The organism is Kribbella sp. CA-247076, from assembly GCF_050942445.1.
Lineage (GTDB): Bacteria > Actinomycetota > Actinomycetes > Propionibacteriales > Kribbellaceae > Kribbella.
The window spans coordinates 1,956,863-2,013,525 of sequence record NZ_CP192051.1; the positions used below are offsets into that span (position 1 = coordinate 1,956,863).

General features: G+C 70.1%; 51 protein-coding genes (1 of these 51 cut by a window edge). 22 read left to right on the top strand and 29 right to left on the bottom strand.

Features of this window, described 5'->3' with window-relative positions; all coding sequences use genetic code 11:
- Window positions 1-54: 54 nt before the first annotated feature.
- Window positions 55-732, top strand: coding sequence for a DUF4142 domain-containing protein (locus ACQPYZ_RS09475; protein WP_433167068.1), 678 nt, complete (start codon window positions 55-57; stop codon window positions 730-732).
- A complete protein-coding gene (locus tag ACQPYZ_RS09480; protein ID WP_433167069.1) occupies window positions 729-1,397 on the top strand; it encodes a class F sortase in 669 nt (222 codons plus the stop codon). Before ACQPYZ_RS09475 ends, ACQPYZ_RS09480 begins: the two co-directional genes overlap by 4 nt.
- 43 nt (window positions 1,398-1,440) lie before the next feature.
- Here the strand turns inward: ACQPYZ_RS09480 and ACQPYZ_RS09485 are convergent, their stop codons facing one another.
- From ACQPYZ_RS09485 to ACQPYZ_RS09495, 3 genes are read right to left on the bottom strand one after another with little or no spacing between them, the layout of a single operon-like run.
- Entirely contained in the window at window positions 1,441-2,145 is a 705-nt protein-coding gene (locus tag ACQPYZ_RS09485) for a class II aldolase/adducin family protein (protein WP_433167070.1), read from the bottom strand.
- On the bottom strand, window positions 2,142-3,443 hold the full coding sequence (otnK, locus tag ACQPYZ_RS09490; protein ID WP_433167071.1) for a 3-oxo-tetronate kinase: 1,302 nt from the start codon (window positions 3,441-3,443) through the stop codon (window positions 2,142-2,144). Before otnK ends, ACQPYZ_RS09485 begins: the two co-directional genes overlap by 4 nt.
- Window positions 3,440-4,201, bottom strand: a complete 762-nt coding sequence (locus ACQPYZ_RS09495) for a DeoR/GlpR family DNA-binding transcription regulator (protein WP_433167072.1) — start codon at window positions 4,199-4,201, stop codon at window positions 3,440-3,442. The genes otnK and ACQPYZ_RS09495 overlap by 4 nt, the downstream gene beginning before the upstream one ends.
- Before the next feature lie 86 nt (window positions 4,202-4,287).
- On the opposite strand from ACQPYZ_RS09495, the gene ACQPYZ_RS09500 reads away from it, so the two are divergent.
- Window positions 4,288-4,926 (top strand): aspartate/glutamate racemase family protein, encoded by a 639-nt coding sequence (locus ACQPYZ_RS09500; RefSeq protein WP_433167073.1) that lies wholly within the window; start codon window positions 4,288-4,290, stop codon window positions 4,924-4,926.
- 42 nt (window positions 4,927-4,968) lie between these two features.
- Here ACQPYZ_RS09500 and ACQPYZ_RS09505 read toward each other — a convergent pair whose 3' ends face one another.
- Window positions 4,969-5,877 (bottom strand): NADP-dependent oxidoreductase, encoded by a 909-nt coding sequence (locus ACQPYZ_RS09505; RefSeq protein WP_433167074.1) that lies wholly within the window; start codon window positions 5,875-5,877, stop codon window positions 4,969-4,971.
- A gap of 262 nt (window positions 5,878-6,139) precedes the next feature.
- Between ACQPYZ_RS09505 and ACQPYZ_RS09510 the strand changes: the two genes are divergently transcribed.
- Complete coding sequence (locus tag ACQPYZ_RS09510) at window positions 6,140-6,841, top strand: alpha/beta fold hydrolase (protein WP_433167075.1); 702 nt, start codon at window positions 6,140-6,142, stop codon at window positions 6,839-6,841.
- 22 nt (window positions 6,842-6,863) lie between these two features.
- On the opposite strand, the gene ACQPYZ_RS09515 is transcribed toward ACQPYZ_RS09510, so the two are convergent.
- Together ACQPYZ_RS09515 and ACQPYZ_RS09520 are read right to left on the bottom strand one after the other, a co-directional pair.
- A complete protein-coding gene (locus ACQPYZ_RS09515; RefSeq protein ID WP_433167076.1) occupies window positions 6,864-7,604 on the bottom strand; it encodes a hypothetical protein in 741 nt (246 codons plus the stop codon).
- Window positions 7,605-7,743: 139 nt separating this feature from the next.
- Window positions 7,744-10,524 (bottom strand): helix-turn-helix transcriptional regulator, encoded by a 2,781-nt coding sequence (locus tag ACQPYZ_RS09520; RefSeq protein ID WP_433167077.1) that lies wholly within the window; start codon window positions 10,522-10,524, stop codon window positions 7,744-7,746.
- A 72-nt stretch (window positions 10,525-10,596) separates the two neighbouring features.
- On the opposite strand from ACQPYZ_RS09520, the gene ACQPYZ_RS09525 reads away from it, so the two are divergent.
- Window positions 10,597-11,133, top strand: coding sequence for a GNAT family N-acetyltransferase (locus ACQPYZ_RS09525; protein ID WP_433167078.1), 537 nt, complete (start codon window positions 10,597-10,599; stop codon window positions 11,131-11,133).
- 9 nt (window positions 11,134-11,142) lie between these two features.
- Here the strand turns inward: ACQPYZ_RS09525 and ACQPYZ_RS09530 are convergent, their stop codons facing one another.
- The 7 genes from ACQPYZ_RS09530 to ACQPYZ_RS09560 all read right to left on the bottom strand — a co-directional run bounded on the left by ACQPYZ_RS09530 (window position 11,143) and on the right by ACQPYZ_RS09560 (window position 21,033).
- A complete protein-coding gene (locus ACQPYZ_RS09530; protein ID WP_433167079.1) occupies window positions 11,143-12,681 on the bottom strand; it encodes an ATP-binding protein in 1,539 nt (512 codons plus the stop codon).
- Window positions 12,682-12,683: 2 nt separating this feature from the next.
- Window positions 12,684-12,836: a hypothetical protein gene (locus tag ACQPYZ_RS09535; RefSeq protein ID WP_433167080.1), complete on the bottom strand. Its 153-nt coding sequence runs from the start codon at window positions 12,834-12,836 to the stop codon at window positions 12,684-12,686.
- Window positions 12,836-13,165, bottom strand: a complete 330-nt coding sequence (locus tag ACQPYZ_RS09540) for a DUF7144 family membrane protein (protein ID WP_433167081.1) — start codon at window positions 13,163-13,165, stop codon at window positions 12,836-12,838. Before ACQPYZ_RS09540 ends, ACQPYZ_RS09535 begins: the two co-directional genes overlap by 1 nt.
- 211 nt (window positions 13,166-13,376) lie before the next feature.
- Entirely contained in the window at window positions 13,377-14,801 is a 1,425-nt protein-coding gene (locus ACQPYZ_RS09545) for a DUF1501 domain-containing protein (RefSeq protein WP_433167082.1), read from the bottom strand.
- Between the two features lie 103 nt (window positions 14,802-14,904).
- Window positions 14,905-16,638 (bottom strand): DUF1800 domain-containing protein, encoded by a 1,734-nt coding sequence (locus tag ACQPYZ_RS09550; protein WP_433167083.1) that lies wholly within the window; start codon window positions 16,636-16,638, stop codon window positions 14,905-14,907.
- A gap of 367 nt (window positions 16,639-17,005) precedes the next feature.
- Complete coding sequence (locus ACQPYZ_RS09555; protein ID WP_433167084.1) at window positions 17,006-17,746, bottom strand: SDR family NAD(P)-dependent oxidoreductase; 741 nt, start codon at window positions 17,744-17,746, stop codon at window positions 17,006-17,008.
- Entirely contained in the window at window positions 17,743-21,033 is a 3,291-nt protein-coding gene (locus ACQPYZ_RS09560) for a BTAD domain-containing putative transcriptional regulator (RefSeq protein WP_433167085.1), read from the bottom strand. Before ACQPYZ_RS09560 ends, ACQPYZ_RS09555 begins: the two co-directional genes overlap by 4 nt.
- 123 nt (window positions 21,034-21,156) lie before the next feature.
- Between ACQPYZ_RS09560 and ACQPYZ_RS09565 the strand changes: the two genes are divergently transcribed.
- Genes ACQPYZ_RS09565 through ACQPYZ_RS09575 form a run of 3 tightly spaced genes read left to right on the top strand, consistent with a single transcriptional unit; the run spans window position 21,157 to window position 23,357 of the window.
- Complete coding sequence (locus ACQPYZ_RS09565) at window positions 21,157-21,663, top strand: RDD family protein (RefSeq protein WP_433167086.1); 507 nt, start codon at window positions 21,157-21,159, stop codon at window positions 21,661-21,663.
- A gap of 43 nt (window positions 21,664-21,706) precedes the next feature.
- The gene (locus ACQPYZ_RS09570; protein WP_433167087.1) at window positions 21,707-22,345 is read left to right on the top strand and encodes an RNA polymerase sigma factor; all 639 of its coding nucleotides are present in this window, start codon (window positions 21,707-21,709) and stop codon (window positions 22,343-22,345) included.
- Window positions 22,338-23,357, top strand: a complete 1,020-nt coding sequence (locus tag ACQPYZ_RS09575; RefSeq protein WP_433167088.1) for a CU044_5270 family protein — start codon at window positions 22,338-22,340, stop codon at window positions 23,355-23,357. The genes ACQPYZ_RS09570 and ACQPYZ_RS09575 overlap by 8 nt, the downstream gene beginning before the upstream one ends.
- A gap of 53 nt (window positions 23,358-23,410) precedes the next feature.
- Here ACQPYZ_RS09575 and ACQPYZ_RS09580 read toward each other — a convergent pair whose 3' ends face one another.
- The 3 genes from ACQPYZ_RS09580 to ACQPYZ_RS09590 all read right to left on the bottom strand — a co-directional run bounded on the left by ACQPYZ_RS09580 (window position 23,411) and on the right by ACQPYZ_RS09590 (window position 25,832).
- On the bottom strand, window positions 23,411-24,145 hold the full coding sequence (locus ACQPYZ_RS09580) for a hypothetical protein (protein ID WP_433167089.1): 735 nt from the start codon (window positions 24,143-24,145) through the stop codon (window positions 23,411-23,413).
- 10 nt (window positions 24,146-24,155) lie between these two features.
- Complete coding sequence (locus tag ACQPYZ_RS09585; protein ID WP_433167090.1) at window positions 24,156-24,767, bottom strand: hypothetical protein; 612 nt, start codon at window positions 24,765-24,767, stop codon at window positions 24,156-24,158.
- Between the two features lie 168 nt (window positions 24,768-24,935).
- The gene (locus ACQPYZ_RS09590) at window positions 24,936-25,832 is read right to left on the bottom strand and encodes an AraC family transcriptional regulator (RefSeq protein WP_433167091.1); all 897 of its coding nucleotides are present in this window, start codon (window positions 25,830-25,832) and stop codon (window positions 24,936-24,938) included.
- Window positions 25,833-25,929: 97 nt separating this feature from the next.
- Between ACQPYZ_RS09590 and ACQPYZ_RS09595 the strand changes: the two genes are divergently transcribed.
- The 8 genes from ACQPYZ_RS09595 (at window position 25,930) to ACQPYZ_RS09630 (ending at window position 35,642) form a co-directional block, all read left to right on the top strand.
- Complete coding sequence (locus ACQPYZ_RS09595; RefSeq protein WP_433167092.1) at window positions 25,930-26,685, top strand: phytanoyl-CoA dioxygenase family protein; 756 nt, start codon at window positions 25,930-25,932, stop codon at window positions 26,683-26,685.
- The gene (locus tag ACQPYZ_RS09600) at window positions 26,679-27,281 is read left to right on the top strand and encodes an SGNH/GDSL hydrolase family protein (protein WP_433167093.1); all 603 of its coding nucleotides are present in this window, start codon (window positions 26,679-26,681) and stop codon (window positions 27,279-27,281) included. The genes ACQPYZ_RS09595 and ACQPYZ_RS09600 overlap by 7 nt, the downstream gene beginning before the upstream one ends.
- The gene (locus tag ACQPYZ_RS09605) at window positions 27,278-28,492 is read left to right on the top strand and encodes an MGH1-like glycoside hydrolase domain-containing protein (RefSeq protein WP_433167094.1); all 1,215 of its coding nucleotides are present in this window, start codon (window positions 27,278-27,280) and stop codon (window positions 28,490-28,492) included. The genes ACQPYZ_RS09600 and ACQPYZ_RS09605 overlap by 4 nt, the downstream gene beginning before the upstream one ends.
- A 14-nt stretch (window positions 28,493-28,506) precedes the next feature.
- Entirely contained in the window at window positions 28,507-29,733 is a 1,227-nt protein-coding gene (locus tag ACQPYZ_RS09610; RefSeq protein ID WP_433167095.1) for an ABC transporter substrate-binding protein, read from the top strand.
- A gap of 4 nt (window positions 29,734-29,737) precedes the next feature.
- Window positions 29,738-30,634 (top strand): carbohydrate ABC transporter permease, encoded by an 897-nt coding sequence (locus tag ACQPYZ_RS09615; protein ID WP_433167096.1) that lies wholly within the window; start codon window positions 29,738-29,740, stop codon window positions 30,632-30,634.
- Complete coding sequence (locus tag ACQPYZ_RS09620; protein WP_433167097.1) at window positions 30,631-31,464, top strand: carbohydrate ABC transporter permease; 834 nt, start codon at window positions 30,631-30,633, stop codon at window positions 31,462-31,464. The genes ACQPYZ_RS09615 and ACQPYZ_RS09620 overlap by 4 nt, the downstream gene beginning before the upstream one ends.
- Before the next feature lie 87 nt (window positions 31,465-31,551).
- Entirely contained in the window at window positions 31,552-34,908 is a 3,357-nt protein-coding gene (locus ACQPYZ_RS09625; RefSeq protein ID WP_433167098.1) for a S8 family serine peptidase, read from the top strand.
- Between the two features lie 212 nt (window positions 34,909-35,120).
- A complete protein-coding gene (locus ACQPYZ_RS09630) occupies window positions 35,121-35,642 on the top strand; it encodes an MBL fold metallo-hydrolase (RefSeq protein ID WP_433167099.1) in 522 nt (173 codons plus the stop codon).
- Between the two features lie 7 nt (window positions 35,643-35,649).
- On the opposite strand, the gene ACQPYZ_RS09635 is transcribed toward ACQPYZ_RS09630, so the two are convergent.
- Both ACQPYZ_RS09635 and ACQPYZ_RS09640 read right to left on the bottom strand, forming a co-directional pair.
- A complete protein-coding gene (locus ACQPYZ_RS09635; protein ID WP_433167100.1) occupies window positions 35,650-36,045 on the bottom strand; it encodes a hypothetical protein in 396 nt (131 codons plus the stop codon).
- Between the two features lie 183 nt (window positions 36,046-36,228).
- Window positions 36,229-36,561 (bottom strand): hypothetical protein, encoded by a 333-nt coding sequence (locus ACQPYZ_RS09640; protein ID WP_433167101.1) that lies wholly within the window; start codon window positions 36,559-36,561, stop codon window positions 36,229-36,231.
- 141 nt (window positions 36,562-36,702) lie between these two features.
- On the opposite strand from ACQPYZ_RS09640, the gene ACQPYZ_RS09645 reads away from it, so the two are divergent.
- Window positions 36,703-37,563 (top strand): SDR family NAD(P)-dependent oxidoreductase, encoded by an 861-nt coding sequence (locus ACQPYZ_RS09645; RefSeq protein WP_433167102.1) that lies wholly within the window; start codon window positions 36,703-36,705, stop codon window positions 37,561-37,563.
- Between the two features lie 7 nt (window positions 37,564-37,570).
- Here ACQPYZ_RS09645 and ACQPYZ_RS09650 read toward each other — a convergent pair whose 3' ends face one another.
- From ACQPYZ_RS09650 to ACQPYZ_RS09670, 5 genes are all read right to left on the bottom strand, one after another.
- Window positions 37,571-40,171, bottom strand: coding sequence for a glycoside hydrolase family 20 zincin-like fold domain-containing protein (locus ACQPYZ_RS09650; protein ID WP_433167103.1), 2,601 nt, complete (start codon window positions 40,169-40,171; stop codon window positions 37,571-37,573).
- Between the two features lie 62 nt (window positions 40,172-40,233).
- Window positions 40,234-41,112 (bottom strand): hypothetical protein, encoded by an 879-nt coding sequence (locus tag ACQPYZ_RS09655; protein ID WP_433167104.1) that lies wholly within the window; start codon window positions 41,110-41,112, stop codon window positions 40,234-40,236.
- Window positions 41,109-41,762, bottom strand: a complete 654-nt coding sequence (locus tag ACQPYZ_RS09660) for an RNA polymerase sigma factor (RefSeq protein WP_433167105.1) — start codon at window positions 41,760-41,762, stop codon at window positions 41,109-41,111. Before ACQPYZ_RS09660 ends, ACQPYZ_RS09655 begins: the two co-directional genes overlap by 4 nt.
- Before the next feature lie 83 nt (window positions 41,763-41,845).
- Window positions 41,846-42,259 (bottom strand): nuclear transport factor 2 family protein, encoded by a 414-nt coding sequence (locus ACQPYZ_RS09665; RefSeq protein WP_433167106.1) that lies wholly within the window; start codon window positions 42,257-42,259, stop codon window positions 41,846-41,848.
- A gap of 111 nt (window positions 42,260-42,370) precedes the next feature.
- A complete protein-coding gene (locus ACQPYZ_RS09670; RefSeq protein ID WP_433167107.1) occupies window positions 42,371-43,003 on the bottom strand; it encodes a CGNR zinc finger domain-containing protein in 633 nt (210 codons plus the stop codon).
- A 56-nt stretch (window positions 43,004-43,059) separates the two neighbouring features.
- Between ACQPYZ_RS09670 and ACQPYZ_RS09675 the strand changes: the two genes are divergently transcribed.
- The 4 genes from ACQPYZ_RS09675 to ACQPYZ_RS09690 all read left to right on the top strand — a co-directional run bounded on the left by ACQPYZ_RS09675 (window position 43,060) and on the right by ACQPYZ_RS09690 (window position 47,299).
- Window positions 43,060-43,989, top strand: coding sequence for an EamA family transporter (locus ACQPYZ_RS09675; RefSeq protein ID WP_433167108.1), 930 nt, complete (start codon window positions 43,060-43,062; stop codon window positions 43,987-43,989).
- Window positions 43,990-43,993: 4 nt separating this feature from the next.
- Window positions 43,994-45,355, top strand: a complete 1,362-nt coding sequence (locus ACQPYZ_RS09680) for a dipeptidase (RefSeq protein ID WP_433167109.1) — start codon at window positions 43,994-43,996, stop codon at window positions 45,353-45,355.
- Between the two features lie 169 nt (window positions 45,356-45,524).
- Window positions 45,525-46,025, top strand: a complete 501-nt coding sequence (locus ACQPYZ_RS09685) for a SigE family RNA polymerase sigma factor (protein ID WP_433167110.1) — start codon at window positions 45,525-45,527, stop codon at window positions 46,023-46,025.
- Between the two features lie 14 nt (window positions 46,026-46,039).
- The gene (locus tag ACQPYZ_RS09690; RefSeq protein ID WP_433167111.1) at window positions 46,040-47,299 is read left to right on the top strand and encodes a hypothetical protein; all 1,260 of its coding nucleotides are present in this window, start codon (window positions 46,040-46,042) and stop codon (window positions 47,297-47,299) included.
- 90 nt (window positions 47,300-47,389) lie between these two features.
- Here ACQPYZ_RS09690 and ACQPYZ_RS09695 read toward each other — a convergent pair whose 3' ends face one another.
- The 3 genes from ACQPYZ_RS09695 to sigM form a co-directional block, all read right to left on the bottom strand.
- Entirely contained in the window at window positions 47,390-47,950 is a 561-nt protein-coding gene (locus ACQPYZ_RS09695; RefSeq protein ID WP_433167112.1) for a dihydrofolate reductase family protein, read from the bottom strand.
- Window positions 47,951-48,055: 105 nt separating this feature from the next.
- Window positions 48,056-50,788 (bottom strand): BTAD domain-containing putative transcriptional regulator, encoded by a 2,733-nt coding sequence (locus tag ACQPYZ_RS09700; RefSeq protein WP_433167113.1) that lies wholly within the window; start codon window positions 50,786-50,788, stop codon window positions 48,056-48,058.
- Window positions 50,789-50,831: 43 nt separating this feature from the next.
- A complete protein-coding gene (gene sigM / locus ACQPYZ_RS09705) occupies window positions 50,832-51,563 on the bottom strand; it encodes an RNA polymerase sigma factor SigM (RefSeq protein WP_433167114.1) in 732 nt (243 codons plus the stop codon).
- 129 nt (window positions 51,564-51,692) lie between these two features.
- Here sigM and ACQPYZ_RS09710 point away from each other — a divergent pair, with 129 nt between their 5' ends.
- Window positions 51,693-52,655, top strand: a complete 963-nt coding sequence (locus tag ACQPYZ_RS09710) for an SMP-30/gluconolactonase/LRE family protein (RefSeq protein ID WP_433167115.1) — start codon at window positions 51,693-51,695, stop codon at window positions 52,653-52,655.
- A gap of 28 nt (window positions 52,656-52,683) precedes the next feature.
- Here ACQPYZ_RS09710 and ACQPYZ_RS09715 read toward each other — a convergent pair whose 3' ends face one another.
- The 3 genes from ACQPYZ_RS09715 to ACQPYZ_RS09725 form a co-directional block, all read right to left on the bottom strand.
- Window positions 52,684-53,655 carry an ArsR/SmtB family transcription factor gene (locus ACQPYZ_RS09715; RefSeq protein WP_433167116.1) on the bottom strand — a complete coding sequence of 324 codons (972 nt, stop codon included), beginning with the start codon at window positions 53,653-53,655 and terminating at the stop codon, window positions 52,684-52,686.
- A gap of 66 nt (window positions 53,656-53,721) precedes the next feature.
- Window positions 53,722-54,147, bottom strand: coding sequence for a hypothetical protein (locus ACQPYZ_RS09720; RefSeq protein WP_433167117.1), 426 nt, complete (start codon window positions 54,145-54,147; stop codon window positions 53,722-53,724).
- 68 nt (window positions 54,148-54,215) lie between these two features.
- Window positions 54,216-56,663, bottom strand: partial view of an AAA family ATPase gene (locus tag ACQPYZ_RS09725; protein ID WP_433167118.1) — the 3' portion only. The gene runs 291 nt beyond the window's last position; the window shows 2,448 of its 2,739 coding nt (coding positions 292-2,739); its start codon lies off the right edge, out of view — the gene reads right to left on this strand; it ends in the stop codon at window positions 54,216-54,218.

The window sequence follows — 56,663 nt, forward strand, 5'->3', positions numbered from 1 at the left end:
CCGAGGGCGGTGGGTACCAGGGCCCGCTCAATTTCCCTCGACGGGAGGATTCCCATGTCGCGTGTGATGGTCGTGTTCCGGCGGTGTGCCCTGGTGGCGGTCGCCGCCTTGGTGGTGGTTGCCGGCGGGGTCGGCACGGCGGAGGCGCGGAGTACGGCGCTGTCGCCGACGGACCGGGCGTTCCTGGCCGGCGCGCATCAGTCGAACCTGGCGGAGATCGCCACCGGCAAACTGGCCCAGGCCAAGGGGCAGAGTGCCGAGGTGAAGGAGCTCGGGGCGATGCTGGTCGCCGACCACACCGCGCTGGACGCGGCGCTGCGCGAGGTGGCCGCGTCGGTGCGGGTGTCGTTGCCGGCCACACCGAACGCCGAGCAGCGGGCGATGCAGGCGCAGTTGTCGAAGGCATCCGGCGAGGAGTTCGACGCGATGTTCGTCGCCGGTCAACTCAAGGGTCACGCCGCAGCGATGGCGCTCGGGGAGAAGGAGCTGAGCAACGGGACCGACGCCTCCGTGAAGAAGGCGGCTGCCGATTCGGCGCCGGTGATCATGAAGCACCACGAGATGTTCATGGCGCAGGCGAAGGCGATGGGACTTCCGGCGTCCGTCCACAGTGGGCTGTCCGGCGTAGCGGCGAGCGCCGGTCACCAGGTCCCGGCCGTCCTGATGGGGTTGGGCTGTCTGCTGATCGCCGGGGGACTCGTCCTGGCGATGCGTCGCCGTACCGTCGGGTGACTTCTACCCGAGGCAGCAGCATCCTGGTCGCGGTCGGTCTCCTACTGGCCGCGACCGGGGCCGTGCTGACCCACAGCAACAATCAGCCCGAGTACGGCGAAGTGCCCACGTCCACCGCGCTCGGCACCACCACCCCGCCCGCCGTCAGCGAACCGCCTGCAGGTTCTACACGGGCCCAGCGTCGTGCCACCGCTTCCGGACCTCGTCGTACTGTGGTGCCGGCTGCTGATCGGATGCCGGTGCGGGTGTGGTCCGGCGCGATCGGGGCAGACGCTCAGGTCGTGCCGGTGGGAGTCCGCGCGGACCGGTCGCTGGTCCTGCCGCCGGCGCACCAGGTCGGCTGGTGGATCGGCGGAGCGCAACCAGGTGAACGCCGCGGCACGGTCGTACTCGCCGGCCACGTCGACGACGAGAACGGCAACCAGGGCGCCCTGTACGACCTGAGCGCTCTCCGACGCGGCGACCGGCTCTTCGTCGACACAGCATCCGGGCGTACGACGTACCAGGTCGTCGCGATGCGGAGCTTCCCGAGACAACGACTCCCGGCCGACCTCTTCGACCAGACCACGACCCACCGCCTCGTCGTCCTGACCTGCGGTGGCACCTTCCACCCTGGCCGCGGCTACTCCGACAACATCGCCGCCTACGCCGTACCTGTCGGCTAACAAGCTCCCCGAATCGGTCGACCGTCAGCGACCCATGTGTCAGCTACTTGCGGAGGGCAACTGTTTGGTCTTGCGTCAGTTGAGCGTGCGGCCGGTCGCGCAGGAGCAGGGTCAGCTGGGCGACAGCCTCCAGCTCCTCCGCCAGCTCGACGGCCGCGTCCAGCGACTCGCCGGCGACGACCGAGCCGTGGTTGGCCATCAGGATCACCTGATGCTCCGCAGCCAGCCGCTCGATCCCGTCCGCGAGCTCACGGGTGCCAGGCCGCGCGTACGGCGCCACCGGCACATCGCCCAACCGCATCACCCGGTACGGCGTCAGCGGCGGCAACTGAGCGAACCCATCGTCATCCGGCACCAGACAAGCGCATGCCGTCGCGTACGGCGAATGCAGATGCACCACCGCCCTCACCTCCGGCCGCCGCCGATACACCGCAAGATGAACCCCCAACTCCTTCGAAGGCACACCCCCGGAGGCGACGGAAGGTCCTGAGCTGGTGAGAGATCTGCCGGCGAGGGTGACCTGCGCCAGCTCCTCGGGCCGGGCCCGACGCAGCGCCGAGCCGGTCGGCGTGATCAGCACCTGATCACCAACGCGAACGCTCACGTTCCCAGAACTCCCCGGCGACAGGCCCGCACCGGCCAGATACCTACAAGCCTCCACAACCCGCTCCCGCACGTCCGCAAACCGCCGATCGTCCGGCGCGTCCTGCGGCTCGGCCAGCCGGCGGGTGTTGTGGTGTTCTGTCATGGTGCGGTCTTCCAGGCGGTGGTGAAGAGGTCTGGGGCGCCGAAGTTGCCGGACTTCAGGAGGAGAGCCACCGGCCGACCGCGAACGCTCGCAACCGTCCACGGCACACCGGGCGCTGCCAACGCACCGATGTGCAGCGTCGACGCCCCGAGTGCCGCCGCGACGGCCCCTGACGTCTCACCACCGGCCACGATCATTCGCCGTACGCCGAGCTCGTCGACGGCCAGGACCGCCAGTCGTGCCAGCGCATCCTCGACGAGGGCGGCTGCCTTCTCCGTACCCAGCTCGTCCTGCACCCGCCTGACGTCCTCCGGAGAAGCCGTTGCCGAGAGCAACACGGTGGGGGACGTTGCTACCGCATCGGATCTGTCGGCGGCGTTCCGTCGTACTGCTTCCTCGAGTTGCTTCACCAGCCCCGCAAACGTAGAGGCATCGGCGGCCAACTCCAGCGGATCCACGGCGACGATCGGTCCGCGGAAGGCCGCGACCTGTTCGCGGGTGCGCTCGGATCCGCTGCCGGAGATGATCAGTCGCGGCCCGGCCTCGATCGCAGCTGGCTCCACCGGCTGGCTCACCGGATGACGAGACCCCGCGATCGACTGGCGCGCGAGCGCGACCGCGAGCCCAGCGGCCCCACCCACCACGACCGGTCGCTGCAGCCGCAGGATCGCCGCCGCCACCTGGTCCAAGTCGGCATCATCGGTCGCATCGACCAGCAGGTGGACGCTCCGCTCAGCCGCGATCGCCTCCACGATCGCCCTCGCACCACGGCGTACGACGGCGTGGTCGATCAGCCCGACAGAGTGACGCGTCTGCCGACCCAGCACTCGCACCAGATCCGGGTCGGTCATCGGAGTGAGCGGGTGGTTCCGCAGCGAGGACTCCGAGAGCAGTTGACCGTTGACGAACAGATGCCCGAGGTACTGCGTACGTCCGACCTGCGGCGTGGCCGGTGTACCGACGCTGATCGCATCCAGACCGCTCAGCTCGACGAGCGCGTCCGCGACCGGACCGATGTTGCCTCGATCAGTCGAGTCGAACGTCGAGCAGTACTTCTGATAGAGGACCCTGACGCCCCGGAGGAACCGCGCTGCCGCGACCGACTCCGCGACGGCAACGGCGGGCTCGACGGTCCGGGACTTGAGGGCGACCACCACGCAGTCGACGTCCGCCGGGATCGGCTCGGTCGGGACGCCAAGGGTGACCGAGGTCCGAAGGCCGGCGTTCGCGACGCCACCAGCCAGGTCGCACGCGCCGGTCAGGTCATCGGCGATGACCCCCAGCAGCGGACCCGTCATGACGCCACCACCACCCGAGCGCCGCCGCTGCCCAGGAGCCGTCGCTGCTCGGCGGTCGCGCCGCTGTCGGTCACGACCACGTCGACCAGCTCCAGCGTGCCGAACCTGATCGGAGCTCGCTCGCCGATCTTCCGATTGTCCACCAGTAGGATTGTCGACACTGCGACCGCGGCCATCCGCTGCTTGATGCTCGCGTCCAACGGCTTGGCACACAACAGGCCTGAGCTGTCCACAGCAGTTGCGGACAGAACCGCCACGTCGACCGACAGACTGGCGAGGCCGGCCTCGGTCGCCGGGCCGGTGAACGACCGGGTGTCCGACTGATACGTGCCACCGAGCGCGACGAGCTCGACGTCGTCGCGGGCTGTGCAGGTGCTGAGCACCGGCATCGAGTGGGTCACCACGGTGGCACCTCTCGGGACCAGGCCGGCGAGCGGCGCAACCGTCGTACCCGCGTCCAGTGCGATGGTCGACACGTCGGCCAAGAGCTCTGAACATGCGGCCGCGATCGCCCGCTTCTCCCTCGTCGAGGCGCGGTCGCGCTGGTCGAACGGCTCTCCGCCGCCCGCGGTCGGCAGGCTGGCGCCGCCCGTCACCCGGCGCGCGAGCCCGTCCAGATCCAGCTGCCTGAGGTCGCGGCGAATCGTCATCTCCGAGACGCCCAGCTCGAGGGCGAGGCCGGCCGACGAGATGTAGCCGTCGGCCGTCAGCCGGCGTACCAGTTCCGCACGTCGCGCCGAGGCGCCCGCGTATCGCACGCGTCCACTCAATCGAACCCAGCGTGCCGATGTCAATCTTCGAACATCAATTGCGAAGTTGTCCGAATGCGAACAAACTGGACCTCATGACCTCTCGTGTCGGACTTCTCCACACCGTGCCTGCCTTGGCGGGTGTGTTCCAGGAGCTGGTAGCGCAGCACGACGGATCCCTGCAGCAGGTGCACGTCGCCGATCCGGAGCTGCTCGCGACGGCGATCCGGGACGGCGTGACCCAAGCGGTCTTCGATCGGGTACGGCGCCACGTCGAATACCTGGCCGCGGACGGCGCCGGGGCCGTTCTCGTCACGTGTTCGTCGATCGGTGAAGCGGTGGAGGCTGCTGCGGACGCGGTCGACGTACCAGTCCTCAGGGTCGACGCGCCGATGGCCGCGGACGCCGTACGAGCTGCGGGTGACGGCGGTCGGATCGCGGTGCTGGCGACGCTCGAGGCCACGCTGGGCCCGACGGGCCGGCTCATCGAGCGCGCTGCCGCCGGTCACGGCGTCACGGTCGAAGCCACGGTGATCGAGGGTGCCGCGGACGCACGGGCGGCGGGCGACCAGGCCAAGCACGACGAGCTGATCCGAACCGCGGTCGAGCGCATCGAGGCCGACGCAATCGTCCTCGCCCAAGCCTCAATGGCCCAAGCCGTCGCCAACCTCAACACCCCCACCTTCACCTCACCACCCGGCGGGGCAGCCGCCCTGGTAGCAGCCCTCCACTGAACCACCTCCGACCGCGACCGGTCGACGATGCCTGCCCACCGTTCACTTCACGGTGATGATGGTTCTGCCTCTGGTGCGGGTGGTGATGGCGGTGGGGGCGTCGGTGAGGTCTTGGGTGGTGGTGACTAGGGGAGTCAGGCGGCCGTCGCGGAGGCGGGTGGCGAGTTGGGTCAGTTGTTCGCGGTTGGGTTCGACGATGAAGAAGATCGCCCGGCCGTCGGTGGGGTGGACGGTGGGCGGATCGGCGATGGTGACGAGCGTGCCGCCGGGGCGCACCAGCTTGGTGGAGCGGTCGCGGATCTCTCCACCGAGCACGTCGAGGACCACGTCGACGTCGCCGGCGTCCTCGAGTCGGTCCGCGTCCAGGTCGAGGAACTCGTGGACGCCCAGGGAGGTGGCCAGGTCCTGGTCGGCGGCGCGGCCGGTGCCGACGACGTGGGCTCCGGCTTCGCGGGCCAGTTGTACGGCGACCGAGCCGACGGACCCGCCGACGCCGTGGACGAGCACGGTTTGGCCCGTCTGCAAACGAGCGTGGTCGAACAACGCCTGCCAGGCGGTCAGACCGGAGATCGGAAGAGCGGCCGCCGCGACGTGGTCGACGTCGGCGGGGAGCGGAGCGAGGTTGCGGGCTTCGACAGCGACGTACTCCGCGAGTGAACCGTCGCGGGTCCAGTCGGTCGGCCCGAAGACCCGCTGGCCGACCGTGAGACCGGTGGTGCCGAAGCCGAGCTCGGCGACCACGCCGGACACTTCGTGGCCGGGGACGCTCGGGGTGCGGTCGCGGCCGGCGCGGTCGGTCCAGGTCCCGGGCCAGTCCAGCTCGCCGCGGGTGAAGCCGGCGGCGTGGACCCGCACGATGACGTCGTTCTCGGCGGCGTGGGGGTAGGGCAGTTCGGTCAGGGACAGCCCGTAGCCGTCGGCCTCGCGGTCCTGGACAGTGATGGCACGCATGAGGGTCCTTGCCGTGGTCGTGGTGGGGGTACGACCCGACCCTACGCAGACGTGGCCCGCGACCGGTGGGCCATTCGACGGCGTTTCCGATGGGCCACTTGGCGACGCGTTCCCGGAGCACGGCCGCCCGGACTCCAGGGTGTGGCCCAGTGACCGGCACGGATGCGACGGGGGATCGCCGGACGGATCGTGGGTCGTGAGCCGACGAGGGACGTGGTCCCGCGCCCGGCGCCGAACCCGAACCGAGAAAGGAAAGTCATCCATGTCCACTTCGAAGCCAACGATCGTCCTCGTGCACGGTGCGTTCGCGGACTCGTCCAGCTGGAACGGCGTGGTCGCCAAGCTCCAGCGCGACGGCTATCCCGTGGTCGCCGTACCGAACGAGCTGCGTGACCTGCAAGGCGATGCCGACTACGTGAAGTCGGTCCTCGACATCACCGACGGCCCGGTCGTCCTGGTCGGGCACTCGTACGGCGGCGCGGTGATCACCAACGCCGCGGCCGGCAACCCGAACGTCAAGGCGCTCGTGTACGTCGCCGGGTTCGCGCCGGACGCCGGCGAGAAGGTGAACGACATCCTCGACAAGTTCCCGGGCAGCACGCTCGGCGAGACGCTCGAGCAGATCCCGCTGGCCGACGGCTCGACCGCGGCACGCGTCCGGCAGGACCTGTTCCGGCAGCAGTTCGCGGCCGACGTACCCGCGGAGGAGGCTCGGCTGGCGGCGGTGGCGCAGCGGCCGGTCAACAACCGGGTCTTCGACCAGCTCACCGGTACGCCGGCCTGGCAGTCGATCCGCTCGTACTTCCTGATCCCGACCGCGGACAAGAACATCCCGCCTGTGGCGCAGGAGTTCATGGCCGAGCGGGCGCGCGGAACCGTCGTCACGGTCGACGGCGCCTCCCACGCCGTCCTCATCTCCGAGCCGACGATCACCGCCGACCTGATCGAGCAAGCGGCGGGCTGACCGCACCAACGCCGGCCAACGCCTACTTGGTTGCGGCCAGGGCCTGGACCATGAGTTCGTTGCGGGCGTCCTGTCCGTAGGGGACGGTCGTGTGGATGCCCTGGCGCAGGTACATGGTGAGCCGTGCCGGTTTGGCGGCGAGGCACTCGGCCCAGCGGACGATGCGCAGGTTGGGGTGCCGTTTCTGCGCGTCGGACAGTTGCACGTTGATCCAGGCGGTGTTGCGCTGGTCGGCGAGCTGGACGGAGACCGGCTGGTTGGTCCGGGCGACCTGGATGTTGCACCAGATCACGGCCCGGTCGGGGCCGGCGATCTTCATCGTCCGCTCGATCTGGGCGGCGAACACGGGTGGGTTGAAGATGTCGTTGGTGCCGGTGGCCATCAGGATCCGGCGCGGCAGCCCGTACTTCGTCGCCCAGCTCTGGAGCGCGTCGACGGCCGGCGCGGTCGGGCGTCCGGCCCAGTTGTGCACGGCCAAGGTGTCGCCGGTGCGGCCCAGCAGCCGGGTCGCGAGCGCCTTGCCGTCCTGTACGGCGATGCTGTCGCCGAACATGAGGACCCCGTCCTTGGCGACGACGGCCTTGACCGCCGCCTCGCTGGTGATCGCCCGGCCGAAGGTCGACCAGTCCAGCAGGGCGCCCGACCCGTACGGGTTCGCGGCGTGGGCGGTCTGGGTGGAGACCACCACGGACGTGGCAGCGGCCGCGCCGGCGAGCATGAGCTGGCGCCGGCTCGGCTTGACGGAGTTAAGGATGTGCCTCACAGGGTGTAACTGTGAGGCCTGCCCGAAGCTTTGGCAAGACCCGTCCGCAGCTTTGGAGTTCCTCCATAATGCTTTGTTTATAACGATTCTGCAGCCAGATAGGGTTGCTGTAACACCGGACGATCTCCACCCGATGTAGTTACCTTGTGTAGCCGTCACCCACTGCGGACTCGGTCAGGACCGCTTGGAGTTGTCGCCGGGAGGTGATGCCGAGCTTGGTGAAGATCTTCCGGAGATGCCAGTCGACCGTGTGGCGGCTGAGGAAGAGCTGCGCGCCGATCTCGACGTTGGTCAGGCCGGTGCGGGCGAGTTCGGCGATGTGGGCCTCCTGGCCGGTCAGGATGTCGCGGGCCGTCGCGGTGCGTTGCTCCATCGCCTCCCCGGTGGCCGCCAGCTCGTGCGCGGCCCGGTCGGCGAAGGCGTCGGCTCCGAACGTGGTGAACAGCTCGTACGCCGTCCGCAGCTGCCGGCGGGCGTCCTGACGACGACCCTTCTGCCGGAGCCATTCGCCGTACAGCAGGTGGGCCCGCGCGAGTTCCATCCGCAGGCCGGTCCGGCCGAGTCGCCGGACGGCTTCCTGGTACGCCGTTTCGGCGGCCGACGGATCGGTGACGGTCAAGGCCTTCGACCGGGCGAGCGCGCCGAGCGCCCAGTCCGTGCCGGATGCCTGCGCGATCACACTCAACCGGTCGAGGGCGTCGGCCGCCAGGTCCGGCCGGTCGCTGCGCGCTGCAGCCTCGACCAGCTCCGGGAGGGCCCAGCTGGCGATGCCGAGCTCGGGCGGGTAGGCGGTCGCCGCCCGGGCCGGCGCCAGAGCCTCGCCGTATCTCGTCAGGCTGTTCAGGAGCACGGCGTTCGCGAAGTTGGCCAGGGTCACGCCGAGACCTTCACCCCGGGCCTCGGAATCCTCCGCGCAGCTGGTGATCAGCGCGGACGTGTCCTCCGACCGGCCACGCCACGCGGCCACACAGATCTCGCCGTACGGCGCCATCGCGGCCCCGGTCGCGTCCATGATGGTCCGGGACTCGGCGCTCAGCGCCTCGGCCGCCGTGATCTCACCGGCGAACAGACTGAGGTAGACCCGGTGGTGCAGGACCCACGGAAGCTCGGTGAGCTGGCCGAGGTCACGCGCGATCTGGAGATTCCGGCGCGTGAGCACGTCCCAGTTCTCGCTGTCCCAGAGGTGCACGGTCAGCACGCCGGCATGACCCAGCCACCGCACGTCTTCGGGATCCGGAGGTCCCTGCGTGTGGACGAACGCCCGAATCGCGTCCACGGCTCGCGTCACCGCCGCCGGGAATCCGTCGGTGTAGAACGCCACCGAGCCCTCCAGCACGAGATCACGCTTGCGGCCGAGGTCCGGTCTGGGCAGGGTCCGGGCCGCACGGGACACCTCGACCAGCCCGGTGTCCCCGGCCAGCCGTCCGGCGAGCAGCGCGGCCGACATCGCGTTGAGGTAGGTGTCGCGGGCAAGGTCGGCGTCCAGCGGCTCGAACCGGTGAGCGGCCGCGACGAGCAGCGACGCCGCCTCCGCCGTACGGCCGGAGAAGAGCGCGACCTGTGCCTGGACCAGATCGATGTGCGCTTCCTTCAGCGCATCCGGCGGGCCTTCGCCGGCAGTGAGGAGCAGCCGCAGCGCGGTCGCGAAGTCGCCTGCCTCCAAGGTGGCCCGGGCGGCCGCCAAGGCCCGGATCGCGCGCTGGTCGGCGGCCGGGGTGAGCTCGGTCGCCTGTTGCAGGAACGCGGCTCCGGCCGCGACACCACCCCGGCCCTGCGCCCGTTCGGCGGACCTGACGAGTTCCTCGGCGATGTCCTCCGACGGACCGGCGGCTCCGTGTGCGCGGTGCCAGGCTCGCCGGTCCGGATCGACCGCCGGATCGGTGGCCTCAGCGAGAGCGCGGTGGACGGTCCGGCGGTCGGCCGCGGTGGCCGCGCGGTACGTCGCGGACCGCACCAGCGGATGCCGGAACCGGACCTTCGCCCCGAACTCGATCAGCCCGGCCGCCTCCGCGGCCTCGGCCGCACTCAGAGGTACGTCGAGAATCGCCAGCGCCCGCAGGAGCAGGGGCACGTCGCCGATCGGCTCGGCGGCCGCGGTCAGCAGCAGGCACTGCGTCTGCGGCGACAGCGCGCGGACGCGCCGGGCGAAGTTCTGCTCGAGCTGACTCGCCAGCGGCCGGACGTCCGGCCGCGCGAACCCACCGGCCAGTTCGGCGGCGGTCAACCCGCGCGGGAGTTCCATCAGGGCCAGCGGGTTGCCCCGCGTCTCGGCCACGATCCGGGCCTCCACATGGGCGTCGATCCGGCCCGGGATCACCGCGTCGAGCAGCGACTTCGCGGCGTCGTCCGCGAGGCCACCGACCACCAGTTCGGGCAGGCCCTGCCACTGCGGCAGGGTCACCGGATCCCGGAGGCCGAAGACCACGCCGACGCGGTCGGCGAACAGCCGCCGGCCGGCGAACGTCAGCGCCTGCGCCGAGGCCTGGTCCAGCCATTGGCCGTCGTCGACGACGCACAGCAGTGGCCGGGCCACGGACGCTTCCGTCAACAGGGTCAGCGTCGCCGCACCGACCAGGAACCGGTCCGGCGGGCCGCCCGCCCGCTGGCCCAACGCGACCTCCAGGGCCTCCCGCTGCACCGGTGAGAGCCGTCCGGCGAGATCGAGCATCGGCCCGCAGAGCTGATGCAGGCCGGCGAACGGCAGCTCCATCTCGGACTCGACCCCGGCAGCGCGGGCGACCCGGCACCCGTCGGCTCGTCCGATCAGGTGATTCAGCAGCGCCGACTTGCCGATCCCCGCCTCACCACGAACGAGCAACGCCTGTCCCTGACCGGCACGAACGTCGCCCAGCAGCCGCTCCAACCGAGCGACCTCCGTACTCCGGCCACGAAGGCCGTACGACCCGTCGACCACCGTCATGAGCCCGCCCCTTCCATCACGAGGCTAGAACCATTCACCGGCCAGAGCGACCGTCCCCGTTAAGTTGGCGGAATGACGACGTACTCGGACCTGCCGGCTGAGTTGGTGACCGAACGGCTGCGGCTGCGGCGATGGCTTCCGTCGGATGCCGAGGAGCACCGCGGGCTCTGGCTGGAAAGGGATCCGCGCGCGCTCCGGCGCATCGACGCGGACGGCCGTCCGACGGTGGAGGAGATGCGGGGTTGGCTCGTCGACAATCCGCTCGCGGCCGCGCCCGGCCTGGGGCTGCTGCCGATCGAGCGGCGAGACACCGGCGAGTTCATCGGGTACTGCGGGTTGACCGTCGGCCAGGCGTCGTTCGACGAACCGGAGCTGGCGTACGAGCTCGCCCGCCGAGCCCACGGCCACGGCTACGCCACCGAAGCTGCCCGCGCGGTGGTAGCGGCCGCTGCCGGGACCGGGCGGCGGCGCCTGTGGGCGACCGTCCGGGAGTGGAACGCGGCGTCCTTCCGCGTGCTCGAGAAACTCGGCTTCCACCGCAGCGGCCGCGTCACCGAGGACGCCGAGCGCGGCAACTCGGTCTGGATGACCCGCACCCTCGACCAGTAGCTCAGGACGCTAGCGGGAGGCGGCCCAGGTGGCCGGGACGTCCGCTCCGCCTTCCTCGGCGGTCCGCGCGCCGAAGCGTACGTACCCCGCGTGCGGCATGACCTTGCCGGCGACCAGTGCGTGGCCCTGACGGAACGCGGACGCGCGGTCCAGCAGGCCGGCCGGCACGAACGAGAAGACCGCGTGCAGGAACTCGAGATCGGCCGCCGAGTTCATCCGCATCAGCAGCAGGTTGTCGCACTGCGACACGACGTTCTCCTGGACCTTCTGCGGACGTTGCGTGGACAGCAGCAGGTAGAGACCGAACTTGCGGCCTTCGGCGGCGATCCGGGTGGCGTACTCCGCGGCCAGCGCGGTGACCGCGTCCCGGGGTGCGGCCGGGCAGACGTTGTGCGCCTCGTCGATCACCACCAGCACGGGCTCGCGGCGGGCGCGCCGGCGCCAGAGTGTCGAGAGCACCGCCTCGGCGACGACGCTCTGTTCCTCGGGCGTGCTCAGCGATCCGAGGTCGACGACCAGGCAGCGCTGGTCGCCGTTCTCCAGCTCGGCCAGCAGCGAGCCGGTCTCTTCCCGGGCCCAGATCGGCCAGTCGAGGACGCCGAGATTGGCCGCGCGCAGACCGAGCTCGCGGGCGCCCGGCTGGTCGGTGGTGAAGAAGTCCTCGAAGGTGCCGACCAGTGGCCGGCCGCGTTCGCCGGCGTCGAGCAGGGCGGACAGCGCGGCGTACTCCTCGCGGTCGGCGATCGGGTCGAGCCGCAGCAGGGCCGCCTGTCCAGCGGGATCGAGTTCGGCGAACCGCAGCATGATCCGGTCGCCCGCCGTACCGGCCCGCCGTACGGCGACGCCGCGCGCCGCCGCCGCGTACCGGTCGGCGACCGCCGGGTCGAGTCCGGCCCGGGGTTCGGCCAGCCGGACGTAGTCGGAGTTCGGGTCGAGAACGACCAGGCGCAGGTCGGTCTCGACGAGCAGCCGCTCGAGCACCAGCCCGAGGGAGTAGGTCTTGCCGGAGCCGGACTGTCCGCACAGGAACGTGTGCCGGTTGAACCCGCCCGCGTCGAGGTTCGCCGGTACGCCGGGCGCCAGCAAGTGCTCGCCGATCTCGAGGACGGCGCGCTGGGGCCGGTTCGCCGTCAGCCAGTCGGCGATCTCGTCGGACCGGGCTGGACGGACGACGGCGTCGTGGAACGGACGGGCACCGTCGTCGAGCACGATCCCGTGACCCTGCGCGGTACGGACCTGGAACGCCGCCGGGGCCGCCGGGTCGACGTCGGCCGCCTCGACCCGGGCGATCCGGACCGAGAGGACCTGTCCGAGCCGGCCCGGGCCGCCGGTCTCGAGGACCACGTGACCACCCACCTGCAGGTCGAGGTCGTGCAGCGAGGCCTGGAACTCGAAGCGGACGCCGTCGACCGAGCTGGCCAGCGGCCGCACGCCGCGTTCGATCACCCGGCGCGCGGCCTGCGGATCGGTGCCGCCGGCCTCAGGCGCGGCGACCTGGTACCGCCCGCCCCCGGCTCCCAGGCCGGAGGGGGATCCTCGGTCGGTCATGGTCAGACGAGGGGTGGGACGCGGCGCTCGGCGGCCGAGAGCTCGGCTCCCTGCACACCGGCCCACGGCGCCTCGCCCACTCCACCGAGCCGATCCCGGACGTCGGACCACCGCACCGTCAGCGCCCACAGGACGACGACGGCCAACGCGATCATCAGCAACGACCACACCGGATAGGACCGAGCCACGCCGTCTGGATCACGGCGTGGAGACAGACGACCACGATCGCCGCGATCCTGGCCCATCCTGCCGCCACCAGCAGACCACCGCCGACGAGCATCAACAGCAGCCCGGAGACCAGCAGCGTCCAGCCCCAGCCGGTGATGTCCACCACGACGAGGTTCTCCGGCGTCATCACGAGCCGCTCGTCGGCGAACAGCGCGACGAGCCCCTGGAAGACGTTGACCAGGCCGTCCACCATCAGCAGTGCGCCCGCGAACACGACGAAGCCCGCGAGCGCCTTCCCACTCTTCTCTGCAGCCATGTCCGGCAGCTCCTCTCCGTGCGGCGCCGCCGGCCCGGCGGCGGCTCGCACCTGGATGCTGTCCCGGCCGCTCGGCCGATGCCTCACCCCGCGTGGATGAGGGCGTGCCGATCGAGCACGACGCCGAGGTGCTCGATCCGCCGGGCGGCGTACTCCGACCCCGGATGCGCTTCACCGGCCTCATCCGGGGCAGGTGATTTCGGCACGCCGTTCAGGTCATGATGCCGAGGGACTCGGGTTTCCAGCCGGGGAAGACCTTGCCGAGTTGGGCGGTGCTGAGGCCGAGGCTTCGGGCGGTGACCTCGGCGAGCACGTTGCGGTAGTCGTTGGTGCCGGGTACGTCGCCTTGGTCGAGGACGGCCGGTGCGAGTCCTTCCCACCCGCCGTGGACGCCGCGCTTGACGCCGCCGCCCAGGACGAGGGCCAAGCCGCCGTGCCCGTGGTCCGCCCCGCTGTTCGCGTTCTGCTCGACCCGCCGGCCGAACTCGCTCATCGTGACCACGGTGGTCTTGTCCATGGCCGGGCCGAGGTCCTTCGCGAACGCGGCCAGCGCGTTGGCGACCTCGCCCAGGGCGCGCGTCATGTCGCCTTGGTCGACGGTGCCGATCCCGGTGTGCATGTCCCAGCCGCCGACGTCGACGGTCGCCACCCGGACCCCGGCCTTGTTCTTGATCAGCGTCGCGATGGAGGCCAGGGCCTTGCCGAAGTCGTTGTCCGGGTAGCCGCGCGTCGGGGCGGGCAGGTCCACGGCGCTCAGCTTCTCTGCCTGCGCGGAGGCCTCCAGTGCGTTCACCCCCGGCGCGGCGAGTGGGTGGTCGAGCCCGGTGTAGAGCGTGCGGAGTGCCTTCAGGGTCTGCGGTGCGACCCCGTCGATCCCTCGGACCGCGCAGTCCTTCAGTGCGGTCATCATCAGCGGGTTCGAGGCACCCAGCATCGATCGCGGGGTCTGGTGGCCGAGCCCGACACCGCGGAACGTCGTACCAGGGCCGAGTTCTTCCAGGACGCGGTCGAGCCAGCCGGTCTGGACGCTGGACGCGCTGGAGCCGCCGCGCTCGAGGCACTCCTGGGCCTGGAAGTGACTGCGGGACAGGTCCGGCGTCGACACGGCGGGTACGGCGGCGAGCCGGCCGGCGTCGATCAGCGGCTTCAGGGGCGCCAGTGAGGGATGCAGACCGAAGCCGCGGTCGAACGGCATCAGCGCCCCGGACCGGACCGCGATACCCGGCCTGGCCTTCAACAGGTTCGGATCCTCGGTCGGTACCAGTACCGACAGGCCGTCCAGTCCGCCACGCAGGAAGACGACCAGCAGCGTCCCGTCGGGCGCCGCGCTGTCGGCGGCCAGCGACACCCGGGCCGTGATCAGCTGCCCGGCCAGGGCGGCGACTCCCAGTCCGAGTCCACCGGCGAGGACCCGGCGGCGGGTGAACCCCGAGCTCCAGCGAACTGCCCGGTCGGTCGCGTCGGCCGTGACCGCGGCCGCGTGCGCCCGGATCGCGGCGTCGGCGTACGTCGGACCGAGTCGGCGCCAGTCGGGACAGTCAGGGTGCAGAGTCGACAACGTGTCGGTCAGGGCGGCGTCGTCGACGGGTGGGCGAGCTGACGGCGTCTCAGGGTGGTCAGGGGTGTTGGTGCTCACGATGACGTACTCCAGCGAGTGGGCGGGACGAGGTTGGCGAAGGGGCCGGTCATGCCCGGGAGCCAGCAGTGTGAGAGTCGGGCATGACCGGCAGCGTTTGGGCTCAGCGCACCAGGAAGGCGGGCGAGTCGAGGACGAGCGCGACGACGTGGCCGGCCTGCCACTGCATCTTGCCGACGTCGACCCGCCGGGTGAGGTCGGCCTGGACGAAGGCCTCCAGGCCGTCGAGATGGCGGCTGTCGAACCGCTGGCCGATCAGGCGCCGCCCGAGCCGGTCGAACCAGGCCCGGTAGGTCTCGGCGGGCCGCGGCTGCAGGTCCGCCGGCAGCTTGTCGTGCTTCAGTCCCTTCCACCAGCCGTGGCTGAGAGCCCGGTGCACGGACCACCGTTGCAGCATCTGTCCGGCCGACAGCCAGGCCGCGGTCACGTCGGGGTACCCGTTCGGCGGGGCCCAGGCCAGCGGCGCGTGGCCGAGCCCGTTGAGCTGCCAGTACAGGTTCTGCAGGCCTTCCTTGCTGTCGCCGGTGAAGGGAAGGTCGAGGACCCGGGCGGTGCCGACTACGTCCTCGAGCGGTCGCTTGGTCCGCAGGCCGAACGAGTCCCAGAACTCCTGGCTGCGGAACAGGGCGACGAGCACCGGCAGGATCGCGGTCTTGTTGGCCAGGTACACCTTGGCCAAGCCGGCGACCAGTGCCTTCGACGGAGTGTCGCTGACGAACCGGACCGCGAGCTTCCGGGCGATGGTGGCGGCGGTCGCGGGGTGGTTGGCCAGGTAGGTCAGGTACCGATCGCCGAGTGACAGTCCGCCGGAGCCGCTGCCGTTCGCGGCCGAGAAGTCCAGCACCTTGACTCGCCCGGGGCGGTGGCGATCAGCGGCGTACTCGAACTTCCCGGCCTCGTCGGCACCCCGGCCGCTCAGGATGTACGCGCTGGCACGGACGTCGTTCTCGGTGTAGCCGGACGCGACGCCGACCGTGTGCAGCTCGAGCAGCTCGCGGCCGAGGTTCTCGTTGACGCTCTCGCGGGTCGACTGGTCGTTGTCGAGGAACCGCAGCATCGCCGGGTGGCGCATCGCGGCCTTCAGCATGTCCGAGAACCCGCCGAACGCGTGCTTGCGGATCACCGCGGTGGCGTACTGCGGTGCCGTGTCCCACCCGCGGTCCGATGGCGTGGGGACGTGCAGGTGGTTGGAGAACACGTCGACGACGACCTCGAACAACTGCCGGCGTCCGTAGATCTGCCGGCCGAGCGTGGCGAACCCGGTCTCGAACATCGCGTCCCAGGAGTACTTCTTGACCGCGCCGTGGATCGTCGAGGGCGCGGCGCCGGCCAGGGGGAAGGCGGCCCACGCCTGGTTGCCGGACGGGTCGGTCATCGTCGGCGACAACTGCTGGGTGAGCCAGCGGTCGATGCCGAGCCGGTCGAGGTCCTCGACGTCGCCCGGCCGGGGACCGAACGTCACGCGGTTGAGCAGGTGCCGCTTGGCCTGGGCGGTCGTCAAGCGGCCGGCCTTCGGGACCAGGATGCCAGCTGTTGTCCGGCCGGCCTTGGCCGCGGCCGCGAAGCTGGGGTACGTGCCCTGCGTGCTTGCCTTGCGCGGCTTGTCGGTCGCCGTGTAGCTCGCATCGCGATCCGTCTTGGACGTCACCGTCGCCGGCTGGCGTACGGCGCTGATCCGTTGGCCGGCCGGCTTCGGGCGCGGCGCCGGCTTGGCCGCCGTCCCACCGTTGATCGGGCTGGACGGCATCGCGTCGGCGGCCAACTGTGGACGCTTGAGCACGTCCACGACCAGGCCGCCCGCGGCGACGGTCGAAGCTGCGGTCAGGCCGAGCACCATCCGCCGGCTCGACTGCGTCGACGGCCCACGCGACCGCCCTCGATGCCGGGCGGACGATGCCGCTGCATCGGTCGGCGGCGACACGTGCGTCGGCGGTGAAGTGTCGGTTGGCGGCGACGCGTGCGTCGGCGGCGAAGTATGGGTTGGCGGCGACGGGTGGGTCGGCGGAGGCGTTGGTGGGTTGGCGTTCTGGTCCTCTGACTCCACGGATGTTCTCCCGAGCGTGGCGTGCGCCCCGGTCCCCGTGACCTGCTCACCGAGTCGAAATCCTGACCCCGGCGACTATGCCGCATCGCCCCCGAACCGTTACCCCTCCGAGACTCCTTCTTTACACAAACCAGAGCCTCTTCACTTCGCGGGACGCCGGTCAGTCGACGACCGCGCCGCCGGTGAGGTTGATCTCGGTGGCGGTCATGGTGGCGGCCCAGTCGGAAGCGGCGTACACCGCCGCGTTCGCGACCTGCTCGTAACTGGGTCGTCGCGGCAGCAACAACCGGTCGGCCTCGGGGTCGGCCTCACCAGGGTCGGGGGAGCCGGGTGACAACAACCACGCGACGCGGATGCCGCGCGGCCCGAGCTCGGCGGCCAGCTGCCGGCACAGACCGGCGAGCGCCGCCCAGGCCACATGCGAACCGCCGAGGTCCGGGATCGCTTCGCGTCCACCACCCATGGCGAGGATGACGCCACCACCGTCCATGTGGCGGGCAGCAGCCGTGGCGACCGTCAAGGTCGAGGTGACCGCCTTCGCCACCGGCTGCATCACGTCCTCGACCCGCATATCGAGCAGCGGCGTACCTTGAACGTCGTCGTTGCCGGTGGCGTTGAAGCAGATGTCGATCCCGCCACCCTGCGCGGCGACCTCGCCCGCATGCCGCTCGACGGCCTCACGATCCACGACATCCAGCACGGCGACTCGTGCCTTCCCACCCTGCTCGCGAATGCCGTCGGCAACCTCCTCGAGCGAACTCGAGGTCCGCCCGGTGAGATGGACCTCAGCCCCCTCCCGCGCAAAGGCCCGGGCGACCGCAGAGCCAACAGCCCCAGCCGCCCCATGAACAATCGCAGTCCGCTCCCTCAGCAGCACATCCACCACCCTTTCGTCTCTCACCTCCCGTACCCATCCTCAGAGGAGCCAGCCTCTCGACCCGACCGGTCGTATGGAGTGCCGGCGCGGGTTTCGAGGAGGCGGTAGCCGCATGATCGGGCGATCGACATGGCTTGCTCGGCGGCGTCGGTGGCGGCCACCTCGTCACCTGCGCGGTGACGCGCCTGAGCCAACGCGATCAGGGCTTCGGCTTCGACGTACGGGTAGGTTCCGCGCGCGATCGAGAGGCTGGTCTCGATCCACTCGAGGGCGGCCGGAGTGTCGCCGAGTGTCAGCTGGGCCTGGGCGAGGGTGGAGGCGGTCTGGGCTTGGGCTTTCCGGTCGCGGACGGCGATCGCGAGGTGGTGTGCTCGCAGCGCCGCCTGCACCGCGGCCGCTCCGTCCCCACGCTGGCTGTACAGCCGTGCCCACTCATCCAGCGTGGACGCCTCACCGCGGAGGTGCGAATGGCGCTGGTAGGCCTCCAGTACGTCGCCGAGCAGGCCGGCCGCCTGATCGGTCGCGCCCATCTGCCGCAAGGCGCTCGCGAGGTTCCCACGGTTGGCGAGCGCCGAGATCTCCCGGCCGGTGTCGTTGATCTCGAGCGCGGACGTGAACAGCGCGGCGGCCTCCGGTAGTTCGCCTTGGTACAGCCGCGTCATCCCGAGGCCGTTCAGCGCGATTGCCCGAACATGGCCGTCACGGTCGTCGTCGGTCAGCTCCAGGGCACGGCGCATCCACAGGTCGGCGTCGTCGAGTCGTCCTCGCTCCTGCTGAAGCCACCCGATCTGGTGGGCCAGATAGGCAGCGGCCGTCGACCAGCCGACAGCCACCGCGAGAGCATGACCCGCCAGACAGTCGGACAGCGCATCCTCGTCCCGTCCGACCGCTCCGAAAGCCTGGCCCCGGTTGATCAGCATCGCGACCTGCGCGGCGTCGTTGCCGTCCGCAACGGCAGCGGCCAGCCCGGCCTGTGCAGCGGGTAGCCAGCCGTCGGCATCCCGGCGAATCAAGAAGTATCCGCGCAACTGGTCGACGATCCGCCAAGAAAGCGACCGGTCTGCCTCTTTCACCACAGCCAGCAGCGCCGGAAGCTCGTCGTCGAGCCAGTCGAGCGCCTGCTTGTCCGAGCTGAAGAAGTCGGCCCGTTTGTGCTGGGTGCTGAGCCGGAGAAGTTGCGGATAGACCCGTTCGACTGCGGCCGATACCGCCTCGCCGTACCAGGAGTAGAGCCGGGCCCGTACGGTCTCCCGCTCGCTGTCGTCGGCGAGTAGCTGACGGGAGTACAGGCCGAGCAGGTCGTGGAACCGGAAGCGGTTGCTCGTGTGCTGAAGGAGCATATTCGCGTCGAGGAGGGCTTCCAGGATCCGGTCGGCAGCGGCCGTCGACGTCCCGAGCAGAACACCGGTGCTGTCGGCACTGAAGTCATCGCCGGGATGCAGGCTGCACAGGCGGAAGGCGCGCTGGGCATCGGCGCTGAGGTCGGAGTAGCTGAGCTGGAAGCTGTTGAGCACGCTGGACTCGCCGAGGCTGAGCTCGGTGAGCCGCCGGTTGCGGTCGTCCAGGCGGCGGGCCAGATCGGCGACCGTCCACTCCTGCCGGGTGGCGAGCCGCGCGCCGGCGATCCGCAGGGCGAGGGGAAGCCGGGCACACGCCTCCGCAAGCGCACTCGCGTCCGCACCGTCGGCGTCGAGCTGCTGCGTTCTGGCGCTGGAGGCGATCAGCAGGACCGCGTCCTCGCGTGGCAGCGGGCCGAGGTCCACGACACCGGCCGCGGCCAGGTCCGGCAGCCTGCGTCGGCTGGTGACGATCACGTCGCTGCGCCCGGCACCCGGCAGCAGTGGTTGAATCTGGGCCGCGTCGCGGGCGTTGTCGAGCAGTATCAGCATCCGTCGGTCGGCGAGCTCACTCCGGAGCAGCGCGGACGCCTCGGCTTCGTCGGTGCCGATCCGCCGGCCGGGTACGCCGAGCGCGCGGAGAAACCGGCCGAGCACCTGGATCGGCTCAGGCGTCGCCACGTCGCTGCCGCGCAGGTCGGCGTACAGCTGTCCGTCCGGGTACTTCGCGCGCAGGCGATGTGCCGCGGTCAGGGCCACGGCGGTCTTGCCGACGCCCGCGATGCCGTTGATCAGCACGACGCGCGACGACGGCGCTTGTTCCGGTTCAGCCGGCCCGGACCCGTCGAGCGCCCGGCAGATCAGCTCCAGCTCGTCCGCGCGTCCGACGAAGTCCGGCGGTGCGGACGGAGCCTGCTGGATCACCGCTCGCTCCGGCGTCCGCGGAGCCCCGGCCTTCTGCCGGAGCACTTCTAGATGAACCGCGCGCAGCCGCCGGCCCGGATCGATGCCGAGGTGCTCGGCGAGCGCGGACCGAATCCGGTCGTACGTCGCGAGCGCCTCGGCTTGCCGGTCCGCCGCGGCCAGGGTCTGGATCAGCTCGGCGTGCAGGGGCTCGTCCAGTTCGTTCCGCCGGGCGAGGTCTCGCAGTGGTTCGAGGGCCTGTTCCGGCTCGCCGACCTCTCGCGCGAGCTGCGCGAGTGTTGTGACGGTGGCGGCGTACTCGTTGGCGATCGCGATGGTGGCCGGAGCCTCGGCGAGCGCCTCCACATCGGTATCACCTCGCCACAGCGCAACGGCGTCGGACAGCTTCGCCAACGCGATCTCCGGCTCGGCGTGCGCTGCCTCGGCCGTGAGCTCGCGGAACCTCAGCAGGTCGAGGCCGGCGGCGAGGCTGTATCCGTTGGGTCCGGCAACGATGACGGGGTCGGCCTGGCGACCGGGTTCCAGCAGTCGGCGGAGCCTGGCGACGCGCGTGTGCAGCAGGTTCGCCGCGTTCCGCGGTGCGCCGTGCGGCCAGAGCAGTTCGATGAGCTCGTCCTGACCGACCGTCGCGCCGGCGGCGAGGGCCAGTCGCGTCAGCAGAAGACGCTGCGGACCGGAGTTGACCGGCACCAGGACATTGCCGTGCCACACCTCGGTCGGACCGAGGACGTCGATGCGAAGGGCTCCGGCGGTGGGAGAGGTCGTTGCCGCGACGGATCGAGGCGTCGTCGCCGCGGCGTGGAGTGTCTGTGCATCCTGACCGCTCAGGCTCAGGGCGCCGGCGATGGCCTCGATCGAGTCCCGCTTCGGCGTTCGGGTCCTGCCCTGTTCCAGATCCCGGATCGCCCCTGCGCTGAGACCGGCCCGAGCCGCCAGCTCCCGTTGGGTCACCCCGGCGTCCTGTCGCAGCGTCCGCAGCAACTCACCGAACTCGCCGAGCGTCCGGGCAGGCCCGACGCCGGGCGCATCCTGCTGCGGCCGTCCGGACACGACGAGAAGCTTACGTACTCCGAGGGTGACAGCCCGGTACGGGCGGCGTACGGGCAGTGGCGCGTCGCCGGCGCGTTGTACAGTCCAAGCCCCCTAGCGAATGTCGGAGAAGTGAATCGACACGTGGATCTGAAGAGCGTCCTCGGGCCGGAGGTCGCAGGACGAATCGAGCCGTTCGGGAACGGGCGTCGGTACGTGCGCGCCGGCGAGTGGGCCCGGGCCATGGCCTGGCTCGTGGACTTCGTGGTGGTCGCACTCGGCGCGGCGGTCGGGCTGGTCGTCCTGGCTCTGGTCGACCGTACGGCGAATTTCGGCAACGGCACGCTGACCCTGGCCCTGCTCGGGCTGCTGATCGGGAGTCCGCTGGTGTACGGGATCTTCTACGGCAACGGCCGGGCCCTGGGCGGTCTGCTGACCGGCACACAACTCGTCCGGCTCCGCGACGGTGGCCGGCTGGGCTTACGGGCGCCCTGGGCGATGCTGGTCCGCACCCTGCTCCTGCCGTTCTTGCTCGCCGGGTTCTTGGTGGGCTCGTTCTCCGGGGGCGGATCACCGCCCGGCTCGTTCGTCCGAGTCAGCCTGGACGTCGACGCCACCCGACGCCTCTGGGCAGCGGAAGCACCCGCTTGACCTCCGGCGTGAACGTCGGGTGGTCGTGTGGGCAATCAGGGGTATGACCTTGACCGATACGACCGGGTCCACGGCCCGCGACCGGCCCCCACCTGACCCGTTGCCCGAACCGTTGCCCGGATCAACAGCAGACCGGCCGGACCTGGACGGACCAGGGATGGCTGCCGAGTTCGCGCGGCTGTTCGACCAGTACGCCGTACCGCTGCACCGCTATCTGGCTCGCAGGGTCGGCGCGGAGCAGGCGCATGATCTGGTCAGCGAGACGTTCCTGACCGCCTTTCGGCAACGGGCGAGTTACGACCCGGCGACGGCGGGCGCGAAGGCCTGGCTGTACGGGATCGCGACCAACCTCGCCAGGCGGCATGTGCGGCAGGAGGTTCGCGGGCTGCGGGCCACCGCACGGGCGGGCCGCCGCGAGCCGGACGAGTCGGCCGCGCACGACGGCCGGGTCGCGGAGCGGGTGGACGCCCAGACGGTTGCCCGGCGGATCGCTCCCGCGATCGCGGACCTGTCCGAGGGCGATCGCGACGTACTGCTGCTCACGTCCTGGGCGGGACTGTCCACGGTCGAGGTGGCGGACGCGCTCGGGATTCCCGTCGGGACCGTCCGCTCCCGCCTGCACCGTGTCCGCCGCCGGCTCCGTACCCTGACCACCTCCGAGGAGGCGCACCACCATGACTGACCTTCGACCCATCGACGACCTGGACCGTGCGCTGTCCGCGCTGCATGCCGAGGTCGAGACCGATCCGGAGCGCATCGAACAGACCAGGAAGCTGTTTCTCGAGATCGTGGACCAGCCGGTGGTCGAGAAGCGTTCCCGACGACGCCGGTGGCTGATCGCGGCCGCGGCGGCGCTGGCCCTGGTGGCCGGTGGATCGCTGTACACGACCACGCTGACCGGCGGCTCGGCGGAGGCCGCGGTTGAGCTGGACGGTGCCGCGCAGCGGATCTCGGCGGCTTCCGATCCGGTCGTTGCGCCGGGCAAGTACCGTTACCTGGTCTGGCACGACTGGCACCAGAACTTCGCCGAGACTCCCGGCGGCGGGCTGACGTACCTGGACGAGTCGGTGCGCGAGGTGTGGATCCCGGCCGACATCCGCGGAACGTGGTACCAGCGGGACACCCTGACCGGGCGTCACCAGTGGATCAAGGGCTCCGACGAGGAAGCCCGCGAGCACGGCATCACCTTCGACCGGTCGAGCACGAGGTCGTCGGCGCGGTGTGGCGCGTTCTACGGTGGCGGACCGTGCGCGGGCAACGGCGACTGGCAGGACCCGTCACTCGACTGGATCGCTGGCCTGCCCAAGGACCCGAAGGCCTTGTACGAGCGGCTGAAGAAGGCCGGCACGATCGAGGGCAACGACCGCGGGGAGACGCAGTTGCTCGTCGTGGCCCAGGACGCGTTGCGCACCGGGATGCTGCCGGCCGCCACGCGGGCAAGCCTCTACCGAGCCCTCGGTCACCTGAAGGACCTGAAGATCACCGACAAGGCCGCCAACCTCGACGGCCAGATCGGCATCGCCTACAGCAGTGACGACGGGTCGATCCGCGAGGAGATCGTCATCGACCCGAAGACCGGCGCCTACATCGGCTCACGCGAGGTCGCCACCTCCGGCCCGAACCGAGGCCGGGTCCTCTCCTACACCTCGTTCACCACCTCCACCGCCCCCGCCCCCTGGAAAACCCCCCGCTGACCACCCCGTCGGGCCTGGCAACCACCAGGCCCGACGGGCGCCGGCACGGAATGTCAGCGGCAGGTGGACGACGCGGAGGGAAGGCGTCGCTCGACGGGTTGGGCGGCCCTGAGCTGAGCGATCAGCTGAGTGGCGCCCTGGCCGGCCAGTGCGTCTTCCAACCCGTTGTCGGCGGCCTCGGAGCGGACCTGGTCGACGGTCTGCAGCTGGCCTTCGTTCTCACCTTGCCCGATCACGCCACCGTCGAACGGCAGTTCGGAGCCTGAGCCGAGGCCCATCCATCGACCAGGTACGGCGGTGTCGCCGGTGGCGCACTGTGGTGCCTGCCAAGCGATGGCGAGCACGTACTGGTGTCCGGTCTCGATCCGGGGGCGATCGTGCAGGGCCAGGGCGGTCCGGGTTTCCGGCTTGCCGTCGGCGAACACCCAGCCGGTGGCGTTGTACTCCCAGCTCCGAGGGGCCGGCTGAGCGGCGTCCTTGCGTGACCACAGGACTTTCTGGACCTCGAGGTCGACCTTGCGGCCGATCAGGCCCTCGCCCCGCTCGATCTCCGTACGTGTCGGGGGAAGAGCGGTCTCGCTGGTGGCGTTGACGACTACGACGTGGTCGGCGTACGTGACCCAGTCGGTCGCGCTGCCGCTGGGCAGGCGGTCATCGCCGTCGGCGAGCACGACCGCCCGCTGGGCGGCGGCGGGAGCGTCGGTCGATCCGGCAGCGGCCAGGCTGATGCCGGCCACTGTGGTGGCAGCGATCCCGAGACCGGCTGCGACAGAAGTGAAGCGTCTCACGGCGGGCCTCCTAGTACGTGGCGTTGATGTTTTCGCGGTTGTTGGCGCCGAGGTCGGGGTGACCGTCGGACGGTGTCAGCATGCAGCCGAGCCGGGTGTCGTTGTGCTTGTCGAGCTGTGGGCTCGCGTTGTCCCCGTGCTGCAGCCCGACCGCGTGGCCGGTTTCGTGGCAGACGCGGGCATAGGTGTAGTAGCCGTTGCCGCGAATGCGGATGTACTGCTGGTCGCAGTCGCGACCGTCTCCACCGGCGGCATTGCACCAGGTCATGCCGGCGGCGGAGTCGGACAGGCCGGTGGAGCCGTCCTGGTAGATGATGTCGGTCTCGCCGCTGCCCTCGAAGACCGGCGAGGAGTCGTAGTGGAACGCCAGGTCGGTCGAGCGGTACTCGCCGTCGATCGCGTTGTTGACCGTCGACCGGTCGACGGACTCCAACTCGTACTCACCGCTGCTGTCCATGTAGAAGTAGACGGCTTTGTCATCGGTCTGACAGGGGTAGCCGTTGCCCATGCCCGTGAAGCACGTCGATCCGGTGTGACTGGTCGGGAACATGTTGTCGGTGGCGGCGGCCCAGGCCACTCCCGCCGCGATCACCACGGGCGACAGGCCCAGGGCGATGATCATCGGTAAACGCCGTCGAGCAGGACGGCGACGCACAAATGCCACGCTTCTCCTTCGGTTGACTTCGGACGTTCGGTGGCTGGGTGAGGCAGTGCCCCGCCCAGCCGTCCGTCGTTTTAATCAGCCCGGAGCGCCATGCGCAAGTTATTTACTGGAGAGAGCGTTGCTTGGTTAATTGTTAACCACGGGATAGGGGGCTGAGGCGGGTTCTTGTTCGCCGGTGCCGTGGGGGCGGAGGCCGGAGACGGTGGAGGCTGTTCGGTAGCGGCGAGGGGTCGCGTGGTAGCGGTCGTTGAAGAGGCGGTAGAAGTGGCTGAGTGAGGGGAAGCCGCAGTCGGCCGCCACGGACGCGATCGGCCGGTCCGTCATTCTCAGCAGCGCGGCCGCCCGGCTCAGCCGGACCTGGTTGATCAGCTCGGTCGCGGTCCGGCCGGTTCCGGCCTGGACGACCCGGTTGACGTGCTCGCGGCTGCGGCCGGCGAGCCGCGCCAGCCCGGCCGCGCCGTCGGCGAGCGCCGCCGGGTCGTCGGACAACCGGGTGATTGCCTCGGTCAACCACGTGGGCAGGTCGTTCCCCGCCGGCCGCGCGACCAGGTCGCACAGCAGCTCGAGCAGGAACCGCTCGAGTTGCAGCCGGCCATTGGGGCCGGAGGCAAGGACCGAGGTCAGCTCGGTCAACCGCTGCAGGCGCACCCCGTCGAGCCGGTGGGTGACCGGCGGACCGCCGGCGGACCAGGGCCAGTCGTCGTCGGCGAAGTACCGCGCCTGCAGGGCCGTCAGGGTCTCGTTCGGAAACGAGATGCTGACCTGCGCGAACGACCGGCCAGGGACCGGCCGGAACAGGTGGACGTGATCCGGCCGGATGAAGACCAGGTCGCCGGTTTCGAGCAGCCGCCGGCTGCCCTCCACGACGTGCAGCAGGGCGCCGTACTCGATCCAGGTCAGCTCGGCGAAGTCGTCGTGCGTGTGCAGCCGGCCGCGGAACCTGACCGTCTCGGTCCGCCGCCCGACGTAGAAGGTCTCCCCGGGCGCGACGTAGTCCTCGAGCCGGAGCAGCGTCACATCCATGTCACTGGAGGGCAACTTTCAGTCCTTCGAGAGGAAGAAACGTCACATTCGAGCATATAGCGTCGATCACTGACCAGCGCTGGAGGGAGGCTCCGCGATGACCGCACCAGGCCCGGACATCACCGCCCGGTACGAGACGGACGGGTACGTCGTCGTTCCCGGGGTGATCGACGCGGATCTCGTCGGCGCCGCGAACGCGCACGTCGACTGGTTGCTGGAGCGGCATCCCGAGCTGACGCCGGAGCAGCTGGGTCACCGGCTCTGCCGGGACGATCCGTTCTGGATCCACCTGGTCTCCGACGAGCGCCTGCTCGACGTCGCCGGGCTGTTCGTCGGCCCGGACATCGCGTTGTTCGCCACCCACTACCTGTGCAAGGCGCCGCGGTCCGGGAAGGGCGTCGAGTGGCACCAGGACGGCGCGTTCTGGCCCCTGGAGCCGTTGAACGTCGTCACGCTATGGCTCGCGCTGAGCGACTCCGACCCGGACAACGGCTGCCTGCGCGTGCTGCCGGGATCGCACCGGTCGACGCTGGCGGACATGCGGCCGGCCGAGACCGACAGCGTGCTGCGTCACCGGATCGACGCCGAGGTCGACGAGGGCCTGGCAGTCGACCTGGTGATGCGTCCCGGTGACGTCGAGGTACACCACCCGAACATCCTGCACAGCTCCATGCCGAACCGTTCGGACCGGTGGCGTCGAGCCCTGACCATCCGCTACATCCCGACCAGTACGCGGATCACCAGACCGGACGAGGCGTCGCCGTTCCTGCTCCGCGGTGTAGCGGTCCCGGGCGTCAACACCTACCTGGAGCCGCCTCCCTTTCGCGGCGGCAACCGGGTTTCCGAGTGGTGACGTCGTCCGGCGTGCTGGGGGCCTACGGCCACTCCTGGGTGTACGGGACCGGGGCGCGCGCACACAGCGAGGGTTTCGCGGTCCTGGCCGCGCGGGAGCTCGGCCTGGACCTGAACAACCACGCGGCGAGTGGCAGCCTGAGCACGGAGACCGCGCGCCTGGTGACGGCGCAGGCCCCCGAGCCGGCGGACGTGTTCGTGGTGATGACCGGTTTCAACGACGCCCGGCTGTACGGCGCCGCGCCGGCCGGCCGTCGCCAGTACGAGGACTCGCTCGAAGTCCTGTTCCGCGCGCTGCACAAGGCCGATCCGAAGGCGTTGCTGCTGGCGATCGAGCAGCCGTACGTCGAGGACTACTCGGGCCACTCGCCGTACGACCGGGCGACGGACACGATCCTCGATCAGTACAACGCTGTCCTGCGGGCCGTCGTGACAGCCCTGCCGTTCGCGGCCACGGTGGTGGTCGACGGGTGGGACGCCCGAACGATGATTGCCCCGGACAACGTTCACCCGAACGACGACGGACATGCGGTGCTGGCGCGAGCGGTGGTTCGGGCGGCCCGCGAGCGCGAGCAGCCGAGGAAGGACGTCCGATGACGGAGGTGGACGACCGGGTTTGCGCGTTGCTCGAGAGCCACTGGGACGATGCGCGGGGCTACTGCGTGCCGAACCCCACGACGTATCCGCACCTGTGGTTGTGGGACTCCTGCTTCCACGCGATCGTCTGGGCGCACCTCGGCGACGAGCGCGCGCTCCGCGAGCTCGACGCGACCCTGGCCGGTCAGCTGCCCAGCGGCCTCGTTCCGCACATGCGGTACGGCGGGAAGAGGTCGGACTCGTACCTCGGGCCGCTGGAGGCGACCTCGTCGATCACCCAGCCGCCGATGTTCGGCCACGCTGCCAAGGTCCTCGCCGAGCGCGGATTCATGCCGTCGGCAACCACTCTGGACCGGGCCCGGCGGGGCCTCGACTGGCTGTGGCGGGAACGGCGTACCCGCGAGGGCCTGATCTACGTCGTCCACCCGTGGGAGGCGGGCAACGACCACAGCCCCCGCTGGGACGACTTCGGCGCACCCGGCCGGACCCCGGAGCACTACAGCCGGCCGGCCCGGACGGCGTGGAACAAGGACCGCATGTACGACGTCAGCTTCGACGATGCCGGCGGTGCGAACTGGTCGTCGTCGTTCGTCGTCTGCCCGGCGGCCTTCAACGCGTACGTCGCCTTCAACCTCGCCGAACTGGCCGAGCTGCTGCACGACCGGGAGCTCGCGTCCCGCGCGGAGCAGTTGAGCGAGACCATCGATGCCCTTCTGTGGGACCAGGACGAGCACCTCTGGTCCGACCTGCCGCTGGTCGGCGGCGGCCCCTCCTCCAAGCTGCCGACCAGCGACGGGGTCATGCCGGCCCTGGTCACCGCCGACCCGGCGAAGGCGCTCGCCGCCCTGCGGCAGCTGGACGACCCGGATCGGTTCGGGGCGCCGTACGGACCGGCGAACGTTGCCCGCAGCCACCCGTCGTACGACCCGTCGACGTACTGGCGTGGTCCGGCCTGGCCGCCGTTGAACTACCTGTTCTGGCTCGCCGCCCGGCGCTGGTATCTGGACGGCGCCGCGGAGGCGCTCGCGTCCCGCTCGATCGACGGCGCGCTGCAGAGCGGATGGGCGGAGTACTGGAATCCCGAGGACGGAATCGGTCTGGGCGCCGCGCCGCAGACCTGGACCGGCCTCGTCATCGCCATGTCGAACAGCAACAGCTCCGGCGGAGTCCCCGCTGTCCTGTCGCCGAGCGAAGGAGTGTCGGAACAATGAGAGGCAGAAGAGTCATGGCGGGAGTGGCCACCGTGCTGGCCACCGCACTCGCCGCCACCGCCTGCGGAGGCGGATCGAAGGACGAGGGCGCCACCTCCGGTGAGCTCGCGTTCGCGCACAACAAGCCCTGGGACTTCGACGCGTTCTCCAAGGTCTCGAAGCAGGACATCGACGTCAGCCTGAAGAGCACGCAGTACTCCGGCGACCCGTACCGCGCCTTCATCCGGCAGTCGTTCCGGACCAAGGAGAGCCCTGGGCTGTTCACCTGGGAGGTCAGTACGGCGCTCGACGAGCTCGCCGAGCAGGGTGTGATCGCGGAGACCACGGACCTGTGGACCGAGGCCGTCGACAAGGGCCACGTGACGGACGCCGTCCGGCAGCTCTACACGGTGGACGGCAAGCAGTACTGCACGCCGATCAGTGTCGACAACTGGGTGATGTTCTACAACAAGGCGATCTTCGCGAAGTACGGCCTCACCGTCCCGACGACCTGGGACCAGTTGCTGCAGGTCGCGGCCACCCTCAAGCAGCGTGGGGTGACGCCGTTCTGGAACCAGACGAAGAACTTCTCCTTCGTCTGGTTCCAGACCCTGCTCGCCGGCACCGACCTGCAGCTGTACAACGACCTGTCCACGGGCAAGGCGAAGTACACGGACCCGCGGGTGGTCGCGGTGATGAACAGCTGGCTCGACCTGCAGAAGAAGGGGTACTTCAACGATCCCGGCCAGACCGACTTCGCCCGCGACCTGATGCGCGAAGGCAAGATCGCGATGGCCCCCGAGGGCACGTGGTTCACGGCCGACGCCGCACTCGCCGGGATGACGATGGGCAAGGACGTCGACATGTTCGTCATCCCGCCGGTCAAGCCCGGTGCGGCGACCCCGATCGCGATCGAGACCGCCCCGGTGTGCGTCGGGGAGAGCTCGAAGCAGAAGAGCCTGGGCCTGAAGTACGCGAAGTGGTGGATGTCGCCGGAGGGCCAGGCGCCGTGGGTGAAGCAGCAGGGCAACCTGCCCTTCAACCCGGACGCCGAGGCGCCGACACCGCAGATGAAGACCCTCAAGGACAAGCTTGCCGCCGGCAAGTACGAGTACTACAACCGGTACTTCGAGGCGACGCCGGTGCCGATCCGGACGGTCGCGCTGGAGCAGTTCAGCGCGTTCCTGACCAACCGCGGCGACCCGATGCCGTACCTCACCGCGATCCAGGCGGCGGCCGACGAGTACTGGGCCGGGCGATAGCGGCGTGAATCGTTCGGGCGCGACCTCTTACCAGGGCCAGGCTCGGGGCTTCCTCCTCCCGAGCCTGGCGCTGGTGCTCCTGGTCTTCTACCTTCCGGTCCTCTACACCTTCTACCTGAGCTTCACCGAGTACAACGGCCTCGGTACGCCGGAGTTCGTCGGCGTCGAGAACTTCGCCGCGATGTTCGAGGACTCGGCCTTCCTGGGCGCGGTCCGGAACACGTCGATCTGGGTGGTGGGCACGCTCGTCCTCCCGGTCGGCCTCGGTCTGCTCGTGGCGGTGCTGGCCTACGGTTTCCGGGGGAGCGGCTGGCTCCGGCTGCCCTTCCTCGTTCCGTACGCGCTGTCGGGTGTCGCCGTCGGGGTGATCTGGAGCTTCATGCTGGGGTCGGGCGGCGCGCTCACGCAGGCCCTGCAGTTCCTCAACCTGCCGGGGACCGAGTTGCGCTGGCTGCAGGACTCGCCGCTCAACACCGTCGTCATGGTGATCGCGGCCGCGTGGCAAGGCGTCGGTGTGAACGCGCTGCTGTTCACCGTCGGGCTGCAGTCGATCCCGAAGGAGCCGCTCGAGGCCGCGCGGATCGACGGAGCGACCGGCTGGCGCCTGTTCACCACCATCACCTGGCCCCTGCTCCGGCCGTCGACGACGATCGTCGTCGGGCTGTCGATCGTGAACGGCCTCAAGACCTTCGACATCGTCCAGGCGATGACCCAGGGCGGTCCGGCGCGGTCGTCGGAGACGTTGGCCCTGACGATGTACCGCGACACCTTCGTGAACAGCGACTACGGACTGGGATCGGCCGTGGCCATCTTCCTCAGCGTCGTGACGGTCGGCGCCTCGATCATCTACCTGCGCCGGCAGTTGAGCCTGAGCAGCGCGAGCCTCGGAGGTGGCAAGTGACACCGTCACGCACCGGGATCATCGTCCGGGTCACCGTGCTGGCCATCCTCGGCGCCCTCTGGCTCGTGCCGGTGTACCTGCTGCTCGCCAACGCCGGCAAGACCGTCGAGAACTACTCCGGCTCCACCTTGTGGCACCCTGGCTCACTGACGGACCTGTGGGAGAACCTCAGCCAGGTGGCGACCGGGACGGACATCCCCCGGGCCCTGGCGAACACGGCCGTCTACAGCATCGTCTCGCCGGCCATCGCCGTCGTCCTGGGAGCGACCGTCGGGTTCGCCGTGATCGTGCTCAAGCTGCGCCGCGGCTTCCTGTGGTTCTTCGTCATCTATTGCGGGTCGGTGTTCCCGCTCCAGATGCTGGTGATCCCGCTCTTCGACAGCTACTCGCGGCTCGGCCTGTACGACACGCTGACCGGCATGGTGCTAATCTACTCGATCGTCTGCCTGCCGTTCTCGGCGTTCGTCATGCGCAACTTCTTCGCCGGCATCGCCGAGTCGGTCTTCGAGGCGGCCGTCGTCGACGGGGCGAGGACCCTGCGCATCTTCACCAGGATCTATCTGCCGATGTCGTCCAGCGCGCTCGCCGTCGTCTTCATCCTGCAGGCGACCTGGGTCTGGAACGACCTGCTCCTCGCCCTCATCCTGACCCAGAGCGACACGACCCGCCCGGTCATGCCCGTCCTCACCGGCCTCCAGTCCACCGAAGGCGGCGGCGCCAGCTACACCACAGTCCTCGCGGCCGCGATCCTCGTCTCGATCCCGACCGCCCTGCTGTTCCTTCTGTCCCAGCGTTACTTCAAGAAAGGCCTGGCCCTCGGCCAGTACTGACAGTCGGCCTGGCCGGTTCCGGCAGCGTCCGGGATACGACACGACATCCCATAGTGCGAACGCGCAGCGATCCGATAGCACAGGTGCATGAACTTGTTCAGAGCCTTACCAAGGCGGGCGGCGCTGTTGCTCACCGGCATCCTGGTGATGTCCGGTGTGACCGCGCCGGGCGCCGCGTCCGCCAGTACGCCACCCGCCGCGTCCGCCAGCACGCCACCCGCCGCGTCCGCCAGTACGCCACTCGCCGCGCCGCGGACCCAGCAGGGGCCGGCGACCGTCACCCTGCTCACCGGTGATCGGGTCACGCTCCGGCCGGGCCAGGACGGGAAGCCGCTGGTCGACGTCCGGGCCCGCGACGGCCGGTCCGGTCCCAGCGGCTTCTCGATCCGTCACGAGCACGGCCGCGTCAGCGTCGTACCGCACGACGTCGAGCGGCTCGTTCCCGACGTCCTCGATCCGGCCCTGTTCGACGTGACCGGCCTGGTCGAGATGCGGTACGACGACGCGCACCGCGCCGACCTCCCCGTCATCGTTCGCGATGCACCGCGGACGCTGGCAGCCTCGGAATTCGTCCCCACCCGGGCGCTGGCCAGTGTCGACGCGACCGCCGGCCGCATCCAGAAGGCCGGCACGCGCACCTTCGGCGCCGCGTTGGTGGCACCCGGCGCCCCGCGGCCGGCCAAGATCTGGTTGGACCGCGCCGTCCGTGGCGACTCGCTCGCCGGCGCCCAGGCCGCGCCCCTCGACGGCTTCCTGACGCAGGTCCAAGCGCCCGCCGCCTGGAAGCGCGGTCTCGACGGCCGTGGCGTCAAGGTCGCGATCGTCGACTCGGGGATCGACGCCGGGCACCCGGCACTGGCCGGCAAGGTCACGGCGACCGCCGACTTCACCGGGGAGGGACCGCAGGACGACGTCGGGCACGGCACCCATGTCGCCTCGCTGGTGGCCGGCACCGGGGCCGGAGCCGACGGCGCCCGGCAGGGTGTCGCGCCGGCCGCGGAGCTGATCTCGGGCAAGGTGCTGAACGCTGACAACCAGGGCACCGAGTCGAGCGTCATCGCCGGGATGGAGTGGGCCGTCGGCCAGGACGCCGACCTCGTCAACCTCAGCCTCGGCGGCCGGGCCGACCGGTTCGGTACGGATCTGATGGCGGCAGCCGTCGACCGCCTGACGGCGCAGAGCGGGGCGTTGTTCGTGGTTGCCGCTGGCAACAGTGGCGCGATCTGGCCGACGCCGTTCTCGATCGAGACCCCCGGGACCGCCGCGTCCGCGCTCACCGTGGGCGCCGTGGACCGGACCGATCACAAGGCGTACTTCTCCAGTGAGGGACCGACCTGGTCGTACCGGCAGAAGCCCGAGGTGTCCGCGCCGGGGGTCGACATCGTCGGCGCCAGGGCAGGGGCTCGCGACGGCGACCTCTACACGGCGATGTCGGGCACCTCCCAGGCGACCCCGTTGGTGACCGGCGCCGCGGCTCTGCTGCTCCAGCAGCACCCGGAGCTGACCTGGCAGCGACTCAAGGCGCGGCTCAGCAGCGCGGTCGACGACACCGGGCGCTACACCTCGTGGTCGGGCAGCGGACGGGTCAACCTGGACAAGGCGACCTCGGCCGGCCTGTCGGCGGACGTCGGCGTCGTCGACTTCGGTGCCATCCGGCACCCGGACGACTCGGCGCAGACCCGGACCGTCACGCTGACCAACCCCACCGACGAGCCGGTAGCGGTCAGCTTCGCCGACCATCAGACGACCATCGAGGCAAAGACGGCCCCCGAGGGCGCCGTGGTCGCCACTCCGGCCGCCCTGACGATCCCGGCACGCGGCACGGCGAGTACGACGCTGACGCTGGACCCGGCCGCGCTGACCGACACCATGTGGCAGGGCTCGCTCGACGTACTCGGTGCCGACGGCAAGCAACTTCTGCGGCTGGCGTTGAACGCGTACGACGAGCCGCCGATGTACGACCTGTCGGTCCGGGTGCTCGACCGCGACGGGAAGCCGTTCGCGGGCGGGTACGTCACCGCGTTCAACGCCGGCAACGGTGGCTTCACCAAGCTTCCGCTGGACTCGCACGGCCGCAGTCCCAGCGTCCGGCTCCCGCCGGGGGAGTACAACCTGTCCTCGATCGTCCCGACCGGCGACACGGTCGCCATGACCGGTGCGCCCGACTTCGTGGTGAACCGGGACACGACCGTCACCCTCGACGCCCGGAAGGCGGTGCGGCTCAACGCTCCGGCGGTCGAGGGGCAGCCGACCAAGGTCACCCAGGGGACCGTCAGCTTCCTGCGTTCCGCCGTCGACGGCCGGTGGTATGCGGACTATCTCGAGTTGACCGCGGCGGACCTCGCCGCCGGCCGGATCTACGTGCAGCCGACGGCGGCGCCGAAGTACGGCACCTTCGAGGCGACGACCCGGTGGCGGCTGGAACCGACGACCAAGGCCAGGCCGGACGCACCGGACGTCTACGAGGTCTACCAGAGCGCGAACCGGTTCACCCTGCCGCTGGCCAAGAACCTCGATCGCAAGGCTCTGCGGGCCATGGCTCGCGTCGAGAGCACCTACGGCAGTGTGTGGGGTGGTGGGGTCCGCGCGATGACCCGCAACGCCATCGGCCCGGCCGGCTTCGGCGTGTCGATGTGGCGCACCGTCGAGACGCCGTCCCGCCGGGTCGAGTTGCTGTCCGCGGGCCCGAACATCAGGTGGGTCCAGTGCGTGGACACGCCCGCGTCGGGCATCAGCGGCCTCTGCGACGCGCCGGGCCGGTCGTACAAGCCCGGCGAGCGGGTCCGGTCGGTGTCCGGTACGGCGATGCATCCGCAACTCAACCTCGCCGACATCGCCCGTGGATCCTTCAACGTGCAGGTCGGGCTGGCCGACGCCGATCACGTAGGCATCGTCGACACAGCTGTCGTCGGCGGACAGCGGCTCAAGCTGTACCGTAACGACGTACCGGTCGGTGAGCTCGCCGGGCCGTCCGGCTTCTTCGAGGCCGCGGCCGGCCCGGCGAGGTGGCGGCTCGAGCACAGTTGGTCGACGGATCAGGTGCCGACGTCCGGGCAGGCCAAGACCACCTGGACATTCGACGCGACACCGCCCGCCGAGGACCAGAACCCGGTCCGGCCCTCGTTGCTCAGGCTCAACTACGACCCGTACGGCGCCGCCGACGGCAGCGCGCCCGCCTGGCGCCCGCTGCTGTTCGACCTCGGCATCGGCTACCAGCCGGAGGTCGCCACCGCACCGGTGAAGTCCGTCAAACTGTGGGTCTCGTCGGATCGCGGCAAGCACTGGACACCGGCGCCGCTGTTCCGGGCCGGAGCCGGCTACCGGACCATCGTCGCCCCCTGGTCGCTACTCCCCGGCCGAACCCTGTCCGTCCGGGCCACCGTCACCGACAAAGCCGGCAACTCCATCGACCAAACCGTCCTGGACCTGATCCCAGTGCGCTGACCCCCCGGCCCAGGACCGAGAGAAAGGACTGTGTACATGAGCGTGGATCGGCTGGCGGATCGGTTGTTTCGGGTTGGGCTTGGGCCTTATCAGGCGTACTTGTGGTGTGACGACGACGGGGTGACGTTGGTCGATTCCGGGGCGCGGGTGCTGGTACGGCGATCAGCGAAGCGCTCACGTCGATCGGGCTCGGCCGTGGTGACCTCCGCCGGGTGGTGCTGACGCATTTCCACGACGACCATGCCGGCGGCGCCGCCGAGGTGGCCGCGTGGGGTGTGCCGGTGGTGGCCCACGCGGCCGACGCTCCGGTGATCCGCGGGGAGGTGAAGGGGCCACCGCCGAACTTCACCGAGCAGGAGCTCGAGCTTCACCGGTTGGTGGCGGCAGGCTTGCCTCCCGCGCCACCTGTCCAGGTCGACCAGGAGGTCGGCGACGGCGACGTACTCGACTTCGGTGGTGGAGCGGTGGTGGTATCGACGCCCGGGCACACCGACGGCAGCATCGCGATCCACCTTCCGGAGTACGGCGTACTCTTCACCGGCGACATCGCCGCGGAACACGAGGGCGCGGTGATGCTCGGCGTGTTCAACCTCGACACGGAGACGGCCGCAGCGTCCTTCCGCAAGCTCGCCGCCCTGGAGGCGGACGTCGTCTGCTTCGGCCACGGCCGCCCGCTGCTGGAGAGGGGCACGGCCCGACTCCGGGCCGCGCCCCTGCCGTCGAGTGGCTCCTGACGCCGTCTCAGGACGTCGGAACGCCGTCGCGGATCGAGATCCACTCGCTCCAGGCCGAGCAGCCGGTGAAGCCGGTGCCTGCGCTGTAGTTCTTGTGGCAGACCTGCAGACGGATGTGTCCGCTCTCGGCCAGGTCGTGGTTGCAGACGGTCTGACCGTTCTGCGCGCCGTCGGAGTCGATGCACTCGCCCCGGCGGCCGTAGTCGGTCACCCAGCGGGTCACGGCGCTCTTGTTGTCGAACGCCCAGTCCAGGGTGCCGACGTAGTCACCGTCGTACTGGAAGTAGCCCCGGGATCCGGCAGCGTTCTCCGCCCACGGGATCAACGTGCCCGCGGACGCCGGCGATGCCGCCAGCCCCGCGATGCCAAGGCCACCCACGAGCATGGCCGCCAACTTCTTCACTGTCCTGTCCTCCAGAGGTAGCCGGGGCACGACCCTGACGTCTGGCCCCGTGATGTCCCCGCAGAGCCTGCCAGGGTGAACCTGTCGGCCGAATCCCTCCGGAGATTGATCGCGGTCATTCCGACGGGTGAGCGACACCGTCATCCTGGAGAGGGCCGGGCCGCCCGGGTGGACGGTCGTCGGTCAGGAGGTGAGGAGGGCGAGGCGGACGGTGAATGAGAGGGCGAGGACGAGGACGCAGAGGATGCGCCAGGGGGTGGTGGCGGGGCGCAGCGGGAGTAGGGCCGCCGGCACCAGGGCGAAGAGTGCGACGGCCATGAAGACGTTTGCGGTCTGCAGGTCGTCGGTCAGACTCCGCACGCACTGGCCGTCCTCGTCGTACGGGCAGTCCTCCTGCGCGGAGGCGTAGGACAACACCTCGACGATCGCGAGCACGATGTTCAGCGGGATCAGCACGAACGCGGCAACCCGCCACGTCCGATCCACCGTCCGTACGTCGCTCTCCGGGGACAACACGGCGAACGACGCTACCAGCAGCCGGGCTCAACCAGCTCTGACAGCCGCGGCCGTGGCGGACGTCACTGGCCGCGGTGTCACAGCGATCGGGGCAGCGGCGTCTCGTGGGCGACAGGGAAGCCACGAGAGAACGGAAGACAGATGAGCAAGGTCTGGTTCGTCACCGGGTCGTCCCGCGGCCTCGGTCGCAGCTTCGTCGAGGCCGCGTTGGCACGCGGAGACAAGGTGGCCGCGACCGCGCGCAGTACCGCGAGTCTTGACGAGTTGGTCACCACCTACGGAGACGCGGTGCTTCCGCTCGAGCTGGACGTGACCGACAGGGCCACCGTCTTCGACAGTGTGCAGCGGGCGACAGATCGTTTCGGCCGCCTCGACGTCGTGGTGAACAATGCCGGCTATGCCCAGATCGGTGCGATCGAGGAACTCACCGAGCAGGAACTGCGCGACCAGTTCGAGACCAACGTGTTCGGTGCGGCATGGGTCATCCAGGCGGCCCTTCCGCGGTTGCGCGCGCAGGGCTCCGGCCACGTCGTCCAACTCTCCTCGATCGCCGGGCTCATCGCCATGCCGCTCGGCGGCGCGTACCAGGCGTCCAAGTGGGCCCTCGAAGCCCTGAACGAGACGCTCGCCCGGGAGGCCGCCGACTTCGGCATCAAGGTGACCGTCATCGAGCCGGCCGGCTTCGCCACCAGGTCAGGCAAGAACCCGGATCCGCTCGCCAACGGGCATCTGGCCGAGACGAATCCGGCGTACGACGGCCTTCGTCAGCGTCTCGCCGGGATGATGGGCAACCAGCCCGCGGGCGACCCGGCCGCCGCGGCCCGGACGCTGCTGAAGATCGTCGACTCCGACAACCCACCGTTGCGGGTGCTCTTCGGTCAGGGGTTCCACCAGATGCTCGAGCAGGTGTACGCCGACCGCCTCAAGACCTGGAGCGACGGGCAGGATCTCTCGGTGGAGGCGCACGGCAACCTGGCTCAGAGCTCGGCGACCACGCCTTGACCGCGCCTCACCTCCAGCTGTTTTGGCGGGGCTGGTCGGCGGGGGTGGACCACCAGTGGTGGCGTGGGTCGTCGGGGGCGGGTGCGAAGACATGGAGCTCGGCGTCGTAGCGCATTCCCTCGGGGTCGCCCGTCGGTGCGACCTGGGTGCCCGGGGTGACGGCGGTGAGGTCGACGACCGTGGGCGGGCCGGTCTGCGGAACGCGTAGCCGGATCAGGTGCTGGTCGGAGGCCCGGCGTACGAAGATTGCCGGGTTGCCGTTGGAGTCCGCGTAGCCTGCCGGACTGCCTGTCGCCACCACGCCGGTGGACGCCGTGAGGTCGGTGCTGGTAGGCCGGTCGCCGTCCATATCGAACGACCACTGGACGATGCGGCCGTCGGGGCCGACCAGGACGACGTACTGCCGGGCGGTGAGAATGTTGCGCCCCGCGCTGTCCTTGCGGGTCCCCGACGTCGTCCAGGCCGCGAGTTTGGTGCCCGCCGCAACGGGGATCCCGAGATCCTCGTGCTGTACGACGCCCGCGTCGCTCGGCTGCCACCACCACCGGTGCAGCGTCCCGTTGGCCCCGCGTGCGTAGACCATCTGGCCGCGACCCCAGACGAACGCTGCCGGTGTGCCCGTGATCGTCCCGCCCCAGTTGTCGCCGTGCACCTTGGCATCTCCCGGGGACCACCACAGATGGGCCAGCTTGCCGTTGCTGTCGGCACCGAAAACGTGGCGGGCGGAACCGGAGCTGAACGCGGCCGGGTCGCCGGCGAACCGGATCGTCCCGAACCCGTTCGCTGCGGCGGCCGCGGTCCAGTCGGTGGTTCGCCATCCTGTGCCGGGTGTGTACAGGGTCTCGCGGACGGTCCCGTTCGTACCCCGGCTGAACACGCTCAACTGATCACCCGCGCTGTTGAGAGCCACCGGCCGGCCCGCGACCGTGCCCGCCGGCAGCAGGTCCTCAGCGACCTGGCCACCGGCCGCTGTCCACAGCGAATGGTGCAGTGCGCCGGTGGACGACGACGTGAAGAGCTGCTGCGAGCTCTGGTAGCGCATGGCCGGACTGGTCGGAGTAGCTCCGAGCCCGGGGTCGTTGAACATCGGGGTCTCGACGATGCCCGGCGCTCGTCCGACCGCGGTGATCGTCGGCAACGCACCGGCGTACGTCGGCGAGACCGGCGTCGTACCCCACGCCTTCTGAGCCACCGGCCGCATCCGGCTGGTGAGGTCGCGTTCCAGCCGGCCCGCGTCGTACACGGCGCCGGAGGTCCAGACGCAGAACTGGATGCCGGCCAGCGCCGGGTCGGTGGCGCCGCCGGGCAGACGCGTCCCGCCCTTGAAGGTGCCGGGGTCGAAGGAGTTCCAGATGCGGTCCGGCGGGTTCTGGGTGGTGCCGAGATTGAAGTAGATGAAGTCCGCGTTGGAGTTGATCAACGTGTGGCCGGCCGCCTTCAGCTGGGCCGGCGTGAGTCCGCTGGTCCACCAGTGCATGAGCTCGAGGTTGGTGTCCAGCGCGACCTTGGTGGCGGGCTGGATGTCGTCGGACCACATCCGCGCGGTCTTCCCCTGGGCGCGGATCACTCCGTTCGCCTGGTTCATGTACGCGCGGAAGGCGTCCTGGACGGCGCCCGGCTCGTTGTACTTCGCCATCGCCTGCTGGTAGAGCTGCGCGAAGTTCGTCGCGTTCACCCCGCTCGTGCGGATGTTGAACCGCGGCCACTCGTCGCCGCCGATGTTGAACGTGTCGGTCGGGAAGCGGCCGGCGTGCTCGTCGAGCTTCGTGGTCGCCCACGACACCCCGGCGGCGTTCATCACGTCGAGCGAGATCGGGTCGCGCAGCGTCGACGTACCGGACTTGTACGTCAGCCGGTACTGCTCGGGGATGTAGCCGGTCTGGAACTTCGGGCTGTTGGCCCAGCCGACCAGTTTGACGTGGCGCTGCTTCGCGATCGCCTGGACGGCGGCGATGTCGGCGTCGGTCAGGCTGAAGGAGCTCAGCGTCAACTCGTTCAGCTTCAGGTAGCTCATGTCGCGCAGGATGTTGTCCAGCCACGACAGCGGCATCCGCTGGATGCTCAGCAGGAAGCCGCGGACGCGGTACTGCGGTGAGTCGTCGACGACCCCGGCCGGCAGCGTGCGCTGTCGCTTGATCAGCTGCAGCATGGTCCGGGTACCCCAGTAGGCCCCGACGGCGGTCTTCGCGGTGATCGTGGTGACGTCGCCGAGTTGAATCCGGTACGCCTCGTCCCCGGTGAGGGTGGGGTCGAGCCGCAGTACGACGTCACCGCTCGCGGGCGACGATTCGACGACTGCCGGAGTACTGCCGGTGAGGTAGGACAGGTCGTCCGCGAAGGTCTCCGCTTCCGTACGCAATCCACTGCTGCCGACGACGAGGCGCGATCCGGCCGACCACGTGAACTCGCCCGATGCCGCCGGCTGCCAGGACCTGACAGCCGGCAGCACCGCCGGTAGCGCAGCCGCCTGCGCAGCAGCCGCCTGCGCAGCGGTCCCCTGGGGAGGCGCCGACTGCTGAGCGGCCGCCTGCGCGGCGGTGCCGCCGACCAGAGTCGACGCCAGAACGAGTAGGGCCACTGCCAGCCGCCGTGCCGAAGACCAAGTCATAGCGTCTCACTGTGAACACAACGGCCATGACCGTAAACCCTTTCTACCCAGATCGAACGTGGTTACCAGTTCCAGGCGACGCCGCGTTTGCACTGGCTGATGGGCGGGGTGGAGATCCCGCCGCCGCTGAAGACGACCCGGGTGCCGTCGGGGTCGGTGTAGCAGCCGTCGAGCTCGGCGGTCCATTCGCGTTGCGTCTTGGGGGTCGCGTAGAGCAGCTTCCCTGCGGCGTCGTACGCGCGCACCGTGTGCGTCGGCGGAGCGTCCGGGGTCTTGGGGTCGTAGGTGCTCAGGTACTTCGTCGGCGCGAAGAAGAACCCGTTCCGCAGGACCGCTTCGATCGCCGGACGGTTGCCGAGGGCAATCGTGACCCGGGTTACGCCCTTGGTGTAGGTCCCGCTGCCGTTGCCACCGCCGTCGACCACGTCCCGCTGGACTCCGCTGCCACCCGGCAACCTGGACATCAAGATCCGCCCGTCCGGGCCGAACCCGCACCCCCTGGTCAGTTTCGCGGATTTGAGCAGCACCCAGCTGGTCGCGCTGGTGTCGGCCGGCGGATTCACCCACCTGAAGGCCTCCACCACGGTGTACGGCTGCCCGGTCACCCCGGCTCTCCCACCCCAGGAGAGATCGCACCTCCGTGCGTGGACCGCGCGCTCGGCGGCGGTGAGCGGCTCGAGTGCAGGTGTCGCGACCGCCGTCTGCTGACCGGCGGCGGGTGGCTGCGCCTCGTCGCCACGCAGCGCGGGTACGGCGAAGGCGAGGCCGGCGATCACGACGACGACCGCAGCGGCCGCCAGCAGCGGGACCGCCCGCCGGCGAGGTGACGAGGCCTGGTAAGCCGCTTCGTGGTCGACGATGGCGACGAGCTCGGCCCGCTGGCGTGCGCGGGTCCGGGGATCGAGGTCGAATTCCGGGGGACGGACCGACTGAGAGTTCATGATGGTGACCTCAACGACGTAGGGGTGGTGAGTTCGCGCAGGCGCTTGCGGGCGCGGGACAGGCGTGACTTGACGGTGCCGATGGGCAGGTTCAGCGCGACCGCGGCCGCCTGCTGGTCGAGACCGGCCCAGATACACAGCTCGACGACTTCGCGTTCGTGCCGGGGAAGGCGTTTGAGCAGCTTCCGGGCCGGACTGATCCGCCGGTCGTCGTCCGTCTGACCGGCGACGTCGTCGGCGTGGTCCCGGACGTTCTCGGTGACCAGGTGCGCGGCGGCCAGCGCACGGCGATACCGTTGCTTGGAGCGCCATTCGTTCCGGGCGGTGTACTCCGCGGTCCGCAACAGCCACGGCAGCGTCGAGTCACGGTCCAGCACTACCTCGTCGCGCCGTCGCCACGCGTGCAGGAAGACCGCCGAGGTCAGGTCCTCGGCATCACTCCAGGATCCTGTCCGCCGGTACAGGAAGTTGAAGACCGCGCGGGAGTGCCGGTCGTACAGCTGGGCGAACGCCTGCGAGTCGCCCGCGGCCACCCGGTCCCAGAGGTTGCCGTCCGAGCCGGTCATGATCAGGCCCTCCCGCGCGGCCTGCACCACGCTCACGTCGTCGTTCCGGTCTCGCCACAGCTCATCAGCGTTCCCTTCGATCATGGATCGTTCGTCTACTAGCTGATATGTCTGCCCGGTCCCGTCAGGTTCCCGAAACCGTCACGGCGTCCGACGGCCGGGGTGGGTCAGCCCCAGCCGCCCTGTGCCATGGTCTGGAACTTCCAGTTGCCGTCGACCTTCAGCAGCAGGTCGCCGTACCGGATCGGCTGCGTGTGCCCCTCGTACGTCATCGTGCCGTCGGTGACCACGAACACCAGCGCCTCGGACAGGAAGTACGGCGTCCGCGTCGTGTCCATGCGGACGTCGCCGCCACCACCCATCACCTGGTCCATCTGAGCGACGTACGCCTCCCGGCTGCATTGTGCGGCCGACGCGTTTCCCTTCCCGTCGTCGGTGACCTCGTTCAGCGGGAACACCGCCACGTCCGCCATCGCTTCGTAGTCGCGCGCGGCAGCCAGCGCGTCGAACCGCTCGTACCACGCCAGCACGCTCGCGATCTCCGCCTCGGTCGGCTCGTATCCGGCCGTTTGCGTTGTCATGATGCTCCTCCTTGCCGATAAACTCCGTACAGTGTACCCAGTTTAAGGCCATGCGCGATCGAATTTCGGCCAGGTGAGTTAGGCGCTACCGGATCGGGCGGCCGAGCGGGGTCATCGGCGGGCTCGTTGACGGGCGCGGTACGTGCGGGTCTTCTGCCGGTTGCCGCAGACGCCCATCGAGCACCAGTGCCGCGAGCGGTTCTTGGACGTGTCGTAGAACGCCAGTTGGCACTCGTCCGCGGCGCAGAGCTTCAGGCGGGTCCAGGTGTCGTCGGCCTGGGTCTCGGCGATCGCGACGAGAAGCCGGGCGAGACCGCCACGGACGCCGCCGATCGCGGGAGCGAGGTGAGGGCGGGTGCCGTCGAAGACGATCCGGAGGGGAAGCGCGGAGGCCGCCGTGTCGAGGTCAGGTACCGGCGCGGTCTGGTCCCGGTCGTGGTGCCGCATCATTGCGTCGCGCAATCCGGATCGAAGCGTGAGTGCGAGCTCGAGGTCCTCGCTGTCGGCGCGGTGGTCGGCGCCGACCAAGTTGTGCCGGCGGAGCCACGTGGTCAGCGCCGCGGGGTCGGACAGCGCCTCGGGAGGGTCCGCATCGACATCGACGTCGAGCGTATCGGCGAAAGCGCACAACAGCAGGGCCTGCGCCGGCGTCACGGCGCTGCTCCCCGAACCCGCCTCCGCGATCTCATTCACCTCTCCCACCGTATCGACACCAGCATAGCCCGATTGCCGGTTGACACTCATGGCTAACCAGCATAGCGTCTTTGCTGGTGTTGATGTAGGGAACGGAGGGGTAGAGGATGCCGGCGGGACAGGATGCGGGTGACGGCACGACGCGGTCCGGTGAGGTCGATCCTGCCGGTCGGGCCGGGCAGGCTGCCCGTTTCTCGCCGATCTCGCTGGTGCTGGTCGGCATCGTCTCGGTCCAGTTCGGCGCGGCGGTCTCGAAGGGCCTGTTCGGTGAGATCCCGCCGGTCGGGATGGTGTTCCTGCGCCTGCTGACGAGCACGCTGATCCTGCTGGCGTATGCGCGTCCCCGGCTGACCGGGCGGGCAGCGGGGGACTGGCGGCCGGTGCTGGCGCTCGGCCTGGCGTTGGGGGCGATGAACTGGGCGTTCTACGAGTCCTTCGCCAGGATTCCGCTGGGGGTGGCGGTGACGATCGAGTTCATCGGTCCGTTGGCGGTCGCGGCCGTCGGGCGTCGCCGGCCGCGCGATCTGCTCTGGGTGGGGTTGGCGGCGGTGGGCATCGTGTTGTTCGGCGCCGGTCCGACGAAGGTGGATGTGCTCGGCTTCGTCCTGGCGTTGGTTGCGGGCGGCTGCTGGGCGCTGTACATCGTCTCGACGGCGGCGACGGGACGTCGCTGGGCCGGTCTCGACGGGTTGGCGGTGGCCAGCACGGTGGCGACGCTGGCGCTCGCTCCGTTCGCCGTGGCGGCGGCGGGCGACCGCCTGCTCGATCCACGCCTGCTGGTCCTGGGGGCCTTGGTCGGCTTGCTCAGCTCGGTGATCCCTTACAGCCTCGAGATGATCGCCTTGCGCTCCCTGCCCGCTCGAACGTTCGGCATCCTGATGAGCCTCGAGCCGGCGATGGCCGCCCTCGTGGCCGCGGTCCTCCTCCGGGAGTGGCTGGCGCCGTGGCAACTCGTCGCGATCGGCTGTGTGATTGCGGCAAGTGTCGGCGCCACCCGCACCTCGTCGAAGCCCGATAGCGACCGCGCCGAGGCCTGAACTCATGCCCGAGATCGACCTGAGGGCGCGTGTCGGGCAGGTTCTGCCCGGCCTTCGCCGGGATCTCGAGGTCCTGATCCGGATCGAATCCGTCAGCAGTGACCCGTCGAGACGCGCCGAGGTCTGGCGCTGCGCGGAGGCGGTTCGCGAGCTGTTCGCGGCCGAGGGGCTCTCGGCCGAGATCCTGACCGCCGAGTCGGGTGCGCCGGCGGTGGTGGCCACGAAACGCAGTCGCCGGATCGGCGCTCCAACGGTCCTCCTGTACGCCCATCACGACGTACAGCCCGAGAACGATCCGGCCGACTGGGACTCACCACCCTTCGAACCGACCGAGCGCGACGGGCGCCTCTACGCCCGCGGAGCCGCCGACAACAAGGCGGGCATCGCCGCGCACCTCGGCGCAGTCCGGGTGTACGGCGACGAGCTGCCGGTCAACCTCACCGTGTTCGTCGAGGGCGAGGAAGAGACCGGATCGGCCACCTTGCCGGCGTTCCTGAAGCAGTACGGCGATCAGCTGGCCGCCGACGTGATCGTGATCGCCGACTCGAGCAACTGGGATCTCGGCGTACCGGCTCTGACCACCAGCCTGCGCGGCGAAGTGAGCGTCGACATCGAGGTCCGAACGCTGGAGCACGCCGTGCACTCCGGCATGTGGGGCGGTCTCGTTCCCGATGCCCTGATGGCGGTGTCGCGGCTGATCGCGTCCCTGCACGACGACGAGGGCAACGTCGCTGTCGAGGGTCTGCATGCCGGACGGGCGGCTGCGGTGGACTACCCGGACGACCGGCTGCGCCTCGGGTCCGGCGCGATTGCACCGCTCCAGTGGATCGGCAGCGGGACCGCGGTCGAGCGGCTGTGGACCAGACCGAGCCTCACCGTGACCGGCCTGGACGCGCCGAAGGTCGACGGTGCCTCGAACACGCTGACCCCGTCGGCCAGGGCCAGGCTGAGTCTTCGGATCGCGCCGGGCGACACAGTGCGCAACGCGATCACGCGGCTCCGCGAGCACTGCGAGCGGCACGTTCCCTGGGGAGCGGAATTGACCGTGACCGTGGTGGAGGCGTGCGAGGCGACCCGGATCGACGCGACCGGTCCGGCGTACGACGCTGCCCGGGACGCACTCACCGAAGCCTGGGACGGCACCGCCCCGATCGACATGGGACTGGGCGGATCGATCCCGTTCATCGCGACGTTCATGGAGGCGTATCCCTCAGCGAGCGTCTTGGTCACCGGCGTCGAGGACCCCGACACCCGTGCCCACGGCGCGAACGAAGGGCTGCACCTGGCCGAGTTCGAACGGGTCGTTCTCGCTGAAGTCCTCCTGCTCCGCAACCTCGGCACCGGCGGCGCACGTCCTGACGCGTGACGGTCTGGCGCTGATGGGGGTGTGCCCGGCGCCGGTCTTCATCACCCGCGCGATCAGGGCGGCCCCGGAGCCGAACGGCGGCTGACTTTTCCGCGTCTCAGTGAATCGGGGTGTGACGTCGTGGGCGGGGTGGGGCGTCGAAGAGGGTGAGACGACGGGAAAGGCAGCTATGAGATCGACGGATGACGAATTCGAGGAGTTCGCCCGGGCACGGACGCCTCATCTCTACCGGACGGCCTGGTTACTGGTCGGCGATCGGCACCACGCCGAGGACCTGGTGCAGGAGACGCTGGCGCGGATGTTCCGGGCGTGGCGCGGCCTGCGGCGGATCGACAACCCGCAGGCCTACGCCCAGACCGTGCTGGTGCGCACGTTCATCTCTCATCGTCGCCGGCGGCGCTCGTCCGAACGTCCGACCTCGACCGTGCCCGAGCTCGCCGTACGCAGCGGCGACATCGAGCTGCGGCTGGCCCTGGAGCGGGCGCTGGCCGAACTCCAGCCGCTGGACCGGGCCGTGCTGGTGCTGCGGTTCTTCGAAGATCGCAGCGTCGAGCAGGTGGCGCTCGATCTCGGCAAGAAGCCCGGCGCGATCAGAACCATGACGTGGCGGGCGCTGGACCGGCTCCGGGCCGTCCTCGGCGACGACGCCGTCCAGTTGACCGCTTCCTGAACGAAGGATCCACGATGAACAACCTGAACGACACCCTGCCCGACCTGATGCGCCGGGCGACCGAGCACCTCGAGCCACCGTCCACCGACCTGGTCGAGCGCGGCATGCGGCACGGCGTGACGCTCCGCCGCCGCCGGATCGCCGTACGCGGTCTGACCGGCGCGACCGCCGTCCTGGCCACCCTGGGCGTCATCGTCGGCGGCACCCAGGTCTTCGGCAGCGGCGAGCCTGCCGGCGAGGCGCCGGCGGCCGGTCCGGCCACTGCCTCGGCCGTGGCGAAGGTTGGTGCTGTCACGCAGAAGGAGACGTTGGAGACGCTCCTGGCGCTGCTGCCGCCGGACCTGAAGGTCGGCCAGGAGCAGACCTGGGGATTCCCCGGGTTCAACGGCGCGGCGGTCGTCGTCGACGACGGCAAGGGCCCGTCCAAGCTGTCGATCGCAGTCAGCGCCGACGGCCAGGACGGGACGTGCGTCGACCCGCAGCCGGGGACCTGCGTACGGCGTCCCGACGGGTCGCTGATCACCGTTTCCGCCAAGGAGCCCACCTACGGAGAGGGAAACCCGGGAGGTGTCGTCCGCAACTCGGTGCTCGTCACCCGGGCCGGCGTCGGAAGCATCAGCCTGATCAGCTTCAACGCCGCCGAGGAGAAGGGGGTCGACAAGAGCCGGGCCGAGCCCGCGTTGTCGGTCACCGCGCTGACCGCTCTCGCGGACGACCAGGCGTGGCGCTTCCCGGCGAAGCAGCCGATTCCGAGCTCGAACCCGGCCAAGCCGGAGCCGAAGTCTCCCGGCGCAGGGAAGCCTGCCGTGCCGGTGCAGCAGACACTGCAGACCCTGCGCAACGTCCTGCCCAAAGGCCTGACAGTCACCAGGCCGCAGACGTGGGGAGGCGGCTCGGAAGGCCACAACGGCGCTGCTTTCGTGATCGACGACGGTAAGGGCCTGTCCCGGATCGACGCGTTCCTCACCTACGAGCAGCCGGTCACCAAGTGCGGGCCGGAAGGTATCCCGAACTGCCGCGTCCGCCCGGACGGTTCCGTGGTCGGGTGGGTCAAGAACGAGCCGGTGTACGCCGACGCCCGGCAGAAGGTCAACGGTGTCGTGTCGAGCCGTGTCGAGATCCACTACCCCGACGGCCGCATGATCAGCATGACCAGCTACAACGGCCCGCAGGAGAAGGACGCCCGGCACACCCGCCCGAAGCCCGCCTTCTCCACGGACCAACTCCTGCAGATGGCGGGGAGCAAGTCCTGGGCCTTCCCCGGAACCAAGTAGTCACCAGCCCACTGAGCGCGCCGTGGCGGTCCGGCCTCGCGCCGGACCGCCACGGTCCCCCGACTGTCGCGCCGCGTGCGCGGCCGACGTTCAGTTTCCGCGCGGTTTGGTGAGGGTGAGGACGGTGACGCCGGAGCTGAGCGTGCGGACCTGCGCGGTCTCGAAGTGCTGTTCGGGATCCTTCGCGTTCCAGGCGAGGTCGTTCGGTCCGGCCTTGGCGCCGACGATGACGGGGTGCACCCAGAGGTGGAGCGTGTCGACGAGCCCCGCGGCGAGCAGGGTGTGGGCCACCGAGCCGAAGCCGTAGCTGAGGATGGCGCCGCCGTCCTCCGCCTTGAGCTTGGTGACCTCCTGGACGAGGTCGCCGGTGAGGAGCCGGCTGTTGTTCCAGCCGGCCTCGGTCAGCGTGCTCGAGACGACGTACTTGCGCATGCCGTACATGTGCCGGCTGAAATCGTCCTCGCCGGGCTCGGCCCAGTTCTGGGCGAAGCCCTCGTACGTCGCCCGCCCCTGGAGGAGGCCGTCGGCACCGGTGAGGATCTCGGTGGCGAGTTGGCCGGCGTCGTCGGAGAAGTACTTCATCGACCAGTTCTGCGGGTTCTCGATGACCCCGTCCAGGGAGATGTACGTCGTGAGGATCAGGTTGCGCACAGGTTTCCTTTCATGGTTCCTGACGAAGACCGCCCGGCCGTCGGAGTACAGGAGTAGACCAGGAGCCGGCTACACACCGGTTTCACCTCGGCTACACCGCTGAGCTCACGCCCGGTACGACGACAACCCGGCCAGCTCCCGTTCGAGGTCAGCCGCTCGCTGCGGCTCGGTGAATCGCATCTCGCCGAGCACCTGGGACCACGCGACGGCAGCCCCGTCCACATCCCCGAGGGCCCGGAGCGCCCCACCGCGGGCCCGGAGCGCGGTCGGCCGGACCAGCCCGTCCTCCATGCCCTCGACCAGCTTGATCGCCTCGTCGGCGTACTCGAGCGCCGCTTCGGGATGCCCCGCGGTCGTGGCGACCTGAGCCAGGTTGGCCAGCGCGAGCCCGACGTGGAAGCGCGCCCCCTGGGCCCGGTAGATCTCGATCGCCTCGCGGAGGTGCTCCTGCCCCGCGTCGCACCAGTCGACCGACTCGGACTCGATGGACGCCAGGTTCACGAGGGAGTGCGCGAGCCGGAGCGGGAACTCGGGCAGGCCGCGGGCGAGGCGCACCGACTCCTCGCAGGTCGACCGAGCCGCGGCCAGATCGCCCGTCGCTTGGTGGGAGGTTCCCATCGCGGCGAGGATCGTGGCGGCGAGCCGCCGGTTGCCGGCGGACCGGGCGAACTCGAGGCCGCGCCGATGCCAGCCGAGGGCAGCGACCGGATCGCCGCCGACGTTGCTGGCGACGCCGGAGAGGAAGTGGGCCAATGCCTCCTTGTCGGGGTCGCCCAGAGCGCGTGCGGCCTCTCGGGCGATCCCCGAAGTGACCGACTGCTGCGCGGAGTGCGCGTACGAGCTCTGGAAGTCACCCAGCAGCGCCGCGAGGCTCCAAGCCGACTCATGCCAGCCGCGACGGCCGGCCAGGCGGACGACCTCGACGATGGCGTGCTCGGACCGCAGATACCACTCGGTGGCTCCGTTCAATCCGTCGGCCGCGCGAGGCGACACCGGCGCGGGCGGTGGCGTCGCCGGCCGGAGAGCCGGATTCGCGTACGCCGTCGACCGTGACACCTGCAGCGTGGCCAGGTACCAATCCGTCATGCGCCGGAGCGCCTCGTCATCGGGTTCGGCCACCTCGGCGGCGAAGCACGCGACCAGGTCGTGGAAGCCGTAGTGGTCGGACCCGACAGGGTGCATCAGATGGACGGCGACGAGCCGGTCGAGCAGCTGACGGGTGGCCGGCACCGACCGGCCGAGCAAGGCTGCGGCTGCGTGGGTCTCGACGGTCGGCGTCGGGTGCAGGCCCAGAATCCGGAACGCGCGCCTGCTGTCGTCATCAAGAGCTGTGTAGGACCACGAGATGACCTGACGTGGATCCGCCGACGGGTCGAGCGTGTCGGCCAGGACATCGAGCCGAGGCTGATGTGACCGAAGCCGGGAGACCGCAGCCGCGATCGACCGATCGGGGTCGTCGGCAACGACCTGTGCGGCTACTACCAGCGCCAACGGCAAGTGGCCACACAACTCCGCCAGCTGCCTCGCGGCCTCCGGTTCGTTGCTGACGGCTGCCGACCCGAGCGCGGCGGTGAGGACAGCCTGCGATTCGTCGACGCTCAACGTGCCGACGGAGTACCGAGACGCACCTTCACGCACCGCGAACCCGCGCAAACTGTTGCGGCTGGTGACGATCGTCGTGCACCCCGGGCCAGGCAGGAGCGGACGCAGCTGGTCGGCATCCCGAACGTTGTCCAGGACAACCATCAGTGACTGGTCGGCAGTCTGTGTTCGCCACAGAGCACTTCGCTCCGCGACGGTCGGCGGGAGCGACCGGCTGGCGACTCCGACTGCCTGCAGCATCATTCCCAGAGCCGTGCCGGGCTCCATGGGCTGATCCGGGCCGAAGCCGCGCAGATCGAGGAAGATCTGACCGGCGGGGCACTCCGGTGCCAGGCGGGCTGCCCAGCGCAGGACCAGCGCCGACTTGCCGACGCCACCGGGACCGTGCAGCACGAACGTTCTCGATCCGGCTTGCCACAGCTCGTCGAGACGGGTCAGCTCGGTCGTCCGGCCGGTGAAGTGCTGTGGGGACGCGGGGAGCTGATGGGGCACCGGACGTTGGACAGCAACGGTCTCGTCCTCGCCGAGCAGGTCCAGATGTAGAGCCCGCAGTCGTGCGGAGGGTTCGGTCCCCAGCGCGTCGACCGTGAGCGCGCGTGCTTCCTCGTAGGTGGCGAGCGCCTCTGCGCGTCGGCCGCTCCGCGCGAGGGCCAGGATCAGTCGTTCCCACAACGACTCGCGCAGAGGATGAACGCCGACCAGATCGCGCAGGTCAGCGATCCAGCGGGCCGCGTCCCCGGTCCGGAGATCGAGATCGAACAGGCGCTCCTGGGCGACCAGTCGCAGCTCCGTCAGGCGGGCCATGTGCTGCCGGACGAGGGCATCCGATCCGACTCCACCGAGCGCGGTTCCCCGCCACAGCATGAGCGCTTGCGTGAGCGCCGTACGGGGCTCGGAATCGTCGGCTCGCCTGATCAGGTCCTCGGCGCGCAGGGCGTCGACCTGTGAGCGGTCGACGTCGAGGTAGTACCCACCAGGACCGGTCCTGACCGCCTCGCCGACCGATCGGCGCAGGCGGACGACGATCTGCTGCAAGGCTCTCCGGGGGCTCTCGGGCAGCTGCTCGTCCCACAGTTGGTCTGTGAGCGTCTCGACCGGGACCACGGTGCCGGCCGCCAGCGCCAGCGCCGCCAGCAGGACTCGCTGGCCGCCCGCGGGTACGGACACGGGATCGCCGGACCTCCGGACCTCGAACGGCCCGAGCAACGAGATCTCGAGCTCACTCCCAGATGTCATCGACCCTTTCCTCGACCCCGCGGCGAGACGCTGTCTTGAGGGTTCAGCGTACTGGCTCCTTCGCGGAGCCTCCGACCCGCACACAGGATGTTGCCTTGGTCAACGTCACGCCCGCCGCTCCGGTTGTGCCCGGTACGTCGGACTGCTCCGAGCCGCCCCTGGTCGTCTGCCAGTGCCGTAGCAGCGGCAGCAGCCGGGCTCGGCCGCGGGCACAGCGGCTCTTCACCGTACCCGGCGCACAGCCCAGGATCGCGGCCGCTTCCTCGATCGAGTAGCCCTCCATGTCGACCAGCACGAGCGCGCTGCGCTGGTCGGAGTTGATCTGCTTGAGCGCGTTCAGCACGTCCAGCCGGCGCTCGCGGACCTCGGCCGGGTCGTCCTCGGCCGGGCCGGCCAGCTCGGCCGCGCGGTCCTCGTCCTCCGGCAGCGGGTCGGCGGCGCGGACCTGGCGGCGGCGGATCCGGTCCAGGCAGGCGTTCACCACGATCCGGTGCAGCCAGGTGGTCACCTTGGCGTCGCCGCGGAACGAGTCGGCCCGCCGGAACGCCGAGATGAACGCCTCCTGCAGCGCGTCCGCGGCCTCCTCCGGCTCACCCAGCGTCCGGATCGCGACCGCCCACATCCGGTCGTAGTGCCGCCGGACCAGAAATCCGAACATCTCCGGGTTGCCGGCCACGTGCCTGCTCAGGAGTTCGGCATCGCTCAGCTCGCAGGCGGCCTCGTCGACCCACGAACCGGATGAACAGACCGCCCTGCGCGAGATCCGCGGTGACATGGCTCCACCTTCCTCACTGCCATCGTCGATTGCTGCGCGCGACACCCCCTACACGCAGCCGTCCCCAAGACGGTTCAGGGTCAGCTAAAAGGGCTGGTTCAGGGGGTTCGGTTCGTTGAGGGTCGCGGTATGAAGAAGCTCATCTGCGCACTCGTCATCCTGGGCGCGGTCACCGTTTCGGCTGGTCAAGCCGGCGCGGACCCGGGCCCGCGACCAACCACCTACATCGTCTCCCGGGACCAGGGCGTCCTCCCCGAGAGCATCTCGGTGAGCCGCGACGGGACGATGTACGTCTCCAGTTTCGGCACCGGCGCGATCTACCGTGGCAACACCCGCAACCCGATGATGCACGTCTTCAAGCCGGCGGGCGCCGACGGCCGGATCAAGGCCTCCGGGGTCGAGGTCGACCGGCGCGGCCGCATCTGGGTAGCCGGGTGGGACACCGACACGATCTGGGTCTACAACCCCGACGGTTCACTCCTGGCCAAGCGCACGGTCCCCGACACGGGATCCGCACTGAACGACCTGATCGTGACCGATGAGGCTGTGTACGTGACCGACTCGTTCACCGGGTCGCTGTGGCGGGCGCCGGTGCGCGGATCCCAGATCGGCGAGTTGTCCCGCTGGCTGTCGTCCGAGGACTTTCCGGCTCAACCCGGGTTCCTGAACGGGATCGTGGGAACACCGGGCGGACGGATCGCGCTCATCGCCGATAGCGTCGAGGGATCCGGCCTGCCAGGTGACGCCCGCCTGTTCCGCGTCGATCTACGCACCCGAGCGGTCACCGAGGTCGCGGTCAGCGGAGGCTTCCTGGTCACTATGGACGGACTGTTGCTCGAGGGCCGGCGGCTTTACGCGGACGTCAACTTCCCTGACGGGCAGGGCAACACCAACTACGCGGTCGACCTGGCCGTTCTGAACGCGGACCTGACAGCCCTTCGGCTGGTCCACAGGTCTGGGACAGCCCCACGGACGCAGGCCCCGACCGCGGTGGCGCGAGACGGACGAAGGCTGCTGTGGGTCAACAGCCAGTTCGGCGGGAATCCGCCTGCACCACCGTTCACGGTGACCGAGGTCCCCGGCATCCGCTGACCTGCTCCCGTCCGGTACGGCCCCGGTGCTACATCGGCGCCGTACCGGCGGCCCGCAGCAACGAAGCACCAAGCGGGGTGAGCGTGTGCCGCACCGCGCTCCCGGCACGATGGGTGCTGATCAGACCGGCCGCTCGCAGTACCTTGGTGTGCTGGCTGGCAGAGCCGAGCGAGATCGCAAGGCCATTGGCGATCTGGCTCGTGCTGCGACCACCACGCACGTGCGCGAGCACTTCGGCGCGGCGTCGGCCCAGCAAATCGGCCAGCGGTCGCTCAGTCGTGAGCTCGACCGGAAGCCGGTCGATCGGATAGCGGATCCTCACTGGCCCGCCAGGGCTGTTCTGAAAACTCGGCACCGGCGCCAGGTACGACGGGACCAGCACCAGGCCGCGCCCGCAGGCCTCCAGTTCGACGTCGTTTCCGCCCGGACATTCGTACGACAACGACGACGCCTCCCAGCGCAGATGCGGGCTGAGGGTTCGCAGAACCTGGTCGATGCCCTGGTCAACCAACGTGGTGCCACGTGCCGCCCGATCCGCATGCACCGCGGCCGTGATCTCCGGCCAGTATGGCGCGAGCGCGACCTGGTGGAACGCGATCATCGCCGCGCCCAACTGCTCCAGTGCTGACCGGTCGCCGGCTGCCAGCGCGGCGGTACGCGCCGGCAACTCACCGGCGTCGACCCGCGGCCGCAGCTCGGCCCGCAGTACGTCGCCCGGCGTCGCCAGCACCTGCTCGACCTGCCGGTCGAAGTGCTGGTTCCCAACATCCACCGACATCAGGAAATCCGGCGCCCAGCGCGGCACCGCCATCAGGTCCAGGAACGGCCGCATCACCGGCCGCAGCGCCGCCCGGGTCCGTGCGTACCAGGTTTCGAGATGTCGAGGCACACCCGGCTGCACCAGCCGCCGGCCCGCCGCCACGAGCTCCGTCGACAGCACCGGCTCCGGACGCACCACCGTCCGCGCAAGGTCCAGCGCACTCAAGTGCAACGTCAACACAGGCCCACGCTATGCACCATTCAGCAACAACCGAAAGCCATTGCACGACACCCGAATCCCGACGCCTCAACCGGCGTCGGTGGTGAGGAAGTACTCGGCGTAGGGGGTACCGGCGAAGTGTTTGCCCATCAGCTCGGACCACAGCAGGACCGATGACAGCGGACGGTGGTTCACCACGATGCGGGCCGCCTGGCCGTCCTCGTTGAAACGGATGACGACGACGCTGCCGATGGGTTCGCCGCGGACCATCGAGGTGTAGTCCTCGACGAATCCGGCGCTTCCGTACGGCCCCACGTAGATGAACTCCTGGTACTCGTACAGCGTCCGCGCGAAGCCGAGAATCTGCCGGATCGCCTCCGGTCCCTGCGGGATCCCGTTCAGCACGGATCCTTCCATCGTCACGTCGTCGGCGAGGTTGTCGAGCCAGTCCGGCCGGTAGTCCCGGCGGTGTTTGCTCGCGTCGCCACTGCCCAGGTACGTCGTGAGGTTCACAGCTGTCCTCCTTCGTCGCGGATCCTGTGTCCAGGCTGGACGGTTCGCGACGCGGTCACACCAGGGTGTCACCCGGGTCGTGTACCCCTGTCCCCGGCGAGGGCGGCGTGGAGCTGGCGGCGGGAGCTGATGCCGAGCTTGTCGAAGACCCGGCCGAGGTGCCATTCGACGGTGCGTGCGGACAGGAAGAGCTCCGCACCGATCTGCGGGTTCGAGAGCCCGTCGCGGGCGAGTCCGGCGACGAGCGCCTCCTGGGCCGTGAGCTCGGTGGCGGTGTCGACGGCGCGCTTGCGCGGCGCGGCTCCGGTGCCCAGCAGCTCACGTGCGCTGCGCTGCCCGAACCCGGCCATGCCCATCGTCGCGAACATCTCGTCGGCGGTCGCGAGTTGTTCACGGGCGTCGGTACGGCGTCTGGCGCGGCGGAGCCACTCGCCGTACAGCAGGTGTGCGCGGGCCAGCTCGGCGTGGACCCTCGATCGGCCGAGCCGCTCGATCGCCTCCCGGAACGCACCTTCGTCGTCGGTCACCAACGCCCGGGAACGCGCCGCGATCCCGAGGGCCCAGTCGGTGCGGCAGGCCCGCGCCTTCATCGTCAGCCGGGCCAGCGTTTCCGCCGCGATGTCGAGGTGTCCGGTGCGTACGGCGGCCTCGATCAGCTCGGCCATCGCCCAGTTGTGGGCGACGAATTCCTTCGGGTCCAGGCACGCGTTCCGGCCGGCGTCGAAGGCCTCGCCGTACCGGCCGAGGCTGTTGCAGAGGACGGCACGGGAGTACTCGCAGATCGCGACACCGATTCCTTCACCCCGGCCGGCCGCGCCGCGTCTGGCGCTGTCGATGAGCTCCAGTGCCTCGCGCGCCTGCCCGCGCCACGCCGACAGGATCAGCGCACCGTACGGCGCCTCGGCGATGCCGGCCGCGGAGAGCACCGATCGGGCCTCCTCGGCCAGTGTGGCGGCGGCCGTGAGCTGACCGCTGAAGACGAGGACAGGCGTGTGGGAACCGAGCGCGAGCGGCAACTCGGTGAGCGCACCGGTCTGCCGGGCGGTCCGCAGGTGCCGTTCGGACAGCACGAACGCGCTGTCGTCGTCCCACAGCTCGAACGCGAGGACGGAGCCCTGCCACAGCCAGCGCAGTGCGGGCCGACCGCCGCCACGGAGGGCGTTGAGGGCCACGGTGCCGAGCGGTACAGCGGTGGCGTAGTCGTCGGTGATTGCGGTGAAGGCATCCAGCAACAGGTCGCCCGGCGTGGGCTCGGCATCGTGGGGGAGTGTGGCGCTCTGCGCGGCGAGAGCCACCTCGCCGGTGCCGACTCCCTCGTCGAACCGGCCGGCGAACTGGGCCGCGGAGAAGGCGTCGAGGTACGTCTGCCGCGCTGCCGGAAGGTCAAGCGGCTGCAGGCGCCGGGCGGCGGCCAGCAGAAGCAGCATGGCCTCCTTGCCCCGGCTCGATGCGAACGCCAGCTGGGCCCGGATCAATTCGATCTGTGCGTGCTGTGCCTCGGTGAGCGGCCCGGCTTCGGCGACGGTGATCATGGATCGGGCGCGGTCGAAGGCGCCTGCCAGCACGTTGGCGGAGGCCGCGGCGAGGGCGCGCCGGGTCAACTCGGGCCGGCCCGGGGTCAGCTCGGTCGCGCGGGTGAGGAACGCGGCGGCGGCGGCCAGACCGGCCCGCGCCGCGGCGCGGTCCGCGGACCGCTCGAGTTCGGAGGCAACCTCTTCGTCGGGCGCTCCGGTGGCGCGGGATCGATGCCACGCCCGCCGGTCCGGATCGGTCCGGCCGTCGGTCACGTCGGCGAGCGTCCGGTGCGCACGGCGGCGCTCGGCGGTGGTGGCCGCCGCGTAGACCGAGGAGCGGGCCAGCGGATGGGAGAACGCCACCCGGCCACCGATGCGCAGGATCCCGGTGTGCACCGCCGGCGTGGCCGCGTCCATCGTCAGGCCCAGGGCGCTCAGCGCGCGGTGGATCAGCTGCAGGTCGCCGACGGGGTCCGCGGCGGCGACGAGCGTGAGCAGCCGGGTGTCGTCGGGCAGCCCGTCGAGACGCCGTACGTAGCTTCGCTCGATCTTTCCGCTCAGCGACTGCGGATCGCCGGGCAGGCCGAATCCGCCGGCCAGGTCGGTCTCGCGCCAGGTGCGGGGCAACTCGAGCAGTGCCAGCGGATTGCCCTGACTCTCGGCGAGGATCTGGTCGACGACCCCTGCGTCCAGCGGGCCGTGCAGGTGATCCATCAGGAGTGGCCGGGCCTGGCTCTCGTCGAGGCTCTGGACGAGGGTCACCGGCAAGCCGTCGAGTGCGTTCGCGGCTGGTCCCGGGCGCGCGGCGCAGATCAGCGCGATGCGCTCGGCGAGGAGGCGGCGAGCCACGAATGCGAGGATCTGGGCGGAGGCGTCGTCGAGCCACTGAGCGTCGTCCACGAGGCAGAGCAGCGGCTCCTGGTCGGCGGCCTGGGCCAGCAGTGTGAGCGTGCCGAGGCCGATCATGAACCGGTCCGGCGCCCTGCCGGCGCCGACGCCGAA

Bases quoted from the DNA above. Each gene is read 5' to 3' on its own strand.
- ACQPYZ_RS09475 (WP_433167068.1), top strand. From the start codon at position 55: ATGTCGCGTGTGATGGTCGTGTTCCGGCGGTGTGCCCTGGTGGCGGTC.
- ACQPYZ_RS09485 (WP_433167070.1), bottom strand. From the start codon at position 2,145: ATGACAGAACACCACAACACCCGCCGGCTGGCCGAGCCGCAGGACGCG.
- otnK (WP_433167071.1), bottom strand. From the start codon at position 3,443: ATGACGGGTCCGCTGCTGGGGGTCATCGCCGATGACCTGACCGGCGCG.
- ACQPYZ_RS09500 (WP_433167073.1), top strand. From the start codon at position 4,288: ATGACCTCTCGTGTCGGACTTCTCCACACCGTGCCTGCCTTGGCGGGT.
- ACQPYZ_RS09505 (WP_433167074.1), bottom strand. From the start codon at position 5,877: ATGCGTGCCATCACTGTCCAGGACCGCGAGGCCGACGGCTACGGGCTG.
- ACQPYZ_RS09510 (WP_433167075.1), top strand. From the start codon at position 6,140: ATGTCCACTTCGAAGCCAACGATCGTCCTCGTGCACGGTGCGTTCGCG.
- ACQPYZ_RS09520 (WP_433167077.1), bottom strand. From the start codon at position 10,524: ATGACGGTGGTCGACGGGTCGTACGGCCTTCGTGGCCGGAGTACGGAG.
- ACQPYZ_RS09525 (WP_433167078.1), top strand. From the start codon at position 10,597: ATGACGACGTACTCGGACCTGCCGGCTGAGTTGGTGACCGAACGGCTG.
- ACQPYZ_RS09530 (WP_433167079.1), bottom strand. From the start codon at position 12,681: ATGACCGACCGAGGATCCCCCTCCGGCCTGGGAGCCGGGGGCGGGCGG.
- ACQPYZ_RS09535 (WP_433167080.1), bottom strand. From the start codon at position 12,836: ATGATCGCGTTGGCCGTCGTCGTCCTGTGGGCGCTGACGGTGCGGTGG.
- ACQPYZ_RS09540 (WP_433167081.1), bottom strand. From the start codon at position 13,165: ATGGCTGCAGAGAAGAGTGGGAAGGCGCTCGCGGGCTTCGTCGTGTTC.
- ACQPYZ_RS09550 (WP_433167083.1), bottom strand. From the start codon at position 16,638: ATGGTGCTCGGCCTGACCGCAGCTTCGACCGTCGCCGCGGGCGGCCTG.
- ACQPYZ_RS09570 (WP_433167087.1), top strand. From the start codon at position 21,707: ATGACCTTGACCGATACGACCGGGTCCACGGCCCGCGACCGGCCCCCA.
- ACQPYZ_RS09575 (WP_433167088.1), top strand. From the start codon at position 22,338: ATGACTGACCTTCGACCCATCGACGACCTGGACCGTGCGCTGTCCGCG.
- ACQPYZ_RS09585 (WP_433167090.1), bottom strand. From the start codon at position 24,767: ATGATCATCGCCCTGGGCCTGTCGCCCGTGGTGATCGCGGCGGGAGTG.
- ACQPYZ_RS09590 (WP_433167091.1), bottom strand. From the start codon at position 25,832: ATGGATGTGACGCTGCTCCGGCTCGAGGACTACGTCGCGCCCGGGGAG.
- ACQPYZ_RS09595 (WP_433167092.1), top strand. From the start codon at position 25,930: ATGACCGCACCAGGCCCGGACATCACCGCCCGGTACGAGACGGACGGG.
- ACQPYZ_RS09605 (WP_433167094.1), top strand. From the start codon at position 27,278: ATGACGGAGGTGGACGACCGGGTTTGCGCGTTGCTCGAGAGCCACTGG.
- ACQPYZ_RS09610 (WP_433167095.1), top strand. From the start codon at position 28,507: ATGGCGGGAGTGGCCACCGTGCTGGCCACCGCACTCGCCGCCACCGCC.
- ACQPYZ_RS09625 (WP_433167098.1), top strand. From the start codon at position 31,552: ATGAACTTGTTCAGAGCCTTACCAAGGCGGGCGGCGCTGTTGCTCACC.
- ACQPYZ_RS09645 (WP_433167102.1), top strand. From the start codon at position 36,703: ATGAGCAAGGTCTGGTTCGTCACCGGGTCGTCCCGCGGCCTCGGTCGC.
- ACQPYZ_RS09650 (WP_433167103.1), bottom strand. From the start codon at position 40,171: ATGACTTGGTCTTCGGCACGGCGGCTGGCAGTGGCCCTACTCGTTCTG.
- ACQPYZ_RS09655 (WP_433167104.1), bottom strand. From the start codon at position 41,112: ATGAACTCTCAGTCGGTCCGTCCCCCGGAATTCGACCTCGATCCCCGG.
- ACQPYZ_RS09660 (WP_433167105.1), bottom strand. From the start codon at position 41,762: ATGATCGAAGGGAACGCTGATGAGCTGTGGCGAGACCGGAACGACGAC.
- ACQPYZ_RS09665 (WP_433167106.1), bottom strand. From the start codon at position 42,259: ATGACAACGCAAACGGCCGGATACGAGCCGACCGAGGCGGAGATCGCG.
- ACQPYZ_RS09670 (WP_433167107.1), bottom strand. From the start codon at position 43,003: ATGAGTGTCAACCGGCAATCGGGCTATGCTGGTGTCGATACGGTGGGA.
- ACQPYZ_RS09675 (WP_433167108.1), top strand. From the start codon at position 43,060: ATGCCGGCGGGACAGGATGCGGGTGACGGCACGACGCGGTCCGGTGAG.
- ACQPYZ_RS09680 (WP_433167109.1), top strand. From the start codon at position 43,994: ATGCCCGAGATCGACCTGAGGGCGCGTGTCGGGCAGGTTCTGCCCGGC.
- ACQPYZ_RS09685 (WP_433167110.1), top strand. From the start codon at position 45,525: ATGAGATCGACGGATGACGAATTCGAGGAGTTCGCCCGGGCACGGACG.
- ACQPYZ_RS09690 (WP_433167111.1), top strand. From the start codon at position 46,040: ATGAACAACCTGAACGACACCCTGCCCGACCTGATGCGCCGGGCGACC.
- ACQPYZ_RS09700 (WP_433167113.1), bottom strand. From the start codon at position 50,788: ATGACATCTGGGAGTGAGCTCGAGATCTCGTTGCTCGGGCCGTTCGAG.
- sigM (WP_433167114.1), bottom strand. From the start codon at position 51,563: ATGTCACCGCGGATCTCGCGCAGGGCGGTCTGTTCATCCGGTTCGTGG.
- ACQPYZ_RS09710 (WP_433167115.1), top strand. From the start codon at position 51,693: ATGAAGAAGCTCATCTGCGCACTCGTCATCCTGGGCGCGGTCACCGTT.